The organism is Agromyces molybdatiresistens, from assembly GCF_052748445.2.
In genome coordinates this window covers 3,175,356-3,233,026 of the sequence record NZ_CM188258.1, presented here as the reverse complement: position 1 = coordinate 3,233,026, position 57,671 = coordinate 3,175,356, and the positions used below count along the sequence as shown (strand labels likewise).

Genomic DNA, 57,671 nt, shown 5'->3' with positions numbered 1-57,671 from the left:
GCCCCAACCGATGCGGAAGCGGTCGGGCCGAAGGTAATGATGGCAGAACTCGGAGGGCCCTTACGCCACCGCCTTCCGGGTTGAAGAGCATGAGGTGGCAGCTGGACCCAGAGCCGAGTCTTCTGGAATAGTCGTTCATCGTCGGATCTGTCGGCCAGATGTGCGCAGCAGGAGGATCACTTCGATGGGACAGGCCTGGCTGATGATTGCATCAGGTTCACCGGGGCGTGCTCAGGGGAGCGCCTATGGAGACGCGATCGGTCGGACCTACGTGTGGGACAGCCGCGTGCCCAATCATCACCTTCCGCAGGTCGGCGATCTTCTTCTGCTGCGCGGTGACACCGAGTTTCTCGGTGCATCTGTCATCGAGTCCATCGAACGGGAGGACGGGACGAAACTCCGACTGCGCTGTCCCCGATGCGGCCTTCACCAGGTGGCGGAACGTTCAACCGTCTCCCCTCGGTATCGATGCATGAAGTGCCACGAAACCTTTGACGAACCCGATGTCGAAACGATTCCGGTGACTCGTTATCGTGCGCGATACGACTCCTCGTGGGTCGAAGCCCAGACGAGTATCGCGCTGAGTGACATTCGAGCCCACCTCGTTCATCCCGCATCGCAGCACAGCATCAGCCCGCTTCGACACGAGGACTTGGATTCGCTGCTCGATGCCACGCTGGTACGTGGGGCGTCCATGATTCGGCGTGCTCGATCAGTCATCGAAGGCCATGCAGAAGCCATGGTTCGGGTTCGGCGCGGCCAGCAGGCATTTCGCTCGATGCTCCTCGATCGGCACGGGCAGAACTGCGCGTTCCTTGGGCCAACGCCGTCGGCGGCCCTTGAAGCGGCGCACCTCTACAGATATTCGAGAGAGGGGAAGCATCACGAAGACGGTGGGCTGCTGCTCCGCGCGGATCTGCACACACTGTTCGATCGTGGCCTGCTCGCCGTTGACCCTCGAGTGCTTCAGATCGATGTCGCTGAGGAGATTCGAGCCTTTGATGCGTATAGGGCGCTGCATCGCACGTCACTTCGTGTCGATCCGACCCCACAACAGCGATCGTGGTTTGCGATCCACTGGGAGGAGCACCGGGACTCGGGCGCCGAATGAGTAGTCCTGTATTCAGCGAACGACGCGAGCGCGGCGCCGACGTAGGGGCTAGCGCGCGCCGAGCGGCCGTCCGCGGGCGTCCTTCCACTCGGCTCGCCCGTTCGACTCCCGCCCGAGGAGAACGCTCGACCCTGCCGAAGGTGACGGGAAGTCGGTGGGCTTCGATAGCTCGTAGGTTCCGTCGGGTCGTTCGATGAATGCGCCGTCTGCGAGGAGACGATGGCGGATCGCGCGATTCGAGGCGCTGAGAGACGGCAGCACTCTCAGATCGGAGGTTGCGCTGAGCATGCGCATCCCATGCTCCCCGATCCGCTCGGCAGTGGCGGAGATGCCCGGAGCTTCGAGCCGGTAGACCGTTGCTTCGGTTGCGTCGCCTGACGTCTCGGCGCCTGAAGCTTCCTGCGACGGGTCGGGTGCCGACGGCGATCTGACGTCGACGCCGAGCACCCTCCGCAACACAGAATTGGGTGTGTCGACGAACGGCTCCGCCATCGCCTGCAGTGCTGCGAAGACCTCGTCGTCAACCTCGATCTTGCGCTTCATCTCGCAGGGCTCCTTTTCATCGCTGTGTGGTCGATTGACATGGATTGTGTGCCTCAGGGTCCTACGCCGCCAGGATCCGAGAGGCCACGCCCTCGATCCGCTCCGTGATCTCGTCGAAGTCGAGCGAACCGAGCTCCGCGTAGCCCGAGATCAGCACCACCTCCTTGAGGAGTCTCCGCGCGTAGTCCTCGGATGCCAGTCCCCCCGTCCGCTCGAAGTGGTCGAGGATCGCGAAGAGCACATCCGGACAGCCCGCGAGGTCGCGGTCCATGATCCCGAGGAAGGTGTCCTCGCGGAGGGAGATCACGTCGAGGTAGGCGAATGGATCCGAGCGCTCGGCGCTCAGGTGGCGCGTCATTCCGGGGTCATGGACGAGGTGGGCCGCCCACCACATCCGCGAGATCGAGTTGCGGACGAGCCGGTCACGATTCGGCGAGGTCACGATCCATCGGGCGTCGAACCGTGAGCCCAGGTTGCGGTCTGAGAGCGGCCACCGCTCCGCCGTGAAGTCTTGGAACGTGACGCAGCTGAGGTAGCTCCAGAGCCGGTGATCGGCCGCCTCATCGGGCTTCATGGCGCCGATCCACGTGTAGAGCGCGCGCGCGAGGTCGCTGAACTTCGCACTGGCCTTGAGCATCGCCCCGAGGTCGGGGCGCTCTCCGGTGAAGCTCCAGTCGGCGGTGAGTGTGTTCTCGGGTGTCCTCGCCAGACTCTCGATGATCGGAATCACCGCGTCGGCGGTCGCCGCCTCCTTCACCGCATCGGCGAGCCGACGGACACCGGCCTCGGTGAAGAGTTCGATCGTGTCGTGCATCAGTCTTCGTCCTCCAGCTCAGCGAGTCGGGTCAGGAGGCGCCCGGCGGGGTCGTCGAGGATCGTCTGCGCCTGCACCAAGGGCGGCTGGTCCTCGACACCGGCCTTGCGCACGAGCGCGGTCACGGCCTGGAACCACGGCAGATCGTCGAACTCTCCGTCGGCGTTCCGGATGGTGTCGAGGGCGCCCATCAGTGCCGGCAGCATCACGGCCCCGATCTGGACCTCGGGTCGACCCTCCTGCAACTGGAATGCCTCGAAGGCAGCCGGCGCGAGCCGGATGACGATCTGGTCGGGGTCGTCGAACGCGAGCTCGAGCCCTCGGCGCACCGTCTCGTGCTTCTCGATCCGGAAGCACGCGTCGAGTGGCGGGTCGAGCGGGTCGTAGTCCTTGAGCGCATCGAACTTGGTGCGATACGCGATGCCGAGGATGTCCCCGGCTCGCACATCGAACGAGGCATCGCCGAACACGGCGCTCTGTCGGGTGAGCCGGTAGCCCGGGATGGGGCGCGCGGCCACGATGAGGACCTCGACCTGAACGAGCCCGCGCAGGCGATCCTGCGGGAGCGTCGCAAGGTACCGGCGACTCCGTCCGACGTGCGAGATCAGCCGAGGCTCGCTCGAGAGGTAGCCGAACGCCGCGCCGCTCCGGGCGACGAACTGCAGCCGAGCAAGCCCGTCCTCGAGGAGGCCGAGCATGTCTTCGTCGTCGAGTTCGAGGTCGAACTCGACCTCGACCGTCGTGGTGCGGGCCGTCCGTTGCGCCTGTGCGACTCGGAACGTGGAGTCCACGTCGTCGAGTTCGGAGGACAGGATCGGATGGGGGAAGGACCACGTGTTCGTTCTAGCCATCTGATACTCCCAGTCGGTAGCGGTCTGCGTAGCTGAAGTCGACCTCGATGACGAGGGGGACCTCCGGTTCCAGGTGCAGGTCGCGGAGGGCCGCTGCGGTCGCCTTCACGGGTGATCGCTCCGCGCCGCGCACGACGAAGGCCGACTCGATTCCCGGCTCGAAGGCTTCACTCCCGCCTCCACCGACCGCCCGGAGGGCGAGGTCACCGCGCAGCTCTTCGGGCGAAGTGAGGACGATGGTGGTGTGCGACGCGCCTGCTGGGCGGAATGCGCGGAACCGGACGTCGCTCGACCGGATGCGGCTCCGACCGTCGCCTGCCGTCGCCTGGGTGTCGCGTCTGCCGCCGCTCGTCCGATGCGTCCCAGAACCGCCGGAGACGCCGGTCTGACCGGCGGGCCCGCCCTCATCCGCGATGGCGTGGGCGGGCAACGAGACCGCCGTGTTTGGCTTCCACTCCCGGTGAGTGCCGACGTCGGGTCGTCCGACGATCGCGCGCCCTTCGCGGTCGGATTCCCGCCCGTCGGTGGCGTCATGTGCTCCGTCGGTCGACGGAGGTGTCGGACCGGTCAGTCGGGCGGGGAGGAAGCGCGCGAGGCCGCGCACCTCGGCTCGGTCGCCGAGGCTCGCCGGGACGAGCTCGCGGAGTGCTTCGCGGATGAAGTCCTTGATCTGCTTCACTGCCGCGCCGTTGGACCGCCTGCCTCGCGCATTCCAACGGTCGTGAGCAGGGGGTTCGATGGATCGAAGCAGCTCGTTGCCCTTCTCGTCGCGGCACACGAACACGGCTGCGTACGGGACACTGACAACCTGGTGGCGGATGTTCTCGACCTTCATGAGCGGCTTGCGCATCAGCTGGGTCGCGCGGAATCTGTCCGGGACATCGAGCGTGGTCACCCTGAGTTCGACATCTCCGACCGTCGTGAGACGGGCTGCCTTGACCTGGCCGTCCCTGAATGCGCGATAGAACGGGAGAGTGGACTCGGCGAGGATCTCGTCAGCGACCAGCTCATCTTCGAGAGTGTCGGCGCTCAGCACCCAGTCGCCGTCGTCGGTCGAGCCCCTGACGATCAGTCGCCCCTCGTGGATCGCCGCCCAGAAGTTCTCGGCCGCACTTCGCTTGATGGTGCGCAGGCCGTCCGCGGCGCCGGCACCGACATAGTCGAGCACGTACACGTCGGTTCCGTTGGACACGCGCGGCACGAACGGCCCGATGCGGTCGATGCCCTTCGGGTACTCGAGGTCGTGCTCGACGGCGAGGTTCGTGAGGTGTCCGGTGCCCAGCCGCAGCACACCGTCCCCGTCGCGGAATCCGGCGAGCCGTGTTGTGGCGGCGAGGACCGGTTCGTCCTTGTCGATCGCCTTGGTGACGTAGGCGACGGTCCGCATCCGCGATGCGAGCACGCCGACCGAGGAGCCGATTCCGAAGGACCCCCCACGGTCCTCGTCACCGGCGGACGCCCCGACCGATCGGGTGAGGACGCTGAGCGGTGAGAACTGGTCGTCGATCGATTCGCTGCCGGTGAGACCCCGGGTGCCGGAATCTCCGACGCACAGCACCGGGACGTGCTCGGATCGGACGGACGTGAGCGCCGCGCTGAGGGCGTCCCGGCCCTCCAGCTGTTCGTCCTCGGTGATCTTCACGACGCGGGGCAGTACCTCGCGAAGCTGGTCGACGCCGGGGATCTGGTCGACCGGCATCGACTGCAGATCGAAGTCGACCTCGACAATCGACTCCCCCTTGGCCTTGGCGTCGAGGGAGTTCTGGATGAACTCTCTCGCCAGGGCCTGCTCGATGTCGGTGCCCGAGAAGTGCTCGGCTGCCGGGATGTTCGGCCCCTCGTAGCCGCCGCGTCCCTGCGCCTCGAAGTGGAATCCGTAGCCGGTCAGTGTCATCAGAACTTGATCCTCCGTCGTCCGCTGCCGGTCGTGAACTTGGCCTTGGTGTCGCGCACCTCGGCTTCGATGGCGCTGAAGAGCTTGCGTACCTCGTCGTCCGTGTACTCGTAGTTGCTCCGGTTGGCCAGATTGCCGATCAACTCGAGGTCCTTCAGCACGCGGTCACCGCGCGCTGAGGCGAGCCGTCGGAACTTCTCCGCCCTGGTCTCTGCGCTCATGTTGGCTCCCATCTGGAGCCCAGTATGCAAGAAGATCAGAATCTAGGCAACTATCGTTCTTTGTGTCACACTTGACGTACCAATGATGCCAATATGTGAGCGCAACCCTCGACCCCCGTTCGGGGGTGGCAGGTCGACGCGGCGACGCGCGATGGGCAGTATGAGATCGGAGGACCCGAACGTGACTGAAGAGGATCTCGACTTCAACGTCGGACTCGTGGCAGTGACCCTGCGAGCCGGCGTCGAAGCGTACGAGGGTGTACCGACGAGCGCAGGACGCGCCGGCACGGTGATGGAGGGGCAGCTGCGACTGGCCGAATTCTCGTCCAGCGACGGGCTGCTGATGACGGCAGGGATGATCGCGTGGCCCGACGCGAGCATGGATGTCCAGCCGCTCGACTTCCTCGCCGGTCCTGACGCCTACCGTCGTCTCGAGAGAGCCGGCCGAATGAGTCTGACCGATTCCGGGAACGGCAATCGTGTCGCGCTGCTGCGTGCACTGAAACACGGTGATCGCGGATGGCCGACGCTCGCGACCGTGAGCTGGGAGGAACTCGATTGGCTCGCGGGCAGCGACACCGTCGAACTGCTGGAGTCGCACGGCGCCACGCGAGTCGGTCGCTACGGCGACCTCAGGCCCGGTGCAAAGCGGTTCGTCGAGTCGCCGGCGTTCGAGGTCGGCCCGGATCCCGCGGAGGCCGTGTTCGCTGCGTTCGCGATCACCCGCGTCATCCCGATCATGAAGGACTTCGGTCGATCGGGCGTGGAGGTGCTGCACGCATGAGTGGGCGAGCCTTCGTGATGGAGTACCCGGAGCGTGAGTCATACGGCGAGGTGATGAAGGGCTATTTCTCGCTGATGCGTGGCTTCGGACTGGAGTTCGCGAGCCGGAGCGACCGCGTGCTGGGTGGGACCATGGGTGCCTCGTGGTTCCGGCACTATCAGGAGGAGCTGAAGCAGGAGGCGAGACTCAGGAACCGGAAGTTCGGCCGGGTCTCCCTCTCGGACCCGAGCTTCTTCCTGAACGACTTCCTCTACACCGAGGACTCGCTTTTCCGGAAGGTGATCGAGAACACCGGCGATGTTCGCGTTCTCGCCAAGAAGATCGTCGACACGCGCAATACGTGGGTCCACTTCAGCGAGGAGCCCACCACTGCTCAACTGCTCGATGCCGCCGTGCTGGTTCGACAGTTCGGCGAGAAGAACCACATGGGTGTCGCGGGGCCGGCGGCGCAGCTCGTGAAGCGTGTGACGAAGATCCAGAACGGCCGGTACCCGCCGGTGCCGAAGCCGACCCCGCCGACCGACGTGGTGACGCCTCAGCCCGAGACGGATGCCGCAGAGCCGTCAAGCGGCGCGGGCGCCGGTGAGCCGCCCGCCGCGATCCCTCTCCCCGAGCCTACCTTCGAACGACGCCCGCCGATCGGGGGGACTTGGATCGGTGACATCCCCCGCCGACGCGTTCGTGTGACGAAGACTCGCGACGTGGTCGACATCGAGACCGGGCGCTCCCTCCGGCCGGAGATCGACGGCGACCCGAACGAGAAGCTTCGGCAGTGGACCAGCGCGCGACCGATGGGCGAGCTGTGGGTCGCCGGTGACGGCGCCGTGGGAGGGTACGTGCGTGGGGTTCCGCGGCTGCTCGGCTATCTCGGTCCCGACCCGGTGGACGAGGTCGCGCGCGGATTCCTGCTGCCCCGCTTCTACGACCTGGTCGACGACCACCTCATCGACCTCGACTCCGGGGTCCGCCTGCAGGAGGCCGTCGACGGCGACACGGCTCAGGACGAGGCCCAGCGCCTCGACCGGGCCGTAGCCGAGGTCGCTCACGCAGGTGGCACCATCCGGCTGACGAACTTCGGCGACCTGCTCTATCTCGACGACGACGGGATGCAGCGCATCGCCGTCGTGAACCCGACGATGTGGTTCCCTTCGCACTTCATCGTCTGACGCCACCGATTCAAGACAGACCTCGCCTCCGACCCGACAGGAACCCATGAACCACACCAAGTCGCTGACCCTCACCGGCGCGCGCTCGATCGCCTGGCGCGACGCCCTCCCGACCGGACTGACCGGCATCGAGGTCGTCTTCGGCCGAGATGACTCGGATGTCGGTGAGGTGCAAATCGCTGTCGCGAATGCATCGGCGCGCCCGACCAAGGCGATGCTTGAGCAGGCGTGGAAGACCCGCGGTGCCGCTGTTGCCATGCCCGTCATCGTCGCGGCCGCTCATTCCGACGGGGTGTGGCTCTTCGACGGACGGGACGGCATTCTTGGCCCGGTCCCGACTGGCCTCGCGGAACGCCAGCTGCAGGCCGTGCTCGAGGAGCCGGATGGCATCGCCGCGCAGCAGCAGATCGACTCCGTCAAGCGGCAGCTCGAGTCTGGTGCCCCAGGCGGCTTCTCGAATCAGTTCCTGTTCGCGAGCTATCACCTACGGGTGAATGTCCCGAAGCGGGCGGACTGGCGGGAGGCGACAGGGCGCGCTGCGGCGCTCGTCACGGAACGGGGGAGGGCCCTGATCGCGGCGCTCGGGTTCACCGCAGAGCCCGTGAGCAACGCGTCCGGTAGCGCGCTGGTTCTTCGCACCGGGTCCGGATCGCGTCGGGCGATTGCGGTGCTCTTGGACGAGACCGAGCACTTCGAGCAGAGGAGCGCGAGATACCAGCTCTCACCCGTTGCGCACGGCTTGGAGGTCGCGGGTCGCGAGGAGGTGCCCTGGCTGGTAGTGCTTCGCCAGTCGACGCTCCGCCTGTACCCGGGACGAGACGGCGTCGGAGTCGGACAGCGTGGGCAGTCTGAAACCTACTTCGAGCTCGATCTCGCGATGATCGAGCCGGGGCTCGCCGGGCTACTTCCTCTGATCTTTTCAGCCGACGCACTTGAGCGCGGTGGCTCCGCGGAACAGATCCTTGAGGGTTCCGGCAAGTACGCCGCGGAGCTCGGTGCGCGGCTGCGTGACCGCGTCTACCTCGGTGTCGTGCCGCAGATCGCGATCGCAATCGCCGAACGACTCCCGCAGCTCGGCTATGCGATCGACGCCGATGGTCTCAAGGTCGCGTACGCCCTAACGCTGCGCGTACTCTTCCGCCTTCTGTTCCAGGCGTATGCCGAAGACAGCGGCCTGCTGCCCGCCGGCCGCAACGACTGGTATGACGCAAACTCCCTGCAGGCCTTCGTCGAGCGGGAGGCGAAGACGGATGCCGCTGAGTTCAGCGACTCCGCGACCTCCATCTGGCACGATCTCACGCAGGTCTGGGACGCGATCTACAGCGGCAACCGGAGGTGGGAGGTCCCCGCCTACGGCGGCAGCCTCTTCGATCCGACGACTGAGGAGGGTGCGCTTCTCCGACGCCTCGAATTGCCGGACAGCGTGATGGGGCGCGCGCTGCAGGAGATGCTTGTTGAGACCACCGAGGACAGCATTCGTGGCGCCGTCGACTTCCGGTCGCTCCAGGTGCGTGAGTTCGGCACCATCTACGAGGGACTCCTCGAGTCGTCGCTCTCGGTGGCCGAGGACGACCTCACGGTGGATCGGTCCGGCGCCTTCGTCCCGGCGAAGGAGCATGACGAGATCGTCGTGCGCGCCGGGGCGCCGTACTTCCACTCGGCGTCCGGCGAGCGGAAGGCGACAGGCTCGTATTTCACGCCGAAGGTCGTTGTCGATCACCTCATTGACCGCTCGGTCGCGCCGGCACTCGAGGCCCATCTCGCGAAGGTCCATGCGCTCGTTGAGGAGGGAAAGGATCGCGAGGCCGCGACGCTCTTCTGGGACTTTCGGGTGGCGGACCTCGCGATGGGGTCGGCGCATTTCCTCGTGGCCGCCGTCGACAAGATCGAGCGCGGCATGCGCGACTTCCTCACGGTCACTCCGGTGCCCGGAGTCCGGGCCGAGCTCGCCCGCCTCGCAGATAAGGCGCGAGAGGCGCTCGATGATGATGTCGAGGCCGCGAGTGCGATCACCGAGGCGCAGCTTCTCCGACGGCAGGTCGCGCGCCGCTGCGTCTATGGCCTCGACATCAACCCGCTCGCCGTGGAACTCTCGCGGCTCGCGATCTGGATCCACACCTTCGTGCCGGGCCTTCCGATGTCGAGCCTCGACCACGGTCTGGTGCTGGGGAATTCACTGACCGGCATCGGGACAATCGATGAAGCGCTTGACGCGCTTGCCGTCGGTGAACTCTTCGCGCCGCTGATCCGCGAACCGCTGGATGCGGCACGGACGGCACTTCTCGACTTCGCGAACGCCAGTGAGGCCGATCGGTCGGAGGTCGCTCAGGGTGCTGAACTCCTCCGCAGCGCTCGTGAAGCGGCAGGGCCTGCGAGGGCGGTCTTCGATGTAGCAGTCGCAATGAGGCTCGGCCTTGTAGCTCCGGGCACCGCATTCAGCTTGGAGGACATCTCGGAGATCGCGGGCAATGCAGAATTGCGGGAGGCGATTGAGCGCCTTTCGCCTGCGCACTTGCCGTACCTATTTCCCGAGGTATTTCTCCGGGACGCGGCCGGGTTCGACGTGCTTGTCGGGAATCCGCCGTGGGAGAAACTTCATGTTGAGGAACACCAGTGGTGGGGCCTGCGCATTCCGGGGCTTCGGTCCATGCCACAGTCGAAGCGGAGGGAGCGGCTGGCCGAGCTCCAAGCTGCGAGGCCCGACTTGGTGAAGCAGTATCGCGCCGAGATCGACGCCGTGGCGAAAGTGAACCAAGCGGTCGCGTCAGGCCCCTACCCAGGGCTCGGCTCGGCCCACCTCGATCTCTATCAGGCCTTCGCTTGGCGGTTTTGGACGCTCATTCGTGAGGGCGGGCGGAGCGCCATCGTGGTTCCGCGTGGTGCATTGTCTGGCTCAGCGTTGGCTACGTGGCGACGAGACGTGCTTGCTCGCGGGTCCTTCGTAGATGTCTGCTTCCTCTTGAATAACCAGAGCTGGGTGTTCCCGTCCGTCCATCCTCAGTACACGGTTGGACTGACCGTGCTCGAGCGCGGCGGCGACCACATCGCCCGGTTTTGTGGCCCGTTTGCCAGCGAGGCCGAGTTTGTCGTTGGAGCCGATAGTCTCGCGGAGGTGTCGGCGGATGAGTTCGCCTCTTGGTCTTCGACCGCAGCTTTTCCGCTAATTCCGGACCCGCAGTCTGCCCAGATCTTCCAGCAGATGAAGCAGTCGCCGCGCTTCGATGACTCACGTGCGGAATGGCGACTGCGGCCGATCCAAGGTGACTTCAACGCGGCCGGCGACAAGGACAAGTTCGAATTTGATCTCGAGGAGTCAGACGGAAGAATTCCTGTACTGGCTGGTGCGTCGTTCAACATCTGGAGCCCCGACTTCGGAGCGCCCTTTGCATACGGCAAGCCGGAGGTCCTGCGGCCTGCGCTCCTGTCTAAGCTGACTCGGGCAAGTGGCAATCCACGATCGGCCTACTTCGGGACCGAATGGGCCGACGGAAAGCTGCCGCTCGATCGTTCACGTATTGCGTTTAGGGATATCGCGCGAGCGACTGACTCGCGGACCACGATTCCGTGTCTCATCCCGCCCGGTTCCGTCTTGGTCCACAGCGCGCCGGTGCTGGTCACTCGCGCCGGGGGAGCTGGCGCTGAAGCATTCGCGCTCGGCGTGCTCGCTTCCATTCCGTTCGACTGGGCATCGCGCAGATGGGTCGAACTCCATCTCACATTCGAAGTCCTGTCGTCACTCCCGGTACCGCGATACACGCCGGGGAGTGCACTCAGCGATCGCGTCGTGGAGATCGCAGGTCGTCTGGCAGCGGTTGACGACCGATTTGAGTCTTGGGCACGTCAGATCGGCGTCGACGTGGGCACTGCGAACACCGAGCCGGTGAAGTCGGACCTCATCGCGGAGCTTGACGCCTTGGTGTCGCTCCTCTACGAGCTCACCGAGGAGCAGGTCCGGCACGTCTTCGCGACGTTTCACCGCGGGTGGGACTACCAGCCTCGACTCGACGCCGTCCTCGAGTACTACGCCGCATGGAAGGACCGCACATGACGCAGCTTCCCGTCTTCGCCACCAATCGTCAGGCGCCGCCGATGACGGTGGGCGAAGAGATCAACCGGCTCTTCCGCGTGAACCGTGAGGCACTGGCCGCAGCGCCCAGCGCGGCGATCGCGACCGCGTATCTGAACCCCGCCGGTTTCCTGCTCCTCGCCGACGAGCTGGAGAAGCTGCCGCGTATCCGGATCCTGCTCGGTGCCGAGCCGATCCCCGACCCGCAGATCCGCCTCGAGCCCGACAAGGCTGCCCAAGACCGACTCCGCGCGGCGCTCGCCGATCACGACAGTTGGCTCCGGGCGGAGCGCGATGCGCTCGGGTTCGAGCACTCGGCGACGGCGTCCGCGATGCGGCTCGTGGCGTGGTTGCGTGCGGCCGATGAGGCGGGCGAGCCCGTCGTCGAGATCCGTCGCTTCACCGGCGGATTCCTGCACGGCAAAGCATTCATCAGCAACCATCCGACGCACCCGGCGTTCCTCGCAGGATCGAGCAACTTGACTCTCGCGGGGCTCACCCGCAACGCCGAACTGAACGTCGGTGCCTCCGGCACGCATGGTTCGACGCCCCAGGTCATCGACTGGTTCGAGGAGTGCTGGGGCGACAGCGAGCCGTACGACCTCGCCGCGCTCTACGAACCGCTCTGGGCCGAGCACACGCCGTGGACGGTGTTCCTCCGGATGCTGCTCGAGCGGTACGGCGACCACCTCGAGGAGGAGGCGGCGGGCCCGACGAGATTCGAGCTGACCCGCTTCCAGGCCGACGGGGTCAAGCGGATGCGTCGGCTGCTCGACGAGATCGGCGGCGTGCTCGTCGCCGACGAGGTCGGTCTCGGCAAGACGTTCCTCGCCCTCGAGGTCATTGCCGCCGCGACCGAAGAACAACGCCAGCGGGTTCTGATCGCCGCACCGGCGGCGCTGAAGACCAGCGTGTGGGACCCGCTCCTCGAGCGGTACGACATGAGTCGACGTGTCACTGTGCACTCCTACGAGGAGATCCGGAGTCGCATGGACCGTGATCACCCCGACCACGCCGCGTTCTTCGACCGGGCTGAAGATGCCGCGCTGGTCATCGTGGACGAGGCCCATAACCTCCGGAACGCCGCGGCATCGAGGTCGATCGCGCTCGATCAGATCATCCTCGCCGGCGCGCATCCGAAGAAGGTGGTGCTGCTCACCGCGACGCCGGTCAACAACTCGCTGATCGACCTCGAGACGCTCGTCAAGTACTTCATCCGCGACGACGCCCGCTTCGCCTCGATCGGCATTCCGTCAATCCGGCAGTACATCCGCGGTGCACAGAAGCTCGACCCCGATGCGCTCACTCCCGGGCACCTCTTCGACCTCATGGATCAGGTCGCCGTGCGCCGCACCAGACGGTTCGTGAAGGACAACTACCGCGGCGAGACCGTACCCGGCCCGGGCGGCAGGAAGATCCCCGTCGAGTTCCCCGACGCCAAGGTCCAGCGCGTCGACTACGACCTCGATGGCCACGGCAGGGCGCTGGTCGACGCAGTCACGTATGCGCTCGACATCCCCGAGAACGAGCAGCACGCGGCATCCTTCGAGGTCAGACGCGGTGACCCCAGGCGCCTCCTGCTCTCCCGATACGCACCGAGCGCCTACCTGAAGTCGGCGAAGCTCGACGGCACGCAGGTCACCAACATGGGCCTGCTCCGCTCGGCACTGCTCAAGCGACTTGAGTCGTCACCGCGCGCGTTGGCGGCAACGCTCGGGGTGCTCATCTCGACGCACGAGGCATTCCTCTCCGCGCTGTCGAAGGGCCACGTGTTGATCGGCGGCGCGCTCCGCGACTACGTCAACTCCGAGTCCGAGGATCTTGAGGAGATCATCGAGAGCCTCGACGACGAGAGCGAACACCAAGCGACCCCGGCGAGCGAGTACCACGCCGACGTGATGAAGAGCGACGTCGAACTCGACCTCGAGCTCATCCGACACCTGCAGGCGCTCGCACTCGCAGCGGCGCACGAGGGTGAGCCGAAGGCCGACCGTCTCCTCGCCGAACTCGATCGGATCGCCGAGGCCGCGAAGCCGATCAGCCCGAAGGGCATCTCGTCGGAGGATCGACGGAAGGTCATCGTCTTCTCGACGTTCGCCGACACCATCCGCGACCTGCACGAGCGGCTCACCGTCGCGCTCGATGGAGTCGACGGAAATTCGCCGCTTGCCGACTACCGGGGCAGGCTCGCCCCGGCCATCATCGGCGAGTATGCCTCGGGGAAGACCGGTGGCATCCACCAGGCCAGTCGGGCGGCGGCGATCGCCGGCTTCGCCCCCCGCACAGCCGGGCGACTCGACGACGGAGGGAACCCCCTCGACGACGACCGCTATGACATCCTGCTCACCACTGACGTGCTCGCGGAGGGCGTCAACCTCCAGCAGGCCGCGCAGATCATCAACTACGACCTGCCGTGGAACCCGATGCGCATCGTGCAGCGACACGGTCGTGTCGATCGCATCGGCAGCGAGCACCCTGAGATCCACCTCGGCGTCTTCTTCCCTGCGAAGCATCTCGACGAGTTCCTCCGGCTCGAAGACACCCTCATCCGCAAGCTCAAGCAGGCGGATGCCGCGGTCGGTATCGGCACGGTCCTGCCCGGGGTGAGCGCGTTCCCGCCGCGGGACCACTACGACGCCGCCGACCTCGTCGAGGAGATCGAGATCCTCGTCGAGTCCGGCGGCGGTTCGGCGGCCGGCTCGGGTGAGGAGTACCGCCGCCGGCTGGCGAACGCACTCGACGAGGATCCGGGGCTCAGGACCACGCTCGAGCTGCTGCCGCACGGCATCGGCAGCGGATTCGAGAACCCGAATGTCGCCGGCAACGGCTTCGTCTTCTGCATGCGGATGGGCGACAGCGGGCGTGTCTGGTTCCGGAACGTCGCGGTCGGAGACGACTGGAACGCGGTCGACAGTGAGGAGTCGGGGCAGTCGGTCAACGACGACACGCTTGCCTCCCTCGTCGCCGCGGACCCCGGCGGCCCCGGGCGAGCGCGAGACCTCCCCGCTGAGGCGTTCCGTGCGGCCTACGACGCCTGGGCGCTCGCGCGGGACGACGCGCACGACGAGTGGATGCGCAGTACGGATCCGATCGCACTTGCGGGCGCGCTTCCACTCGCATTCCGGGAGGCTGCCCAGTTCGTCATGCAGCAGGCCGCTCTGCTCAGCAGTCCGCAGCTGAAGCGACTCGTGCGTCGTCTGAAGTCCGTGCCCACGACGAAGGCCGCCCGCGCGATGCGCCGCGCCCTCCGGAGCGATGAGACCCCGCGGGAACGGCTGGATGCCATCATCGCGGTGCTCGACGAGTTCGGCATCCAGGAAGCCGCGAAGGTCCAACCCCTCCCCGAGATCGACCTCGGTGACATCCGGCTGGTCGCGTGGATGGCGGTGCGCGGTACGAAGGGTGCGGCCACATGAGCATCGGGTCGACGGGCCGTGAGGAACTCCTCGATGAGCTCGCGGGGGAGGTCGCGCGAACGGGTTCGGTTGATCACGCTGTCGCGTCGCTTCAGCGCATGGGTGCGCCGAGGGCGCGCGTCGTCGTCGCGGCCGACGAGTTCCGCCGACGGGCGTCGACGATTCGGACGTCCTCCGCGCCGGCAGCGCTCATCGCGCCCGAGACGATCGCTGACGAGTGGTACCTCGGTTCACGCGACCAGGATCTGCGGTGGCACCGCGTCCGCGCCCGGCTCGCGCAGCGGATGGACGCGGCCTCTGTCGACTCCGTCGATACCGCGTCCGACAAGATCGTCTCGCTGCTGAGCGCTCCCAGCGTCGGCGCATTCAGCACGCGGGGGCTCGTCCTCGGCAATGTGCAGAGCGGCAAGACGACGAGTTTCATCTCGGTGATGGCGAAGGCGGCCGACGCCGGATATCGCCTCTTCATCGTGCTCTCGGGCACCACAGACTCGCTGCGGAACCAGACTCAGGACCGCATCGACACCGTCCTGACGGGCGGTGACGCGGGATGGGTATCGCTCACGGCGGCCGGTGCCGACGTGAGTGAGGATCCGCGGGGTGCATCGGGCGCGCTGCTCGCCACGTCGAAGCGGTATGTGATGGTCGTGAAGAAGCAGCCGCACCGCCTTCGGAACGTGCGCGACTGGTTGCGTGGCGCCGGGACGCTGATCATGCGGAAGACGCCGATCCTGGTGATCGACGACGAGGCCGACTCAGCCAGCATCGACGTCGGCGAAGAGGGTCAGCGGTCGGTCATCAACGGGCTCATCCGCGACCTCCTCGATCACCCGCGCGCCGCGTACCTCGCCTACACCGCCACCCCGTTCGCCAACCTGCTCATCGACCCGGGCGATGACAACGGACTGTACCCGCGCGACTTCATCGTCGACCTGCAGACGCCTCCGCAGTACTTCGGCGCGGAACGGATCTTCGGCCGATCGGAACTCAGCTCGGAGGATACCGACCGGTTGGACGGGCTCGACGTCCTCCGCACGATCGAGCCGGACGAGGCGAGACGGATGGCGTCCGGTGGGACCGACGGGCATCCGGTCGCGCTGGCTGCGGCATGCCGGTGGTTCCTGCTCGCCACCGCAGCTCGGCGGGTACGGTCGGGCGAACGAGCCGACTCGTCGATGCTCGTCCACACCTCGATGCTCGCGGACATACACCTCCAGACGCGGCGAGACGTCGATGCCGTGATCGCCGACATCCGGACCCGGCTCGAGACGGATCGCGAGGACGAGCTCGGACGACTGCGCGAGCTGTATGAGGCGGAGTCGCTCAGTGTGCCGTCGGACGAGTTCGGGAACACCACCGTCGACTTCGAGGCATTGACCGAGACGCTGATGCAGGTCGCCGCCGAGATACGCGTCATCGTCGACGACTACCAGTCGGCCGACCGGTTGGGCTATGTCGACGGCGAGCCGCAGACCGTGATCGTCATCGGTGGCAACACGCTCTCGCGGGGTCTCACGCTGGAGGGCCTCTGCGCGAGCTACTTCGTCCGCACCTCGAAGACGTACGACGCACTGCTGCAGATGGGCCGATGGTTCGGCTACCGGGCCGGCTACGAGGATCTCTGCCGCATCTGGATGCCCGACGAACTGAGCGCCTGGTTCCGTGACCTCGCCCTCGTCGAAGCCGAGATCCGGCACGAGATCCGGCGCTTCGAGCGTGAGGGGATCACACCAGAACGGGTCGGAGTCAGGATCCGACAGCATCCGGCGATGGCGATCACCTCGGCCGCCAAGAGCCGCCACGCCGTGAGCGCGCAGATGTCGTACTCCCAGGCGCGCGCGCAGACCGTCCTCTTCCCGCGGCGCGACGCCGAGTGGCTGCAGCACAACATCGCGGCGACGCGGCGATTCGTGCAGCGCATCTCGAGCAGCGGCATCCCGCAGAGCGAGTTCAGGTATCAGCGTGCCGGCTTCCGGCGTGTGCCAGCCGGACTCGTCACCGGGTTCCTGCACGACTACCGCATCCATGAACGGTCGCAGAGCCTGCGCGCAGAGCTCGTCGAGCGGTACATTGCCGGTGAGAACGAAGCAGGTGCGCTGTCGCACTGGAACGTCGTGTTCCTCCAGCGCCGGGTCGACGCGACATCCGCTCGGCCCGGACTGGACCTCGGACTGGACAGGCCCGTGCGACTCGCGAACCGGTCACCCATCGCCGGTGGAGACCGTAGCATCGCCAACCTGAAGTCGATCATCTCCACTGAGGACCGCCTCGCCGACCTCGACATCGGCCCCGCCGAGGTCGCCACCGTGCTGGAGGACGACCGTACCGACCCCGATGACATCCGCTACCTGGCGGCACGGGAGCGACTCGGCGTCACCGAGGGGCTTCTCTGCGTGCACGCGATCGCTTGCGACTCGATGCCCGATCTCACCAGGGCGAATCGCCACGGGCTGAAGAGAGTCGGGCTGCACGCCGTCGAGCATCTTGTCGGCATCTCGATGTTCTTCCAGACGTCGAAGCGTGAGGACTCGTCGGTCGGCTACGTGACGGCGCCCGACCCGATCGGCCATGAGAAGACATGACCCGCACAACACCGCCCACGCCACGCGGGCTTGCAGAACTGGGAGGACCGAATGCTCGATCTCGAAGATGAGAAGTACGCGCCGCAGGGAGGCGCAGACGCGGCGGCGGTGCGTCGCGCCCTCGGCACGACCGATATGCAGTTCTGGGACGTCTTCCTGAGAGAGACCGTGCAGAACAGCTGGGACGCGCGGCGCGGCGACCGGATCCGGTTCGACGTGCAGGTGTTCGAGCTCGACGGAACGCAGCGTGCTCGCCTCCTCAGCGAGATGTTTCCCGAGGATACGGGAGTCGAGCCGCTCGACCGCTTCCGCGCGGCCCTGACCGGAGCCGTCATCGACACCGATACTCAGACGACTCGCGTGACTGCCACCATGCTCGTTGCGACCGATGTGGGTACCAAGGGACTCGGCGGTCCCGTGCGCGCAGACGTGCGAGTCGATCCCGACACCCCCACGGACTTCAGGGAACTCGTTCGCAACATCGGACGTGACAGCAGCCGCGCGCTGGGTGGCGGAACCTACGGATTCGGCAAGGCAGTCCTCTACGACGCCTCGTCGATCAACACCTGCATCATCTACACGCAGATTCCGGACGCATCCGGGCAGATCGCGCAACGGCTCATCGCCGCACGGCTCGGCGAGCGATTCGAACGGGAGGACGCGATCTTCACCGGCCGACACTGGTGGGGGCGCCGCGCGGGGGACGGCATCGTGGATCCGGTCACCGGACCGGAGGCGCGCAAGCTCGCCGAGGCGCTCGGTATCGCGTCCATGGCGACTGACGAGACCGGCACGGCCATCGCCGTGCTTTCACCGGTGACCGTCGCAGAGGGGACATCGACTCCGAGCGATGTCGCAAAGGTGCTTCAGGACGCCGCGGCGAAGTGGATCTGGCCGCACATGATCGATCGCGGTGACGGGCCGGACATCGACTTCTCCTTCAGCGGGAACGGTGAGCTGCTCGAGCCGATCGACCTGACGCGGCACCCGGTGTACCGCCACTACGTTCGCGCATTCGAGACGGCCGAGGCGAACATCGCGAAGAGGGCCGATGCCGACGACTGGCCCGTCAGCACTCGCGCCATCTGGACGGAGCGTCCCAAGGGGTACATGGGTCAGTTGGCCTGGAGCACGGTGAGGATGCCGGAGATCGAGCGCATCGAGGAGTGGGAGACGACCCACGTCGCGCTCATGCGAAAGCCGCGCCTTGTCGTGAAGTACCTACCGGTGTCACCGCACCCGGACGGCGCGCTGCGGGCCGGGGTGTTCATCGCTGCCGATGCGCAGAACGACGCATTCGCGAAGTCTGAGCCGGCAGCCCACGACGACTGGCGCCCGACGACCGTCGAGCGCTATCAGCGGAGCCCGGTCCGCCAGACGCTGAACAGGATCCTCAGCCAGTTCAAGGTCGCATCCACCGCTGTGGCACCTGAGGCTCCGGAGACGCCGTTGACCGGCGTCGCCCATGTCTCGCGGCTCCTCGGGCGTGGGCTCCCCGGAGCGTCCGGGAGTGGAGCTGAGGTTCGGCCCAGGCGTCCGGGCACGCCCGGGCCGCCCGTGGTGAAGACGGTCTCAGTCTCGGCCGGAGCGGTGCGGTTGGGTGTGGATGACCGAGGCGTGTACGCGGATTTCGGGTTCAGGGTCGACTTCGCCGATCGGTCGTTTCTCGAGTCGCGCCAGATCGTGGCCACCGCCACATACGTACTTGACTCTGGACAGGCGGAACGGCGGGACAATGCGGCGCTCGACGAGTACCCCGAGATCGTCGGGTGGTATTCGGACGCCGGCACCAGGTTCGCCACCGGCGACAGGGTGAGGGCCGAGCAGGCGGTCGGGGACGGACTCGCCGTCCGAGTGCGACAACCGGCGATGTCCGCGACAACCGTTCGCTTCGCAGTGGAGATGATCGAGGCATGACCGCCGTCAGCCGTGGATACCTCACCCTCTCTCACGAGATGGTCCGCGTCGAGCCGATGCGCTTCGAGGTCGGCGGCGGTGAAGCCGACGTCGCCGTCCTGGGCCGGATCGAGGACTGGTCCTACTACCAGCCCATCGTGGTGCGCACCGTCATCGGGCTCGACGTCGAGAAGGCGGTCGCCAATCTCCGACTCCCCGCCGGCTCGCGTATCGATGCGATTCTGAGCTGGGTGTCGAGCGGGACATCACTCCGGGGAGCGTCCGCCCCGGTGCCAGCGGGCGCCGACACGACCCTCGAGGTCCGGATCGATGCCGGACTCGTGCGTGAACAACTCACTGTGACCGTGATGCTCGTGACCGGGTCGACGCCCGATGTCGAGCTCTACCCGCTGGCACCGGGCAACACGGGGTCGGTGCTCTGGGAGGAGACGACGAAGATCGACCTCGAGGGCATCGCATCCCGCCTGCCGGTCGTCGCGCAACCGTTCTCGCAGCATCTGCCGGATTCGACCGGCGCCATGTGGTGGCTCCACATCGCCGATGAGAACGCGGCGCTCGAGGTTCGAGCCGACAGCGTCCTCTGGATGTGGCTCAACTCTGACAACCCGATCATCGCCGAGGTGCTCGCCGGCGGTCAGTCACACGCACTCGAACGGACCACTCACCATATGTGGATCGACTTCCACCGACAGCTCGTCCACTTCGCAATCCGCCGCGATGATCTCGACCCGGAACAGGAGTATCCCGCGGGATCACTCGGCGAGCTGCTGCGCACCGTGGTTCATGCGACGGGCGAATCTCCTGAATCCCTCGGGCACCTCTATCGCTCCGCGCCGGGCGATTTCGAAATGCGGATCCAGGCCGCGTTCGGGCGGGAGGTGATCGCATGAGCGGGAGCACGATGCATCCGGCATACCCTCGCCTTGCCGCAGAGGAGGCCCACACGTTGATGCAGCGTCTCGGTCAGCTCGAGATCGACGAGCTGATCGCCGAGTCGTCGACCGACCTCACCGGGCTCAGCTACTACCCGATGGCGGTCACTCGGGTCGACGAGCCCGCCATCCGCGATATCCAGTCCCGTATCCGTCAGATCGCGAGGGGACACGGCTTCCCGGCCGAGGCTGCCACCAAGGAGCAGAGGATCGCGTTCGATCGCGAGCTGGCTGGCGAGATTCTCGACCTGATGCCGATGATGCCCGCGGACGCCGCGGACGAAGGTGTCTGGTCCTTCATCTCGCTCCGCGTGTGTCCGGGAGTCACAGCCTGGCGCTACCCGCCCGGCGCGCTCGACGACGACGGACAGAGGAGGGTGTCTCCCGACCGGTATCTCGGCCGCCCCCGCAATGTCTTCCGACGACTGTGGTGGAGGGCGTACACGCTCGGCCCGAATGTGAGCAGCCAACTCATCGAGGATGAGACCGTCGCCATCATGGAGCGACCCACCATCGGCGGATACCTGCCGTTGGCCCGCCTCGTCGCAGACCGGCAACTCCGTGCCGTCTCACTCGGCGACGGGCGAAGGCAGGATCTCCTCCGGGAGGCCGCCAAGCGGCTGCGTCGTCGAATGGGTTTCGTGTCGGTCTTCGCCCTCGGTGAGCGCCAGCTCGCTCGACTGGTTGATGAGGTCTACGACGAGGCGTACGTCGCCGTTCACGGTAAGCCGATGCCCGAGAACCCGGCACTCCCGCCGGTCGCCGATGTCGCGGACTCGGGCGTCGACATGGATGTCGCAATCGTGCAGGATGAGCCGGGCTCTGGCGTCTCCGGTGAATGGGATGCCGCACGAGCGGCGGGGGCGACTGAGGACACGATCGGGCTGTTCCTCGACGCGTGCGGCGAGCACGCCGAGGTCGTCGAGCGTCTTCTCACCCACCCGTCCTGGGATGAGTTCGTGGTCATCCGCGGTAACGTGCACCGGTACCAGCAGGACAGTCTGGCCGAGAGCCCCGCTGCGGCGAGGATTGCGTCCGATCTGGAGCAGCTCTTCGACCAGTGGGAGGACCTCACCGACGACGAGCAGACCGTGGTGTCAGCGGCGGCGCGATACTTCATCACCTTCGATGACGCGACACCCGACTACTACGTCGACGGCCTCATCGATGACGACGCGGTGGTGGAGGCTGCCTTCACGGCGCTCTCACGGACCAGGCCATGAGCGAGACGCTCGAACGGCCCCGAACCGAGTCGGTGGCGTCGCATCCGTTGTGGGAGGACCTGCGTGCCGAAGACGTCGAGTGGATCGACCTGTCGAGTGACTTCGTCGAATCTGCAGCAGAGACGATCGGCGCGCTCAGTGACGCCGGATGGTTGACGGCCATCGATGGATGCCGCGTGCTCGTGCAACCCCAGACCGGTGTCGGTGTTCTCGGAGGTGCGCGTCGGCCGGTCGCCGTCGATCTCCATGACCTTCGGGACCGGGTCGCGATCGCTCTCGGCTCCCTCCAAGGGGAGACGGCTCGTCGGACGGAGCAGCTGATCGGGTGCGTCGGTTCCGGACGGGTGAGCGTACGGTTCGTCGCCGCGTCGGATGGGGCCGGACGTCTGCCGGCGCCGTGCATGGTCGTCCACCTCCGCACCGGGCGGGTCCTGGTGCTCCGGACACGAGCGCTTGACCTGCCCGCTGAGCTCCGCCCGTTCGGTATGGGAGACGTCCCGGGACATCTCGATACCGACGTCGCGGAGGACGCGCCCCTCTGCGCGGAGTTGGTGGCTGCGTTCGACGCGTTCTGGGACGGGGTCGACGCCGAACGGATCCTGAGGCTTGATCCGAAGCGATCGAGCGAACTCCTGTCGGCATGGGAACGACGACTGCGGATGCCTCACCCGCCCGCAGATGATCGCCACGGGCGCCCGGAACCCGCGGTCTCCGGCGGTGACTCGCCGCATCGGATGCCTCGCGTCGCGCTGTCGGTTGCGGAAGTCTTCGAATCCGAGGAGGAGGACTGGCCGGCGGAACGCCACCCGGAGATCAGAGCGGTGGGAGAACCCGTTGCCGACTACCTCGATCTGGCGGCACGGACACCCCTGCTCGACGCGGAGACCGAACGGGAACTTGCGCGCAGGATAGAGGCTGGCGTCCTGGCGCGCGAGCGGCTGGAGGGTATGCCGGAGGCCGAACGGAGCTCGCCAGCGGCACGGGACCTGATGTGGCTTGTCGCGCGCGGCGAAGCGGCATTCGATCGGATGGTTCGGGCGAACCTCAGACTGGTGTATTCGATCGCCAAGCATCACGGCAGTATCGCCATGCCACTCATGGACGTCATCCAAGAGGGCAACCTCGGGCTCATCCGGGCGGTACAGAAGTTCGACCACACCAAGGGGTTCAAGTTCTCCACCTACGCGACGTGGTGGATCCGTCAGGCGATCACGCGGGCACGGGCCGACCAGTCACGTCTGATCCGGGTACCTGTGCATGCTGTGGACCGCATCGTGGCGGTGAGGGCAGCGGAGCGTCGGCTCGAGTCCGTGGCATCGGACGCGATCGCGCTCGAGCAGCTAGCGAAAGCGGCGGAGATGGACGCCGATGAGGTGAAGAGGTTGCTCGCCTGGGACACACCTCCCGAGTCGCTCGACCTCGTCGAATGCGTCGAGGCCGACGGGTTGACCACGACACGAGGGATGAGGCTCGCCGCCCCGGAGCTCTGGGATCTCGACGCCGCACTGGACGCGGAGTTCCTCACATCGGATGTCGAGGAGGCGCTCGCGGGCCTTCCCGACCGCCAAGCGATGATCATGCGCCTCCGCTTCGGTCTCGACTCCGGCGAACCGATGACGCTGGATCAGATCGGCGACGCGATCGGGGTGACGCGGGAACGCATCCGCCAACTCGAGAAGAAGTCCATCGAGGCTCTGCGGGCCTCCCGCACGGTCGCACCACTTCGTGAGTACCTTGGATGAAGTGCGGCGCCCCTGCGCCTGAGGGATCCACGGAAGGTACTGTCGATGACGGCTGCGGTCGAATGGTTGGTGGAGCAGACCCTCGAGGAGTTCGAGGACGAGACCACTGAAACATCGACGCTACCGGCGGCGTTCGCCCAGATGACCGCTGATCTCCTCACCGAGTCCGGGTATCTCACCGCCCCGCTCGTCGGTCACTCCGTCCGCCGAGGCGCGCGCATCTCCGCCGTGGACTGGGACGATGATCGCGACGTCCTCACGCTGGTGGCCGCTGCGTACGTGCCGGAAGACGCCGAAGTGTCGTCGTTCGACACTGAGATCCGGGCGGTTCACGCGTGGGCGACAGAATCCGTTCGTAGCGGCAGCGCGTGGTTGCCGTCCGATGATCCTGCGGTTGAACTCGCCGAGGTCGTCAGGTCTGTGGCAGACCGGATCGACGCCGTCAGGATTCTTCTGCTCACGTCGGCGACCTACGTCGGGTCCACCGTGGAGGCCCCCTCCTTGGGGGTGATTCCGAGCGTCGCCGAGGTGTGGGGAGCCGACAGGCTGGCGGGTCTCAGACAGACTGAGAACATTGGACCGGCTGCGCCGGTCGTCGCGTTCCCCGACGTGGAACTGTCGCCCGGAACGGTTCCCGGACTCGGGCCCTTCATCGCTGATGGGGACTATCAGGCGTTCATCGCGGTGCTCCCCGGTGATCTGCTCGCCGACCTGTACGCCGAGCACGGTGCACGTCTGCTTGAGATGAATGTCCGATCGTTCCTTCAGGCGCGAAACCGCATCAATAAGGGCATCCAACAGACACTGAAGACCGAACCCGAGCGATTCCTCGCCTACAACAACGGCCTTTCGATCACGGCCCGCGCTGTGGAGATGGATGCGACGAATACACACCTCGCGGCCCTCCGCTCCTTCCAGATCGTGAACGGCGGACAGACGACCGCCTCCCTCCACCACGCAAAGTATCGTCAATCCGTCGACCTCAGAGGTGTCAGGGTCCAAGCGAAGATCACCGTTGTCTCGTCCGGGTCAGAGAGTGATCTGGCAGGGAAGGTTTCGCAGTTCGCCAATGCGCAGAACCCGGTGCGGATGGCTGACTTCACGGCGAACAATCCGTTCCACATCGCGCTCGAGACCGTTGCGAAAGAGACAATGACGCCCGGGGGCGACACATACTGGTACTACGAGCGCTCGCGCGGTCGATACGCCGATGACCTCGCGGCCGCAACCGACCGAGGTGAGCACGCAGAGTTCAAGCGGCGATTCCCGCCAGCCCAGAAGCTGACGAAACTTGATGTTGCGAAGTTGGAGCTCACATGGGGCCAGCGCCCGAACATCGTCGCGCTCGGCGGGGAGAAGAGCTTCGCCTGGTACATGCAGTCGCTGCGCGACTCCGATACGCACGCCGTCCCGGATGACACATTCCTGAGAGACCTCGCCGCGAAGGCGCTGTTGTGGCGGACGACCGATCGCGTCATCGCCGACCTCGATCTCGGCGGATACAAGGCGCAGGCGGTCGCGTATACCCTCGCGCTGCTGTCCAACCGGAGCGCCCAGCGAATCGATCTCGATGGCATCTGGTCGAATCAGGCCGTCTCCGCGGAATTGAGTCAGCACCTCTCCGAACTTGCGCCTGTGGTGCACGCCACGCTCGTCGCGTCTGCCGGCAACCGGAATGTGACTGAATGGGCGAAGAAGGAGGAGTGCTGGGACGCGGTCCAGCAGCTCGAGTGGAACGTACCGGTAAGCCTGCTGGTCGAGCGAGAGCCGCGGGGCCGGCGAGTCGTGGCGCGTTCAGCGCCGAAGCAGAGTCTCCCGGCCACGGCTGCTGAGCGAGCGAATGAATCGCGCATCGTCGAGTACGGTGCCGAGGGTTGGTTCGCGCTCGCCGCATGGGCGAAGGACACCGACAACTTCCAGCCGTGGCAGCGCGGTCTCGCCTTCTCGATCGGGAAGTTCATCAGTTCGGGAAAGACCCCGACCGTGAAGATGGTCCGGCACGGCGTCAAGATGCTCGATGAGGCGGGCCGCCTCGGGTTTGAGCCTGCGCAGGTCTCACGGTGATCTGATGGAGGAGTCTTGGGCGTCATCGCCCGCCGCTCGCAACACGATGCGCGCCAATCCCGGACGTGACACCCGCCCCGAGCTCCAGGTCCGCCGTCTCCTGCATGGCCGCGGCCTGCGATATCGCGTCAACCTGGCGCCGGTCCCGGGATTGCGGCGCACCGCCGACGTGGTCTTTCCTCGTGAGAGAATCGCCATCTTCATCGACGGATGCTTCTGGCACGGCTGTCCCGTGCACTACATCGCGCCGAAGGCGAACAGCGCATTCTGGAGCGACAAAGTCTCGCGCAACCGCGGTCGCGATCTCGAAACCAACGCCCGATTCACTGAGGCCGGCTGGAATGTCCTCCGATACTGGGAACACGAGGCGCCGGAGGCCGTCGCCGCCGCGATCGAAGTCGCCGTGAAATCATCGCGAAGAGCGAGCCACGGGCGGGTCTGATCAGAAGAGCACCGGCTCGGGCATCGAAGCAATCGCGTCCGGCGTATCGACTTGCGTCACCTCCGATTCGCGGTCGAGCAGAGCAGCAACGACGTGCGCCAGCTGGTATGCCAGAAGGGGCGGCACCGCGTTCCCGACCTGGTGATACTGCTGAGTCCGATTTCCCGAGAAGTAGTAGTTGTCGGGAAACGACTGGAGCCGTGCCGCTTCGCGGACGGTCAGGCTGCGCATCTGCTCCGGGTCATAGTGAATGTAATAGTGACCGTCCTTCGCGATGTGCGAGGTGACGGTGGTTGCGGAATCGGTCGCGAGTTGGACCCGAAACCGGTCCTCGAAAGGCCGAAACTCGGCTGTCACGTTGGCGTGATTCGGGAGCAGCTCATCGGGGAAGTCACCGAGTTTGGGGGACCGCCGTGCTGCGCGGGCGAGTTTCGCCGCGAAGTAGTAGCGGAGCAGGTCCGACGGCATATGCGTTCTCGACTCGTGCTGGATGAACCCGCCCAGTCTGCTGTCCGCAGCCCAATGCTCGAATGCAGAGTCGGGAGCCGAATCTGTCGGCGTGACGAATGCGCCTCCTCGGGTCAGGCGGCGTTCGGTCTGAGGAGACGGTGCCTCAGCTGCGCCTCGTGCAGTTGCCCTGATGCTCTCCCACGCCTCGAGAGAGTCTTCACGGGCCGGAGAGACACCGGACCGAATCGCGGGCAGATGCCCCAACGCTCGATGGACCGAAACCGAAGTCCTCTTGACGAGGCGGGTCGGCCGTTGAGCGGATGAAAGGAACCCGCGCCGGACACCGAGAAGGATCACGCGATGACGCTTCTGCGGGACGCCGTACTCCTCGGATCGGATGACGAAGTCCTTGGGGAGAAAGCTGCCGGGCTCGCCGCCGACCACGAAGGAATAGAGGTCGTAACCGACCGATCCTGCGTGCTCCAGGTCATCGCGGATCAGATCGAACATCCGGGTCCCTCGGTTGGTCGACGACAGCAGCCCCTTGACGTTCTCCATGACGAAGACCGGCGGCTCGAACGTGTTGAGGATGTGCAAGTACTCCCGATACAGGAAGTGTTTGTGGTCGTCGTCGAACGAGTCATCGTTTCGACGACGTGACCGGCCGACGAGCGAGTATGCCTGGCAGGGCGGACCACCGACAAGCACCCAGTCGCCGCCCCTCGCACCTACGTCTTCGAGGGCGGCCTCGATCAACGCATCCGACGTCGTTCGATCCGCTCCCAGCTCGATCTGGTGCACTGCGCGCTCGGCCGCGGTGTACGCGGCAGCCACCTCCGGTGCGTTCACGAACTCGTCGAGCGTGCGTTCTCCGCGGATGAACTCGTAGTAACTCTCCGGGACTCCGCCGGGCGAACGCCGCAGGTGGTGATACGCGTGGCGCACGCGGAGCGTGGCGCAGGCCGTCGCGTCCATCTCGAACGAGCCGACAGTCTGAAAGACCGGCGCCCCGGCGTCCTCGCCGAGTCGGGAGAATCCCTCGTTGAGACCGCCCGGTCCGGCGAACACATCGATGACCGGAATCACCACGACTCCTCCTCAGTTGGCAGCGATCCAGGATAAGCCGGAAACGACATCAAGTCCAGGTGCCTTCCATGGCAGGCCGGAACGGGACTGTTCTGGCATTGTTGCGTGCACCTACGACACCTGAACGGAGCCATCCATGGCGCGAGTTGTCCGATTCATCCCAGGCGAGCAAGCGGTCCGAGCGCATCCCACCCAGCTCGACTGCTTCTTCCAGGTCATCGAGGACGACACGGGCTCCCGGCTACTGCACCTGTCGACCTTCGGGTCGGCCGACCGCGAGTCGAAGCCCAAGAGCAGCCAATCGATCCAACTCGATCGAGGCTCTGCGCGCGAGCTGATCGGCGTGATCGAGAAGGCGTTTCCAGGACTCGTCGCCAGTGGCGTCACATGGAGTGGGTGATTGAAGCCTCGTCATGGCATGTCACGCTCCGTGCCTCCCAGCCCGATCTCACGGAGGGACGCCAATCTCAAGCGAAGAGTCGAACCTGTTGCAAACCGATTGACAGTGGGTTAACTTGTGGGGGAGCGATACGGAGGTTGGCCCGATGACTCACTGGACCCCGCTGCTTGTCCCCGAAGAGGACTATCTCGAGTTCGCCTCACTCGTTGCGCTGCGACTCGCCCAGCGCCGCGTCCGGGACCCAGCGGACGGGCCCGAGGCGCTCCGCGTCGTTGCTCCCCAAGTCGACGATTCCGTAACGGCGACCGGCGGGCATGCCGCCGTTATGGCTCGAGCGCTCAACGCACTCAGGCCGTGGAGCGTCGAAGATCTTCGGCGCCTAGCCAAGGGCGAGACAGTCACCACGCAACGTTGGGCGCAGGTTCTCGACCTGTGCTCGCAGCGTGTCGGGGAGTTCCTGTCGACCCAAGACGTCGCCGCCCATACGGGCATGAGGGTCGAGGAGTGGCGAGATGCGCCTCGCAAGATTCAGCGCCACCTCGACCGGCACTACCCCAACGTTCCGGGATGGCCCCTTGCAGCGGTGAGTGGCCGGAAGCTCGGTCACACCTACGACCAGGCGTACTGGGCCATCAACGACGAGCAGGCATCTCGCTGGATGACGGTTCGAGGCGAGACGAAATGAATCCCTGGCCAGAAGACGATGAGGTCGATGCCGGTGAGCATGAGGGAGGTGAGGATCGTCGTTACGCTTCCCTCGCTGAGGCGTTTCAGGACCGTGGAACGCGACCCGAGAATCAGGCCTTCATTCGGGGGTTCCTGAAGAACGTCGACGTTGCGGGGTTCTACCGCCGAGGCAACTACATCAAGGTCACTCGACACAGCGGGGGGCCGGCACTGCAGATCCACGAGGGATACACCAACGGGTTTCGGTCCGCTGAGGACGTGATCGCGACGGCGGGCGACGTAGACCGCTGGGAGAGTCGGCGAGTTCGCCACACGTGGGGCATCACGCACCCGACGCACGGTTCCGCGCGCGGCGGTGACCTCCAGCGACAGGCCAGACGTGAAGGTGGCCGATGCCCGACCTGCGGCGACGTCCTTCCGCTCTCCGGGGTCTGCAACTGGTGTGCGGCGTGAGCTCGTCGGGTGGCCTCTGGGAGTTGATGCAGTCAAGTCGGGAATGCGTGCCACCCGGATCGGGCTCGACCACCCTCCGGTCACCCCCGCCCCCTCGCCGACGCACGGTTCCCTCGTCACCGTGGAAGTTGGCGGGCTCCGGTGCATAGGCGACGTATTTCGGGCCGAACTACGGCAGTCCCGTCGTCGTGATTGCGTGTGCCTACGCGGCCGCGTCGTCGTGAAGCACGACCCGCCCCAGCTCGATCTGCCCGCCGGGCAGCACCCAGTAGTGCAGACGACGCGCTGACGCGGTGTTGCGCTCGATCGCGCAGCGCATGGCATGTGCGCCGTCGTCGCGCACGAGATACGGGGCGCCACCGGATTCCGACGTTCGGAGATGGTGGAGCTCGCGGCCGTCCATGTCCTTCGCGCGGCCGGTGAGCACGTCGACCACGGCCTTCACGGCCTTCGCGAACTTGTCGGCGTCGAGCGACTCCAGCGACGGGGCGAAGTCGGGGCCCATGGTGTAGGTCGGGAGCGGGTGGGTCATCTTGTCGCAGGCGGGGATGCGCTCCACCCACGCGCAGGTGATCTCGTGTCGCACCCAGGAGTCGAGGTCAGGGAAACCGGCTCGGCGGTCCGCGAGGGATGTCTCTGTCGCGAGTGCCGGCTTCGAGCCGCGACGTGCATACTCGCGCAGGCGCCGACGACCCTCCGCCGAGTCGAGGCGAAGGGCGTCGAGCTCCCGGCGGAGCTCCGCGTTCTCGACGAGCAGCTCGCGCGCGCGACGGCGGCTGAGCTCCTCGGCGACGCGCAGGCGAGCCAGCGCCGAGTCGGTGAGGCCCGCCTCGGCGAGGCGCTGCTCGGCCGCTGTGCGACGGGCGCGCTCGGCTTCCAGCTCCAGCTGAGCCGACTGCAGGGCCGAGCGGCCGGAGGGCGGCGCCGCAGCGGGTGCCGGCGCCGCATCCGTGCCGCGCGCGGCGGCAGCGACCCGGTGCGGACCTGGGCGAGGCGTCGGGCGCGGCGCAGCGGGCGGAGCAACGGTCGACAGCACAGCGTCGGGCGCTGTCGGCGACGCGGCAGCCGTCGACTGGAACGAACCGCCCGGCGACTCGAGTGCCATCTCGACCGGCCCCTGCGCGTCGAGTGCGTCGATCTGCGCGGCGACCGCGTCCGCGTCGTCCGCGGCGCCGCTCGGGAGCGGACGATCCTCGCGCAGCCACGGCGTGCCGCCGGCGATGAGCGTCAGCGGCGGCACGACCGGCTCGTCGTCGTCCACATCGGACAGCCGCAGGTGCAGTGCACCGGTCGACAGGTGCACGACGCGCGCCGCCACCACCTCTCCCTCGCTGAGGAGCAGGTCCACGCGATCGAGCGGGTTGGGCGAGACATCCGTGCGATGCACCCTGACCCGATGGGAGGGGTGCAGCGCGAGCTCGGCCGCGTCGCCGTCGACCGACACCACCAGCGCGAGCGTCACCGATCCGTGCGGGAACGCGTTAGCCAGGTCGGCATCGGATGCCGCGGCGACGTCGACGACGAGGCGGTTCGCGTTTTCGTCGAGGGCGCCGGTCACGCGGCATCCCTCGACGAGCAGCCACTCGAGCGGCGTCGGCGGAGCGGTGAGCTCGGCCCAGATCGTCGCCATGCCGCCGTCGTCGAGCACGACGAGCGCGCGCGAACCGCCCGCAATGAACCCGCGCACCTCACCCGAGACCTGGCGCGTCCGTCGCGGCGCCCGGGCGAACAAGCCCGCCGCATGCGCATGCGCGACCGCATCCGAGACGAGCTGGTCGAGCGCACGTTCCGGAGCGCGCCCCGGGAACCGCAGCGGCGACCGCCGCCAGTCGGGATCGGCGGCGAGCCCCACCGGGTACGACCGGCCCGCGCCACCGTACACCTGCAGCATCGCCGGCAGCAGGTCGTCGAGGCGCATGCTCAGCTCGCCGGTCGGGAGCACGACCACGTCGGCCACGTCGCCGACCTCGTCGAGCAGCCGCGACGGGTCGAGCGGTATGGATGCCGCGGCATCCGAATCACTCGAGCCGTGCGCGGTCGTCACGACGACGAGTGGTCTCCCACGCCCGGGGTCGAGGATGCGGGCGGCGAGGTGCTCGACCGCATCGAGGGTGGTGATGCCTTCCGCCGTGCGCGGCGTCGTCGTCGCGGTAGGGCTGTTCATTCGGGTCATCCCTCCGGCCAGGGGATCGTGTGCTTACGGTAGCGGCGACCACCGACGTGGGACGCGGCGCCACAACGGTGCGAAGAGGACGCCTACTCGGCGGGGGCGCTCTCCAGCGGTGCCTCCGCGGGCACACGTTCCAGCGTCGTGTCCCCGAATCCGTCGAACAGCGTCGAGAAGAACACCGAGAATCCGGCGATCGTCCCGATGATCGAGATGACGATCGCGGACACGGCGTTCCCGCGGGTCCGGCCCGGGAGGGCGACCGCGACGATGCCGAGCACGAACGCCGCCGGCAGGAGCACCCAGCCGGCGAGGAACCAGCCCGGCCAGCACGCGAAGATCGTGCCGGCGATCGCCGCGACGAGGGCGATCCGACCGACCTGGTTTCCGCGGTGCTCGACGCCGGCGGTCGGGCGCGCGGCTGGGCCGACTGGGGCCGGTGCGGGCACGTCGTGCCAGCGCAATCCATCCCAGTACCGCAGCTGTCCGGCAGCGTGGGGCGCGGGGTACCACCCGGCGGGCACCGACGCTGCTGTGCCGTCCGTCATGGTGTTCCTCTCGCTCATGGGATGCGCGGTACGCACCCGGAAACGGGCTGACCGCGACGAGCGCGGCCGGCCCGTGGCATCCGCTACAGCGAGGCGAACGCCTCGAACGTGACATCGCCCGGCAGGCTGTCGACGTTCCAGAGCGACGACTCGAACTGGGCCGTGCCGCCGGCCGGAAGGCGCTCGATGAAGGTGAAGTCGCCGCCGACGATCGTCCCCGCGGCGTCGCGTGCGATCACCGACACCGTGACGAACTCCTGGTCCTCGACGAACGTCGAGGTGACCTTGCCGGTCACGTCCATCCAGCCGTACTCGGTCGCGGTGGCGAGGTCCGCGACGGTGAACGAGCCGGTCTCAGCTGCGGGCGAGGAGGTCGCGGCCGCGCTCGTCGGGCCGCGCACGTCGAGCTTTGCGATCGTGCCCGAGCCGACCGAGAAGAAGTCGCCCACGACGACCGTCCGGCCCTGCAGGACCGTGGTGTAGTTGCTGCCCGAGTCGAGGATGGTCCCGTTCGCGTCGAGCGCCTCGACCGTGATGCCCGCGGACGGGAACACGTGGTCGGCGTTCGGGTTCTCGAGCACGACCACGTACCACCACATGTCCGACTCGACGTCCTTGCCGAACGCGGTCTCGACCACGGCGAGCTCCTGGACGGCGGGCGCCTCGGGCTCGGCCGGGGGCGCGGCATCCGCTGCGGGCTCGGCCTCGTCACCGAGCTCGGTCTCGGTGCCGGATGCCGCGGTCGCTGTCCCGGACGCGGCCGCCTGCCCGGCCAGGTTCGCCGCGTTCACGACGTTGAAGATGAGCGACAGCACGAGAACGACCGCAGTGACGATCCAGGCGGCCTTGCGGTGCTGGCCGTAGCCCTCGAGCGGGCGGCCGAACTTGTCGCGCTGCGCACCGGCGAGCACGAGGATCAGGTCGACGAGCACCCACACGCCGAGGCCGCCGAGCGTGAACAGCTTGGCGAGGCCCGTGCCGACCTTGCCGAGGTAGAACCGGTCGACGCCGAACACGCCGACGAGCAGCGCGAGCAGCCACGTCACGATGAACGACTTCGGGGGCGCGTCGGTCGGCGCGGGCGCCACTGCCGGGTCGGCGAGCGTTGCGGTCGCAGCGGCCGCAGGGGCGACGGATGCCGCGGCGCCGGCGTCGGGCGCGGCATCCGCTGCCGGTGCGGTGTGCTCGGTCCAGGCGCTGCCGTCCCAGTACCGCTGTCCGCCGTTGCCATCGGGGTACCAGCCGGCGGGCGTTCCGGACTGCTCGGATGCGGGTGCCGGGGAGGCGGCTTCGCCGGTCGTGCCGGGCTGCGGCTCGGAGGCGTCGGGCTGGGCGCCGCTGGGTGGGGTGGTCGTCGAGTCGGTCATCTTCGTTCGCTTTCGCTGCGGTGTCGGATGCGTCGAATGAAGGTCCGCATCGCCGTCGGATCGACAGCTGACCGACGTTACTCAGCCGGTGCGACGCGAGGACCGCGCCAGCGGTCGAGCGGGTAGCAACAGGGGATGCGGAAACCGCGGCTGATCTGCCCCTGCTGCGGGATCACCCCCACAAGTGGTCACGCGCGGTCGTCCACGGCCCGCGAGACGAATGTCGGTGGCCCTCCCTACCGTCGGAATCTTCGGCTACGGCTGGAGTCAACGAGGAGCACCGACATGGGCTCGGACTCACCCCTCAGCGCGCGGATGCACGCCGCGCTCCAGGGCAACGGCATCAACGGCGACCACATCGATCGCACCGCCTTCCTCGCCGACGTGCAGGCGCTCGAGCTGCGGCTCGCGATCATCGACGACCGGTTCGACCGTCTGGCGGCGCGGCCGGATGACGCCTACCGCGACTTCCGCCGCGACACGCTCGCGCGCATGCGGTCCGTCGCGGATCGCGCCGGTGCGCTCGAGGCGGCAGGGCAGCTCGATCCGAACCGTCGCCGGCACGTGGCAGCAGTGCTGACGGTCTTGCAGCGGCGGATGGCGCAGATGGATGCGCGGCATGCGATGCACCGGGACCGGCGGGCGCGGCGGCGGGATGGGCCGCTGCTCCGGGAGGCCAAGGTGCTCGCGTAGTCCCCGAAGGCGCCTTCAGATGATCAGTCGACGGCCGAGTTCGGCCCCGGCAGATCTGGGTCCGGAACCGCCGTGATGTGCCTCGTCACGAACACCTTCTGCCGGGTCGGGTACGCACGACGACTCGTTCGTGCGGAGAAGTTCCGCTCCAGATCGAACTCGAGTGGGCCCAGCGCGGCGAGGTCCTCGACACCCTTGAGCCCGTCCTCCAACCGAAGGCGCAGGACCTCGGCAAGAGCCTCCACCTCCTCGAGTACCGCGTGGACGAGCCGCTCGAACTCATCAGTTACGTCGGGTGGAAGCCATTGGCTGATCGTCGGTGCCCAGATGCGGCGACGGTCGGGGCGTCCCGGCGTCGCCACCACCAGCGGCCAGGTCGTCGACAGTTCGCTCTGCGAGTGCGCGACCGTCGTGTTCCGATAGGCCCTGATCCGCTCGTGGATGTCGGTGAACGCGGCCGGGATCGCGATGTGGCGGTCCAGCCTCGAGCGCACCTTCGACGGTACGAATGCGCGGCAGTAGGCCACGACGGCCGCATCGACGAGGAAGCCAGCCATGTCGAGCTCATCCGCATCTCGGCATCGCGACGCGAACTCGAGTGCGGCGGCCGCCGGAGAGAGGTCGCCGCCGGCGAAGTGCATCAGCTCGAGATAGCGGCGCGCGTCTGGCGAGTCGGGCAGCAACGAGAACTGCGCGGACGCCGCCTCCTCTGCCGTGCTCACGGCACGAGCATATGGGGCACGCGGGCGTGCAATCCCACGTGCCTTCATCCGGTCGGTCGGCCGATTCGTGCCCTGATGAGCGCGGTCAGCACTTCGGGACGGACGCGTGCTGCTTCCATCGAGGGATTCCGGCGAGCCGTGTCGGCGATCCGGTGCAGCGTGCGCTGCGCGTCTCCGCGGGCGCCCGAGAGCGCGGGCTCTGCCATCCGCCACCCACCGATTTCCGTCGATTCGAATCGATGGGCGATCTGGAGCAGGTTGTGCAGGTCGGTGAGATCCTTCGCGGCATTGCGACTCTCGTAGGCCGCAGCCTTCAGGACGACCGCGATCTCGACGGTCGGAAGTCGCGTGGAGAACTCGAGAGCCGACGCATCGGTGAGGAGTACCCGAACGTCGGCCTCGATGGGATCGACGGCGAGCGCGAGGCGCACGCCTGGAGCGGCGTCGAAGCCGCGTCCGCCGACCTCCTGCCTGCCGAAGGTGCTCCCGTTCGCGGGGATCACCAGGTCGATGCGCTGTCCGCGCTTCTCATAGGAGTTGCCTGAGGTCGGCAGGTAGCCCGCTTCAGCGAGCAGCTCGTGGATGGTGCCGCTCGCGGCGACCTCGAGCGCGATCGCCGCGTCCGCATCGGCGGTCTGTCGGATGACGGCGTCCGGCGTCGGATACGCCGTCGTCAGTAGGCCGGCCATTTGACCGCCGACGATCCGTGCTTCGATATCTGTGGTCGCCGCCGAGACGTCCGCCAGCGCACGGAACGCCAGGTCGTCTGCGCGGCTGGTCGCGACGGTTTCGATGGTGCGCCTGATCACGCGGCGGTCCAGTTCCGCTCGATCGATTCGAGGAGGTGCTCGACCGCGTCGTCCGCGTCCGGACCGCCGATCCGCCTCACGTCGTGCGCGCAGATGAGCGGATCGACGTTTCGCGGGGTGGCGCCCGACGCGAACGCTGCGGCGGTCGCCCAGATGGTGGGGTCGGCCGGGACGGTGTACTCGAGGGTGGCGCGCTCGGGGTCGGACTCGGCGAAGCCGCTCGCGGCCAGGTCAAGACCGGTTCGGCCGTAGACGATCGCTCGGGTCGGCTTCCGCCAGGGCGCGATCAGGTCGGCCCCGGCATCGCCGGAGATGAGCACAGCCGCATCGCCGTCAGTCGCCGCGATGCGGTCGGCCTGTGCCACGACCGGTTCCAGTGAGTACCAACTCGACGTGATGCCTCGCGGACCGGGGTACTGCGTGAGGAACGCCTCGCTCAGCGCGCGCACATCGCGTGCCTGCCAGCCCGCCGAGTTTCGGGTGACGAGGTCGCCGAGATGCCGGAGCGATTGCGATACGGCAGCTTGGGTGACGCCGGCCTCCGTGGCGAGGTGGGACTGGGTGCGCGGATCTGGAGTCCTCGCGAGTACTCGAAGGAGCGCGTACCGGCCCCAAGGGACTCGCCGCGTGACCGTCTCCGACGAGAAATCGGTGGCCTCTGAGGGAGCGCGGTACTCCTTCCCCTCGAACATGAAGACGCCGTCGTGGACCGCTGCGACGGCGATTCGATTGTCCTCCGAGGCGAGCCTGCGGAGACCCTCGGTGAGTCGAGGTACGACGTACATGCGGAGCCCCGCACGTCGATCGTCGGTCCTGATGCTTCCGGGGGAGGGCGGCGTCTGCCGCACGTACAGCCGGGCATTCCGCTCCGCGACCGTCACGCTGTCGAACCTCTTCACCTCGACGGGTAGTCCTGTCGATGTGATCAGGTCGATTGCGTCACTCGGGGTGATGGCTCGCATCCCTGCCCTCCATAAGTTGAAGCGGGCAGAGCCAATATAACTTATAACGGGAATTGCCGTCATAACTTATACAGGCAAGGAGCACGGGACAGCCGTCGAGCCGGTCGGCCGCGACATCCGCCTCAGCCACCACCGCCTCCGGGCCCACCCCGATGCATCCACCTCTACCCCGGCGCATGATCCCCACGTAACCATCGAAAGTGGCCGGCCGCCCGCGCGCGGCGCCCAGCGCACGCGCGCGCACGACCGCCATCCGCAACGGAGGGGAGCGGATCATGGGCATGATCGACGGCAAGGAGCTCGACCCGGTCGAGGCACCGGACGTGCAGCGGCGGGTGGTCGTGAAGGTCACCGATGCGGCGCGGCGCGAGCGGGCGCTGAAGGAGCGCCCGGGTGAGCGGCGGGCGGGGGAGCAGGAGGACGACGTCGGCCGTGAGCTGGTCGATGCGGCCGCGTACCTCGGGGATGTGATCGCGGAGTACCAGGATCGGGTGGCCGGGGAGGCGTACCTCGAGCCGATGGTCGGGCGCGACGAGCGCGAGCGGCTCGGGCGGGGGCGGCGGGCCCGGTTCGACGGGTATGCGGCGATCACGGTGCGGGACGAGGCATCCGCTGCAGAGCTCGCCAAGGAACTCGACGCGCGCGACGATGTCGAGACCGCCTACGTCGAGGGCGGGCCGACGCCGCCGCCGGTGAACGCGAGCGACGACCCGCGCAGCGGCGACCAAGGGTACCTGGATGCCGCGCCCGGCGGCATCGACGCGCGGTGGGCGTGGGGTGCGACCGATGGCGCGGGCATCGGGTTCGTCGACCTCGAGCAGGGGTGGACGCTCAATCACGAGGATCTCGCGGCGGCCGGCATCACGATCATCTCGGGCGTGAGCCAGGCGTACCACGGGCACGGCACGGCGGTGCTCGGCGAGGTCGTCGCGGTCGACAACACGAAGGGCGGCGTGGGCATCGCGCCCGGGGCATCCGCTCGGGTCGTGTCGCAGTACCGCACGTCGACGAGCTACAGCACTGCGGCGGCCATCATCTCGGCGGCCGACGCGATGTCGCCGGGCGACGTGCTCCTGCTCGAGGCGCAGACCACCGCGGCGGGGTCGTCGACGTCGTACCTTCCGGTCGAGGTCGAGCAGGCGGTGTTCGACGCCATCCGCGATGCGGTCGACGCGGGCATCGTGGTCGTCGAGGCGGCCGGCAACGGCGGCAACGACCTCGACGACTGGACGGATGCCTCCGGCCGCCACCTGCTGAAGGTCGGCGACGACGACTTCCGCGACTCCGGGGCGATCATGGTCGGCGCCGCGTCATCCGCCGCGCCGCACTCGCGGCTGTCGTTCTCGAACCACGGCAGCCGCATCGACTGCTACGCGTGGGGCCAGAACGTCGACACCACAGGCGACGGATGGACCGGCACCTCGACCACGGCGTACACCGGGTCGTTCGGCGGGACGTCCGGTGCGTCGCCGATCGTCACCGGTGCTGCGGTGCTGCGGTGCTGCTTCAGAGCTGGCAGCGGGCGCGTTCGGGGCATCCGTTCTCGCCGGGCACCGCGCGCACCTGGCTGTCGTCGTCGCTCAACACGCCGAGCGCCGACCCGGCCACCGACCGCATCGGGGTCATGCCCGACCTGAAGGCGATCTTCGAGCGCATCGAGTGGAACGACCGCTTCACGGACATTGACGACCGGTTCGTGTACTGGGTGTACATCCTGTTCGGCATCATCGACGATGCGCCCGGGCTCATCTGGGTGCCGGGCACGGGGCCGGTGCCGGTCGACCCGCAGTGGCGGGAGCTCGGGGAGCGCGGGCGGCGGGAGCTGGTCGCGGCGATCGCGCGCGAGGCGCGGGCGTTCGACGGGCGGTTGACGGCGAAGCAGCTGGACCGGATCGCGGAGAAGGCGTTCAGACGGCTCGGGCGGTGAGGGGCGGATGCCACGCCTGTGACGCCGGCGGGGCACCCGACGACGGCGAGCCGCGGCGGAAGAGCTACCCCGCCGACCCGAATTCGAACACCAGCCGCGCCGGCACGTCGCCGTGCAGCACCTCGTCGACCGACGCGTTGACGTCGCCGAGGTCGCGCGGCATCGAGACGACTCGCGTGCGCCCGAGTGCGTGGAGCGCGAAGACCTCGGCGAGGTCCTGACGGGTGCCGACGATCGAGCCGATGATCGAGATGCCCTTCAGCACGGTGTCGAACACGGGCACCGTGAGCGTGCCTTCCGCGGGCAGTGAGACGAGCACCATCCGGCCGCCGCGGTTCAGCGAGGCGAAGGCCTGGTCGAACACCTGGGGCGCGACGGCGAGCACGATCGCGACATCCGCGCCGCCGAGCTCGGCGATCGCCGCCACCGGGTCGCCCTGCGATGCATCGACGGCGTGGTCGGCTCCGAGCTCGCGAGCGAGATCGAGCTTCTCGGGCGTGATGTCGACGCCGATGACCTCGGCGCCGACGAGGCGCGCATACTGCACCGCGAGGTGGCCGAGCCCGCCGACGCCCCACACCGCGACGCGCTCGCCGGGCACGACGCGCGCGTTCTTCACGGCTGCGTACGTCGTGACGCCCGCGCACGTGAGCGGCGCGGCATCCATCGCCGAGACGCCCTCCGGCACGGGCGCCGCGAACCGAGCGTCGGCGACGAGGTACTCGGCATAGCCGCCGTCGATCGAGTACCCGGTGTTCTGCTGCTGCTCGCACAGGTTCTCCCGGCCTGAGACGCAGAACCGGCATTCGCCGCACGCGTGCCCGAGCCACGGCATCGCCACGCGCTCGCCGACCGACCGCGACGTCACGCCCTCGCCGACCCGCTCGACGATGCCGACGCCCTCGTGGCCGGGGATGAACGGCAGCCCCGGCTTGACCGGCCAGTCGCCCCGCATGGCGTGGATGTCGGTGTGGCAGAGCCCGCACGCCTCGAGCCGGACCAGCACCTGGCCCGGCCCCGGCTCCGGAATCGGCCGGTCCTGCAGCGCAACGGGCCGGTCGAACGCCGTCACGACGGCTGCACGCATGATGTTCCTCCTGGTCGGTGGTCGGTGGTCGGCGCATGCGCCTCTCGGGCGCCGGGCTCCCAGTCTTCGCCGAGCGCGCCGGACCCGGCGGGAACTTGGTCCCTTCGAACGTCGGCCGGCCCCGCGGCATCCGCTCGCCCCGATGTCGCCACCCATCGCTAGGCTGCCGCGCATGGCCGGCGAACTGGACGACCCCGTGGTGGTGGACCTCCCGCTGCGCGGCGAGGGGTGGATGGCGGTCACGACGCCCGCCCACCGCGTGCCGAGCCACGGAACCGACATGCTCGGGCAGCGCTACGCGTACGACCTGCTCAAGGTCGACGGACGTCGCGGGGTGCACTTCCACCCCGCGAGCACGCTGCGGGGCGGGCTGCTCGGCGGGCGCGCGCGGGAGTGCTACGCGTGGGGTGCGCCGATCCACGCGCCGTTCGACGCCGAGGTGATGGCGGCGTCCGACGGGATGGCCGAGCGCGAGTGGATCCACCCGGCGCGCGAGATCGCGCGGTCGGTGAAGAACGCGGTGACGTTCTCGCCCGAGAAGATCCCCGAGATCATGGGGAACCACGTCGTGCTGCGGGCCGTGCCCGGCGCCGTCCGGCGCGCCGGCGGGGGCGTGCAACCCGGCGAGGTCTTCGGCGGATTCGCGCACCTCGTGCCCGGCAGCGTGGCCGTCGCCGCGGGCCAGCGAGTGGCATCCGGCGACCTCCTGGGCCGCGTCGGCCACACCGGCAACTCGACCGCGCCGCACCTGCACTTCCAGCTCATGGACTCCGCCGACCTGATGACGGCGAAGGGCATCCCGTGCGCGTTCCGCAGCTACGAGGTCGAGACGGATGGCGCGTGGGTGCCCGTGACGGACGGCATCCCCGGGCGTCGGGAACGGATCCGCGCGTCCGGTAGCTGATCGCACGACCGGCCCGCGTCGACCAGTGCGGGACGCGTGCCGCGCCCGCTTCGGAAAGCGGACGCATTCCGCCGTCGGTCCGAGTCGTCGGATACCCCCGGTTCGCCGGCGGCCGGTGGGTGAGGGTTCAGCCGTCCGTGTCGGTGCCGTCGGTGCTGTCCGTGCCATCCGTCTCGGAATCGTCGTCGTCCTCGGAGTCCTCGATCACCTCGATCACGACCGGGGTGCTCGCCTCCGATCCACCCTCGGTCGTCACGCGAAGGGTCGCCTCGTACGTGCCCGGCCCGGCGACGTCGAAGAGGAGCGAGATCGAGCACGGCTGTTCCGGTGCGACGGTCGCGCCGGTGCATCCGTCGTTGTCGATGCTGAACTCGCCCGACGCGTCGAGGGCGACGGAGTCGACGACGGCCGAGTCCGCCTCGTCGAGGTTCACCTCGAAGTAGGCGAAGTAGGGCAGGTCGAAGGGGAACACGATCGTGGCGCTCGACGCCCCGCTCGTCTCGACCCAGGTGAGCCGCACTTCGTTGGTCTCGACGGGCTCGGGCTCGGGCTCGGGTTCCGGTTCGGGGTTTGCGACCGGCGAGTTCGAGTCATCCGAGCCGGTCGAATCGGCCGTCGCGCAGCCGCCCATGAGCGCGAGGAGCAGTGCCGCGGCGCCGGCCGCGGCTGCGAAACGTGGGACGGCGTGCATCGTCATCCGCCTCCTGCCGTGAATTCGAGTCGGACGTCCCCGTCGTCGCGGAGCACGATGACGGGGCCGTCGCCGCTGCGCCATCCGTCGGGCAGCAGGAAGTACGAGCCGTCGGACTTCAGCAGCAGCCGGAGTCCGTCGTACCGGATCACGTACCTGCCGCCGTCGACGACGGGCGTCGGCTCGGCCGGCGGCTCGAAGCCGAGCGGGACGGCGCTGAACACGACGACGGATGGCAGCCGCTCGAGCTGACGTTCGACGTCCATGCCGCGACCGCGGCCGAGGGCGTCGGCGTACAGCGTCGACGCCCAGAAGAGGCTCGCGACCACGATCGTCGCGGTGAAGACCACGCCGCCTCGGCCCCATAGGCGTGCGAGTCGCTGCTTCGGGTCGGCGGCGGTGCGGCGCAGCACCGTCGCCGATGTGCCGGCCAGCAGTGCGCCGACGCCCAGCACCATCGGCGCGGCGAGGTAGTGCGTGCCCGGCGCGAAGCCGACGAACATCGCGCGCAGGGCGACGAGTACGCCGAGGAGCGAGACCGCCAGCGCGATCGTGGCGCCGATGCGAACCGGATGCCGCAGGGCCGGCCGGTCGAGGAGGATGTTCACGCCCGCGATGAGGCTCACCCACAGCAGCCCGCCGAGGCAGACCAGGATGATCGGCACGATCACCGCGTCGGCGCTGCGCAGGATGTAGTCGGTCGGCGTGAAGCCGAAGACGCTGGCGTCGACGCCGAGGTACCGGCTGCGCGAGTTCGTGAGCGTCCAGCCGAACCAGAACGCGAGCGCGGTGAGCACGGTCGTGAACGGCAGGAGCACGCCGATCCACTCGATGACGACCTTCGAGGTCGGGGTGGGCGGTGGGGGCTCGGGTGGGCTCGGCTCACTGGGAGGCGGCGGGAGCGGTGAGCCCGCGGCATCCGTCGTTCGCTCGGGCGCTGTGGCGACCGTGTCCTCGGATGGTGCGGGGACGCGCTCGTCGACTGGGCTCGGACCGTCCATGATGCTGCTCCGGGTGCCGTGTGCCGGAACGCGTCCGCCACCGTGCACACCGACGGTCCCACCATCCCGGCGCGGCCGCAACAGTGATGGCACCGAGATGCGAGCCTCGTGTCCCCAGAAGTGAGGGATTCTCTGTCGAGGGCTGGCGGCTCCTGATCTCTGGGGTCGAAACTCATCCCAGAGCCGCCGCGAGGGTCGCGGCGACATGATCCGAGGGAGAGATCATGGACTGGGAGAAGCTGGGCTCGACCGAGGTGCGACTGCTCGCGCTCCTCGGGCGCATCCACAAGGAGATCTTCGACGTCTTCCCGCCGCACGGGCCGATCCTGCTCGACCGCTTCGCGTCGGTCGCGCTGAATCCGCAACCCCTTCCGCCCGGCCCGGACCCGCTCGTGGCCGGCGCGGCGATGGCATCCCGGCTCGCGAACCAGGCGATCGACGCCTACCTCGCCGGTGACGACTCGCGGCCGCAGTGGCTCGACGAGATCATCGAGGAGTGGTGCGGCACGCCGTGGCCTCGACGGTTCCCACTGCCCTGGCCGCCGGACCCCGAGGGTGGACCGTTCCCCGACCCCTGGGATGTCGCGAGCGCCCGCGCCGCCGGGGCGCTCGTGTTCGCCTCACTGGCGACGCGCTTCGGGGGCGACGAGATGTCGCTCGCCTTCCGCGACGCGTCGCAGAGGCTGGCCGAGACCGCGGCGCAGGGCGCCGGCTGAGCCGTCGACCAGCACTGCAGTCGAACCGCCGACGTCCGATCACGTCGGCGGCTCGCTCGCCGCCCGACGCTACCGGTGCACGTGCGACGGCTCGCCGGTGACGCTCGTGATGTCGCGCTCGGTGGCGTGCAGCAGCCGCTCGGAGAGGTTGCGCAGCGCTCGCGCGACCGCGAGCTCGTCGCCGATGTCGGGCACGTTCGGATCGAGCGGATTCCGGTCGGCCTTGCCGACGCCGGTCACGTCCTGACCCGATGGCGTGCGAACGCTGGCCTCCGCCACCGTGTGGTTCTCGTCCTCGTCGATCTCGACGGCGATGCTCCACTGCTTCGTCGCAGTCATGGAACTCACCACCCTCCCCGGTTCGGTTCCGCCTTTCAGGGTATCGAGGGGGAGGGGTTGGCGGCGAGGGAACGTGGACGCCCGGCGACGGCGTGCCAGCGGCACCGCGCTACACCCATCCGCGCCGAACCGCCTCGGCGCCGAGTTGGATGCGGGTCGACACGCCCGCCGTTCCCATGAGCTCGGCGACCCGACGCTGCACCGTGCGCACCGAGATCCCGAGCTGGGCGCCGGCCGCGGCATCCGTCAGGCCCAGGAGCAGGAGCCTCAGCAGGTCGTAGTCGAGCGCGTCGTGCGCACCCGGCACGGCGCCGGTCGTGAGGATGTCGGCGGCCGCGGCCCATGAGTCCTCGAACACCGAGACCAGCAGGTCGAGCAACCCGCTCGGATGCACCAGCAGCGCGCCCATCGCCCGCTCGGTGCCGCGCGAGCGCATGGGCAGGATCGCCATCGACTCGTCGGCGATGACGAGTCGTGTCGGCAGGGTCGGCAGCACCCGGACCTCCTCGCCGTACGGGGCGGCCTCGCGTGCTGCCTCGATGAACCCGGGACGTTCGAGCAGTGCCTGCTCGGCGATCACGCGATATCGCACGCCCCGATGCAGCGCCTCGTCCTCCGCGCGGTTCTCGGTCGCATCGAGGAACGCCACGTCGCTCAGAACGAAGACCCGCACCTGCTCGCTCGCCGAGGCCTGCAGTTGCGCGAAGCGCTGGCGCACGGCATCCGCGCCGAGCACCACGTCGACGATGTCGGGCGTCTCGCGCTGCGTCGCGCCCGAGCGGTAGAGCTCGCTCAGCACCACGAGGGCCTCCTGCGCCTGGGCGAGGCCGCGCTCGCGGTCGAGCAGCAGGGGGCGCAGAGCGGACGACGGCGGGGATGCCACGACCCGGTCGGGAGCGGATGCCTGCCGTGCGATCAGGCCGAGGCGTTCGAGCTCGGCGAGCGCCTCGCGGACGCGGCCGGCGGGGAGGGCGGCGGATGCCACGATCTCGTCGACGCTCGCCGTCGGGACCTGCAGGAGCAGGCGGTAGACGGCGGTGTGCTCGTCGTCCAGTCCGATGGCCTCGAGCATCCGGACCTCCCGTCGCGGCCGTCATGGCGGATGACGGCCATGGCACGTCTCCGCCATCACCGTAGCCGATCGCCGTGAGAGGTTGCTTGGCAAGCAGTCAGCCAGTCCGAAAGGTTCCCCCATGCCCCCAACGACCACACCGCCGACGCCGCGTCGGCGGCACGCCGTGGCGGCCGCCCTGAGCGGCCTCGCGATCGGCGTCGCCGGCGTCGGCGCCGCTGCCGTGCCTGCCGCGGCGACACCGGCAGGCGACTCCGCCCCGCCCGCCTCGACGACGAGCGCGGCGCCCGGCGGGAGGCACTCGGTGACGCTCATCACCGGCGATCGTGTCACCGTCACCGACCTGGCCGACGGCACGTTCACCGTCGATCTCGAGCCGGCCACGCCCGGCGAAGGGTTCCAGACCGCGGAGGTCGACGGCGACCTGCACGTGATGCCTCGCTCGGCGATGCCGTACGTCGCGGCCGGCGTGATCGACGACGACCTCTTCAACGTCTCGCAGCTCATCGAGTTCGGCTACGACGACGCCTCGGTCGACGCGACCCCGGTCATCGTCGAGTACGACGAAGGACGGTCGCGCCGATCGGTCCCGGTCCCCGGCCTCGAGGTCGCCGAGTCGCTCGCGAGCATCAACGGCGCGGCGGCGGCAGCCGAGCACGCCAGTGCGACGGCGACGTGGGCCGCGCTCCGGGGAGCCGCGGCATCCGCCCGGCCGTTCGGCGCCGCCGCCCCCGGCGCTGCCGGGACCGACGATGCCGCACCCGACGCCGCCGCCCCCGAGCTCCGCGGCGGGATCGAGGCGATCCACCTCGACGGCAAGGTCCCGGCCACGCTCGACTCGAGCGTGCCGTGGATCGGCGCCGCCGAGGCGTGGGATGCCGGCTACACCGGCGAGGGCGTCACGGTCGCCGTGCTCGACTCCGGGTACGACGACACCCATCCCGATCTCGCGGGCGCCGTGCTGCCCGACTCGATGAGCTTCGTGCCCGGTGAGGACGTCGCCGACGACCCCCATGGCCACGGCACGCACGTCGCCTCCACCATCGCCGGCACCGGGGCCGCCGGCGGCGGCACCCACCGGGGCGTCGCCGACGGCGCCGACCTGCTCGTCGGCAAGGTCCTCGGCGCCGACGGGTACGGCCAGGAGTCGTGGATCATCGCCGGCATGGAGTGGGCCGCCGAGCGCGCCGACATCGTCTCGATGAGCCTCGGCACTCCCCAGGGCTCCGACGGCACCGACGTGATGTCGGCGGCACTCGACGAGATCGCCGAGGAGACCGGCGCCCTCTTCGTCGTCGCCGCGGGCAACTCGTCGGCGCCCGGGACCATCGGCTCGCCGGGCGCTGCGGCGTCCGCGCTCACGGTCGGCTCGGTCGACGACCCGACGGGCGCGCTGTCGTGGTTCTCGAGCCAGGGCCCGCTCCTCGGGTCCGGCGCACTCAAGCCCGAGCTCGTCGGTCCCGGCAACGACGTCACGGCCGCGCGCTCGGCCGACAGCGGGGGCGATGGCCCCTACCTCGCCATGAGCGGCACGTCGATGGCGACGCCGCACGTCGCCGGCGCGGCCGCGATCGTGAAGCAGCAGCACCCGGAGTACACGGGCGACGAGCTTCGCGCGGCCCTGGTGAGTACGACGACGGATGTCGGCCTGTCGCCGTACCAGGCCGGGGCCGGCGTCGTCGACGTCGACCAGGCGATCGACGCACCCGTCATCGCGACCGGGTCCGGCGACTTCGGCATGCTCGCCTGGGGCGAGCCGGCCACCTCGGTCGAGCGCGTCGTCGAGTTCGAGAACCGAAGCGACGCCGAGGTCGTGCTCGACCTCACGGTCACGCTCGACGACACCACGCCCGGGCAGGGCGGCGGCGGCATCGGGCCGCTGTCGGTGATCGCCCCGGCCGGCGTCCTCACGATGGACGCCGACCGACTCACGATCCCCGCCGGCGAGACCCGCTCGGTCATCCTCACGGCCGAGCCCGGCGCCGTCCCGGCAGGTGCGCAGTTCTCCGGCGCCCTCATCGCGTCGATCGCCGGCGAGCCGGTGACGCGCACCGCGCTCGGCATCATCGCCGAGGCCGAGCGCTACGACCTCACCGTCACCGCCACGGGCCTCGACGGCGAGCCCGCGGAGGCATACGGCTGGCTCTGGAACGCCGAGACCGGCGAGATCGGGGTCGTGCCGGTCTTCGGCGAGACGTCGCTGCGCATGCCCGCCGGGACCTACTCGCTCATGGCGTTCATGGACGTGGCCGAGTCGCCGGACGCCGTCGGCATCGCGCTCGTCGGCGACCCGCACGTCGATCTCGACGGCGACGCCACCGTGGCCTTCGACGCCCGTGCGGCGGAGCCCGTCACGGTCGACGTCGGCGACGACGAGGTCTCGCCGGTGTTCCGCCGCGTCGACTACCAGGTCGACGGCTTCCGCGGCAGCCTCACGCCGCCGGTCTGGGTCGACACGCTGTACGCGCAGCCGCTCGACGCATCCGACGCCGACAGCTTCGACTTCACGACGCGCTGGCGGCTGCAGCAGACCCTCGCGCTGACGGCGGGAGGCACGCCGCTCGACGTCATCGAGCAGGCCGGGTCGACGCCGTTCGACGGCAGCCTCCGTGCCCGCGCCGTGGACGTGGGCGCCGGCAGCGCCGACGAGTTCGCCGCGACCGACGCGGCCGGGAAGGTCGCCGTCGTCACCCGATCCGACACCGTCACCCCGTCGGAACGGGCGGCGAACGCGGCGGCATCGGGCGCGAAGCTCCTCATCGTGGTGAACGACGCCGACGGAGAGCTCAGCGAATGGGTCGGCGCCGACGACTACCTCACGCCCGTCGACCTGCCGGTCGCCGCCGTCAGCGGCATCCAGGGCCGTGAGCTGCTCGATGCCATGGCTGCCAAGACGGTCACTGTGAAGGGCTCGGGCGTCGCCGACGCGACCGAGATCTACGACATCGTGCGCTACAGCGAGGGCGAGATCCCCGACGACCTGCACTACGTGCCCGACGGGCTGGCGCGCATCGACACGACCTACCACGGCGACGGCGGCACCGTCGGCGAGTTCCGGTACGACTTCGTGCCGAGCACGCTGTACGGGTCGGGCTTCGCGATGCGGACCGCGCGGGGCCTCGAGCGCACGGAGTGGGTGAGCACCGACGAGGTGGAGTGGTACCAGGAGGCCTTCGTGCCCGGGCTCGGATGGGACGTGCGCGACGTTCGGCGCGCCTGGGAAGCCGGCCAGGTCGCGGAGTCGAGCTTCTTCGGCCCGATCGTCCGCCCGAACGTCGGCGCCGGGTTCTGGGCTCCGCATCGCAGCGGCTCGAGCGTTCAGGTCAACCTGCCCTCGTGGGCCGACGGCGCGAACCCCGACCGCACCGGTTCGTTCGACGTCTTCTCCGGCTTCGAGGATCGTGCGCAGCTCACCGAGCTCTACGTCGACGGCGAGCTCGTGGCATCGACGCCCTATCAGGCGGCGAGCATCTGGGGCGCGCCCGACGGGCAGACCGACTGGCGCGTCGTGAACACGGCCACCCACGACGGCTCGAGCCTGGCCTCGTCGACCGAGACCGTGACGGAGTGGACGTTCCGTTCCTCGGGCGCGGCCGACGACCTCACGACGCAGCTCCTGCCGATGATCCAGGCCTGGTACGACGTCGACATCGATGCATCCGGCCGGGTCGGTGAAGGTCGCAAGGCCGGCGCGGCGGTGCCGCTCGGCCTCGAACTCGGGCACGTCGCCGGGGCATCGGGTGCGGCTGAGCTCGCCGACGCCACGCTCGAGGTGCGGGTCGCCGACGGCGACTGGCAGTCGGTGGAGCTCGAGCTGACGGATGCCGGGGGAGAGGTCCCCCCGGAGGGCCCGGTCACGACCCTTCCCACGGGCCGGTCCTTCGTCGGAACGTACGCGGCGCAGCTCCACCTGCCCGAGGGTGGCGCGTGGGTCGACCTGCGGGTGACGGCGACGGATGCCGCCGGCAACACCTTCTCGCAGGAGATCGTCCGCGCGTTCGAGGTTGCCGCGGCCAAGGCCGCCGCGGTCCAGCCGCGCGGCGGCGCGAGCGGGTTGCGCCCCTAGGCGATCCGCGAGATGCGAGGGCTCCGGGCCGCGATGCCCGGAGCCCTCGCGTGCGTCCGCCCGGCGCCCGCGTCGGCGAGACGACTACGCCTCAGGCGGCGCCTCCTGCAGGGCGCGCACCTCGATCGGCGTCCGCAATGCGGCCGAGGCACGGGTCGCCCACTCGACGGCCGCTCGCTCGTCTGCCGTCTCGATCACCCAGAAGCCGCCCACGTACAGCGGCGCCTCGACGAACGGCTCGTCGAGCACGCGGGGCTCGGCGCCCGAGGCATCCACCGTCTTCGCCGTCGACGGCGGGTGCAGCCCGCCGGCGAAGCGGAACGCGCCCGACTCCACGAGCGCGGTGTTGAACTCGTCGACCGCGGTCATCACGGCGGCGAGCTCGGCCGGGTCCATGGCCTGCATCGACTCCATCGTCGGCTCGGCGGCCGAGTCGTGCGGCATGGTCAGGAAGTACTGCGTCATCGGTCTGTCCCTTCGTCAGGGGCGAATCGGATGTCGCCCTCACTCCATGCGTCGAACGGGAGATCGCTCGATCGACACCCATGCTGAGACGGCGGCACCATGGGCGCGCAGCTCAGCGCTGCCAGGCTTCGAGCTTCTCGGGGTTGAGCACGATCCACACGTCGGCGACGCTGCCGTCGACCACGTTCAGGTTCATGACGCCGATCACCGTGCCGTCGCGCAGCACGGCGAAGCCGGTGCCATCCGCCGTCGCCGCCGGGGCGATCTGGTCGGTCGGGTTCTTCGCGATGAGGCCCAGGAGGAACCGCGCGACGTTGTCGGCGCCGAGCACCGGCTTGCGCGCCGCCGAGACGAGGCCGCCGCCGTCCGATCGGAGCACCACGTCGGGGTCGAGCACGCGCGTGAGCGCGGCGAGGTCTCCGGCCTGCGCGGCGGCGGCGAACGCGGCGACGACGGCATCGTGCTCGGCGCGCGTGGCTCGGCGCGAGCGTTCGGCCGCGATGCGGCGGCGGGCGGATGTCGCGAGCTGGCGCACTGCGGCCGGGGAGCGGCCGACGATCTCGGCGATCTCCGGGAACGGGACCGCGAACACGTCGTGCAGCACGAACGCCACCCGCTCGGCCGGGGTCATCGACTCGAGCACGACGAGCAGCGCGCTGCTCACGGCCTCGTCGAGCGTGACGCGATCGAGCGGGTCGGTCGCGACATCCGTCTGGGCGGTCACCGAGCCCTGGCCGGCACCGGCTGAGGCGGTGGCAGCGGATGTCGCGGCCGCTCCGGTCCCCGCGGCGAAGAACCCGGAGGGGAGCGGCTCGGGCAGCCACGGCCCCACGTACCGCTCGCGACGCGCCCGCGCGGTGCCGAGCAGGTCGAGGCACACGCGCCCCGCGACGCGGGTCAGCCAGGCGGCCGGGTTCACGATCGCGGCGCGTTCGGCGTCGGACATGCGATACCAGCGCGCGTACGTCTCCTGCACCGCGTCCTCGGCCTCGCCGGTCGTGCCGAGCATGCGGTACGCGAGCCCGAGCAGCCGGCGCCGCTCGTCGATCACGTCGGTCAGGTCGTCGCGCCCGGCCGGGCGCGGGTCATCCGTCATCGTCATCTCCCTCTCCCCCCAGCATGACGACACAGCGGCCGGAACCGTGAGCCGCGTCACACTTCGGGCCCGCGTTTCGTCAGAGCTTGCATGAGCAGAATCCACTCGGCCGCGCTCGCAGCGTCGGCGGCCATCGCGTTCTTCGTCGGCGGCTGGGCGTTCTTCGCGCCCGACTCGTTCTACGACTCGTTCCCGGGCGTGCTCGGCACCTGGATCTCGACCGACGGCCCGTTCAACGAGCACCTCATCCGCGACGTCGGTGGCCTGTACCTCGGGCTCGGCGTCGCGAGCGTCGCCGGTCTCGTCTGGCGGAGCCCGGCGGTGTTCCGGACGCTCGGTCTCGCGTGGACGGTCTTCGGCGCGCTCCACCTCGGCTACCACGTCACGCACCTCGGCCACCAGGATGCATCCGACGACATCGCCGCGATCACGTCCCTCACGATCGCGCTCGCGCTCGGCGTCGTGCTGCTGATCCCCGATCGTCGCCGAGCGGATGCCGCGGGCCCCTCGCCGCATCCCGTGTCCGCCCGTCCCGCGTCCGCCCGTCCCGCGTCCGCCCGTCCCGCGTCCGCCCGTCCCAGGGCATCCGCCCACACCCCTGAGGAGGTATCCCGATGAGACTCGCCATCGCCGGCGCGACCGGCACCGTCGGCCGCCACGTCGTCGCCGCCGCGCAGGCGCGCGGCCACGACGTCCGTTCCCTGACCCGCCGCGACGGGCACGACCTCGAGGTGGGCACCGGGCTCGCCGACGCGCTCGCCGGCGTCGACGCGGTGATCGACGTGGCGAGCGTGGCCACCACCTCCACGCGACGGTCCCGCGCGTTCTTCGAGGCGGTGACCGGCAACCTGCTGCGCGCCGAACGCGAGGCCGGCGTCGGCCACCACGTCGCACTGTCGATCGTCGGCATCGACGGCGTCGACGCGGCGTACTACGCGGGCAAGCTCGCGCAGGAACGGCGCGTCGAGCACGGCGACGTGCCGTACACGCTGCTCCGCGCGACGCAGTTCCACGAGTTCGCCCAGCAGGTGCTGGCCCAGCTGTCGTTCGGCCGAATCGCCGTCATCCCCGTGGGCCGGTTCCGACCCGTGGCCGCTCGCGAGGTGGGTGCCCGGCTCGTCGAGCTCGCCGAGGCCGGGCCGTCGGGGCGAGCAGCCGACCTCAGCGGCCCGCGCGACGAGCGGCTCGCCGACATGGTGCGACGCATGCTCGCCGCCGACGGGGCGCGGCGTCGGGTCGTCGAGGTGCGGCTGCCGGGTGCGTTCGGGCGTGCGCTCGCGTCCGGCGCGATGCGGGGCGACGACGACGCGACACGTGGGCGGATCGACTTCGACGCCTGGCTGCGGTCGGCCGATCACACGCCGGTCGAGGCGAAGGCGGATGCCGCGGCATCCGCTCGGCTCGGGTGAGCGCGTCGATCGATCGGTCGATCAGCCGATCGCGTTGAACGGGTACTCGACCCGATCGAACCCCCACGTCTCGCGGAGCCATACGGGCACGAACGTGTCGAGGTGGCGCTCGAGCGGCGAGCCGACGAGGTCGTCGACGACCCACCACGACGACTCGGCGTCGACCGCCGGGTCGTCGTGCGGGTCGATGTAGACGCAGCCGACGAGTCGGGTCTCGTCGGCGTCGAGCACCGCGTAGTTGAACGTCTCGTGCGCGATGATCTCGCGCTCGTGGCGGGCGAGGTCGTCGCGGTCGGCCTCGAACGACATCGTCTCCGGCGGCCACCCCCAGGCCTCGCCGTACATCGCCCAGAGCCGTGCGCGCGAACCCATGACGGCCGGGTAGTCGATGTCGACGTCGCGCTCGCGGATCGGACGCAGGTGGAAGCCGTCGACCAGCTCGACGCGCTCGGGGTGGGTGAAGTCGCCCGGGAGCCAGGCATCCGGGTCCGTGGTGTCGGTCACCGGACCATCCTGCCCGCTCGGCTGCGCGCGGCGCCGGATCGACGCGGTCGCTGCGTCGGCTCAGCGGCGTCGGCTCAGCGGCGTCGGTTCAGCCGCGCCGGCCCGACGGCGCCGTGCTCCAGAGCGCCCAGGCCACGAGCGCCGGCTGCAGGAACAGCCGCAGGAACCGCGCCCGGTCGGTGCGCATGAGCGGCACCGATCGTCCGGTCCGCCAGTGGTGCACGTTGCCGGGGAACACCGCGACGAAGAACGCCGCGATGGCGAGGCCGACACGGCGGCGTTCGCGGGGCAGCGCGACGGCGGCCGCGCCGAGGGCGATCTCGACGGCGCCGGATGCCACGACGACCGCGTCCTTGTCGGCGGGCTCGGTCGCCACCCAGTCGGGCACGGCGATGCGGAAGCCCTTCCGCGCCCAGAACAGGTGCGAGAGCCCCGCGAAGACGAGCATGCCCGCGAGCAGCCATCGGGCGATCGAGCGGACGACGCCGAGCGCGCCGGGTCGGCGAGGGCGCCGGGTTCGTGCGGGGCGTCGGGTGCGTGGCGGCATCCGACCAGTCTGTCAGCGCGCGCGGCGCCGCCGCGCCGGGTTGCGGTCCCTCTCGCCGGGTCGCGCGCCCGCGCGGCGCGCGCGTATGCAGGATGAGACGCGCGATGCCCTCGCTACGGCCCCCGTGACCCGGCTCGTCCTGCGAACGCGAACGACGGATGGCTCGGCGCCGCCGCCCGCCGCACTACCGCACGACGCCGATCGCGAACCCGTCCCATCCCTTCGCGCCGACCTCACGTCGGCGTGCTGCTGTTCGAGCTCGAGCGTGACCAGGCGACCGTCGGGGCGGATGCCTCGGGCCAGGTGGATCGTCGAGGAGCCGCCGAGGGTGCCGATCTCGAGTGCCCGCCGGGCGCCCGCCGTGCGGGCGAGCAGCTCGAGCAGCTCGGGCAGCCGCGTCGCGTGGGGTTCGCGCGTCAACGGGCCCGGGAACGCGAAGGCGAGGCCCACCGGACCCCGCACTTCCAGAATACCGCCGACCCCCCGTCTTGCGGCAAGGGCCCAGTGAGGGCGGAGAATGGGCGGCCGACCGAACGGAGCCCGCCGTGGAACCACCCGTCATCAGCACGTTCGCGCTGCCCGAACGCCTCGCCGCCAAGGCGGCGCCCGACCTCATCGCCCACGACGAGCGGCACTTCGCCGCCATCGCCGAGAGCCTCGCGGCGACCGTCGCCGATCTCGAGGCGCGGCTCGCCGAGACGCGCCGCGCGGCGGGCGGCCACGGCCAGCAGGCGCTCGACCGCGACCTCGAGATCCACCGGCTGAGCGCGCGACTGCGCACCCTCCGTCGCTTCAGCCTCGACCTGTGCCTGGGGCGCATCGTCGAGGCGGATGGCGCGGACGGCGCGGACGGCGCGGCTGGCGCGCCTGGCGCGGATGGCGCGGCTGGCGCGGACGGCGCGGCTGGCGCGCTTGACGCGGATGGCGCGGATGGCGCGGATGGCGCGGCTGGCGCGCATGGCGCGAATAGCGCGCATGGCGCGGATGGCACGCACCGCGCGGAGCGCCCGGTCACGGCACCCGCCCCCGAACCCGTCTACATCGGCCGCCTCGGCCTGGCCGACCGCGAGGGGCGCCGCCTCCTCGTCGACTGGCGGGCGCCCGCGGCCGAGCCGTTCTTCGCCGCGACCCCGGCCGACCCGCGCGGGCTCGTGAGCCGCCGTCGGTACCGCTGGACCCGCGGACGCGTCACCGACTACTGGGACGAGGTCTTCACGCCCGACGCGCTCGACGGACGGCTGGCGCACCTCGCGCTCGACGACGACTCCGCGTTCATCGCGAGCCTCGGCGCGAGCCGATCGCCGCGCATGCGCGACGTGCTGAGCACGCTGCAGGCCGACCAGGACGCGATCATCCGGGCGAGCTCGCGCGGCGCCCTCGTCGTCGACGGCGGCCCGGGAACCGGCAAGACCGTCGTCGCGCTGCACCGTGCGGCGTTCCTCCTCTATTCCGACCCGCGCCTCGGGCACCGTCGCGGCGGGCTGCTCGTCGTCGGTCCGAGCCGGCCCTACCTCAACTACGTCGCCGACGTGCTGCCGAGCCTCGGCGAGGAGGGCGTGCAGACCTGCACCATCCGCGACCTGGTGCCGGAGGGAGCCGACGCCGCCCCCGAACCCGACGCGGCGGTCGCCCGCCTGAAGTCGAGCGCGCGGCTGCTCGCCGCCGTCGAGGCCGCGATCGCCGGGTACGAGCGGCCGCCCGTCGACGAGCTCGTGATCGAGACGCCGTGGCTCGAGCTGCGGGTCGAGGCCGATGCCTGGGAGATCGCGTTCGGCTCCGAGGCATCCGCTGCACCGCACAACGAGGCGCGCGCCGACGTGTGGGACGAACTGCTCACGATCCTCGTCGAGCCCTTCGCCGACGACGACGGGGTGCCGTCGGCGCAGCTGCGGGCGTGGCTCGCCGGCAGTGCCGAGCTGCGCGGCGCCTTCGCGCGCGCGTGGCCGGTGCTCGATCCCGCCGGCGTCGTCGCCGACCTGTGGTCGGTGCCCGCGTACCTGCGGCGCTGCGCGCCGTGGCTCGACGCCGACGAGGTGCGCGCGCTGCAGCGCGAGCACCCCCGCGCCTGGACCGTCGAGGACCTGCCCCTCCTCGACGCCGCGCGCCATCGCATCGGCGACCCCGAGGCGCTGCGTCGACGACGTGAGGCGGATGCCGCGACGCGCGCCCAGCGGCAGGTCATGGCCGACGTGATCGACGACCTGATCGCCGCCGACGACTCCGAGCTGCGGCTCATGTCGATGCTCCGCCTCGACGACGCGCAGGAGTCGCTGCGCAACGAGTCCGAACTGCCGAGCGCCGACCCCGACCTGCTCGCCGGGCCGTTCGCGCACCTCGTCGTCGACGAGGCGCAGGAACTCACCGACGCCGAATGGGCGATGCTGCTGCGTCGATGCCCGTCGCGGAGCATGACGATCGTCGGCGACCCCGCGCAGGCGCGCCACGGGTTCACCGAGTCGTGGCGCGAGCGCCTCGAGCGCGTCGGCCTGACCCGCGTCGAGGTCGCGTCGCTCACGATCAACTACCGCACGTCGGAGGAGGTGATGGTCGAGGCGGGTCCCGTGATCCGCGCCGCCATCCCCGACGCCAACGTGCCGACCTCGATTCGCAGCACCGGCATGCCGGTCGCGCACGGCGCGCGCGAGGACCTGCGCTCGATCGTCGACGGATGGCTCGCCGAGCACGACGAGGGCACGGCCGCGGTGATCGGCGATCCCGACTTCCAGGGCACCTCGCGCGTGCGATCGCTCACGCCCGAGCTCGCCAAGGGGCTCGAGTTCGACCTCGTCGTGCTCGTCGACCCCGAACGGTTCGGCGACGGCGTCCGGGGCGCGGTCGACCGCTACGTCGCGATGACCCGCGCGACGCAGCGCCTCGTCATCCTGCGGAGCGAATGACGGGAGCGTCGGCTTCGGCCCGGGCCTCGGCGTCGACCCCGCGCCGCGTCGCGGCCGGGCCGCCGGCCTCGCCGGCCTCGCGCTCGCCGTCGGTCGGCCCGCCGACCTCGCGCGCGGCGCCGGCCTCGACCCGGCCGTCACCATCGATCCGGCCGCCGACCCACGCCCGAGACAGCCCGGCCTGCACGAGGCGGGCGCCGGACAGTCGACCGCGCACATCCGGCCGGAGCTCGACCGGTCGCGCGACCGGAGGCGGGGCGATGCGCGCCCGCTCGGCGGCGGCGAGCGGCCGGTGCACCTCGATGTACTCGCCGCCGGGAAGCCGCACGATGCGCCCCGTCTCGAACCCGTGCGCGAGCACGTCGAGGTCGCGCCGCTGCAGACCGAGGCACACGCGCCGCGCGACCGAGAACCCGATCGCGGGTCCCACGACGAGCAGCACCTGGAGCGTCAGGATGACGCCCTCGAACGTCACCGAGAAGCCCGTCGCGATGAGGTCGGCGCTGCCCGCGGCCCACAGCACGGCGTAGAAGACGATGCCCGCGACACCGATGCCGGTGCGCGTCGGCGTCGTGCGCGGGCGGTCGAGCACGTGGTGCTCGCGGCGGTCGCCCGTGATCCACTCCTCCACGAAGGGGTAGGCGGCGAGCGCGACGAACCACACGCCGACGACGGCGAGCGGGGCGAGCACGGCGAGCGCCCACGTGCGGTCGAAGAGCACGAACTCCCAGCCGGATGGCACGAGCCGCAGCGCCCCGTCGAGGAAGCCGGTGTACCAGTCGGGTTGGCTCCCCGCGCCCGCGTTGCCCGGATCGGCCGGGCCGTACAGCCAGATCGGGTTGACGGTGACGGTCGCGGAGATCAGGACGAGCACGCCCGTCACGATCGCGAAGAGCCCGCCGGCGCGGGCCGCCGCGTTCGGCAGCAGCGGCACGCCCCGAGCGCCCACGAACTGCGCCGGCCCCGCCCGCCACGCCACCGCCGCCCGCAGCGCGACGAGCCCGATGAGCAGCGCCGGCACGATCACGACGTGCAGCGGGTACAGGTGCGCGATGACCTCGCCCGGGTATCCTCCGCCGAACAGCAGCGTCGCCAGCCACGTGCCGACGACCGGGATCCCGAGCGCCACGCCCTCGGTGATCCGCAGCCCCGTGCCCGAGAGCATGTCGTCGGGCAGCGCGTAGCCGCTCCATCCGCCCGCCAGGGCGATCACGAAGACCAGCACGAGCAGCAGCCACAGGCCGCGCCGCGGCCGGCGGAACGCGCCCGTGAAGAACGTCGTCACGAGCTGCATGATGATCGCCGCGGGCAGCAGCAACCCGGCCCAGTGGTGCGCCTGCCTGACGAGCAACCCGCCCGGGATGTCGAACGTGATCCGCATCGTCGACGCGAACGCCGCCGACACCTCGGCGCCGTGCAGCGGCGCGAATCCACCCTCGTACGTGGTCGTCGCGCTCGACGGCGTGTACCAGAACATGAGCAGGATCCCCGTGAGCGTGACGAGCACCAGGCAGGCGGCGGTGACGACGCCGAAGAGGTTCGTCCAGTGCGTGGGTACCGGTCGGCGCCGCGCCGCGGCGGTGAGGTCGGCGATGCGTCGGCCGAGGATCGTCGCGTTCGCGACGGATGCCGCCAGCCGATCGGTCACGGTGCTGCGCATGAGCTGCTCCTCCGACGAGTCGAACGGGTTCACCCATACGACCCCGCAGGGGCGCGAGGTGTGACATCCGCTCGTCGAAACCGCCACCGCGCACACCCCGGGCACGGCAATGGCCGGAGCCCGGCGGCTCCGGCCATTCCTCCCGGCGCGCGGGCGCACCCGCAGCTCGTCCCTATGGCTGCGAGATCTCCTCGACCGTCTCGGCGGTCGCCCCATCGGAGAGTGCCCTCGCGACATCCGCCTGGGCGATGATGCCGACGAGATCGTGCCCGTCGATCACCGGCAGGCGGCGGATCTGGTGCTCCTGCATCATCTTCAGCGCCTCGCGGATGTCGTCGCCGGCGCCGATCGTCACCGGCGTGCCCTCGGCGAGCTCGCCGGCGGTCACGGTCTTCGGGTCGCCGCCGTCTGCGATGCACTTCACCACGATGTCGCGATCGGTGAGCATGCCCTTCAGCCGGTCGTCGTCGCCGCAGATCGGCATCGAACCGACGTCGAGGTCGCGCAGCATCCGCGCCGCCTCGGCCAGGGTCTGGCCCTCCTTCACGCACACGGGCTCCGGAGTCATGAGGTCGCGTGCAACAGGCATTTCGATCTCCCTTCTCACGGTGAACGGGCATCGTAGGCACAGGCCGGTTCCCGCCGCAGGGGGCTTGACGGATCGCGCGGGAGAAGTCGTGGGGAAGCGTGGCCGGGGCGGGCGGCTTGACGCGCGCCGCGACGCGCGCAAGGATTGAGACGATTCATCGGAAATCGCTTTCCCAATGTCGGGGAGTGAACCGATGAACCGTGGCGAGCACGGACGCCGCGAACGCGAACACCCTTGACACCGATCGAAGGAGATCCAGTGGGTCCGAACGTTCGACGTGGCCGCGCGCGGCCACGCACCGCGATCATCGCGGGATTCACCGGCGCGGCACTCGTCGCCGGCGCCGTCCTCGCCGGCACGCCGGCCGTCGCCGCCGACGGCGAGATCGACCTCGCCTTCGACTTCGGCGGGCCGTCGACGCCCGTCGCCGACGGCTGGTCGGGCGTGAACCCCGGCACCGCCTACACCGCCGAGCGCGGCTACGGCTTCACGACCGCGCCCGCGTCCAACGGCTTCCGCGACCGCGGCGGCGACGACCTCATGGCGCGCGACTTCACGATCGGCAACACGCAGGCCTTCGCGGTCGACG

At 69.3% G+C, this 57,671-nt stretch carries 48 protein-coding genes (1 of these 48 only partly in view); 24 read left to right on the top strand and 24 right to left on the bottom strand.

Features of this window, described 5'->3' with window-relative positions; all coding sequences use genetic code 11:
• The first annotated feature begins 184 nt into the window (after window positions 1-184).
• Window positions 185-1,111, top strand: coding sequence for an HNH endonuclease (locus tag ACULK2_RS14885; RefSeq protein WP_445968617.1), 927 nt, complete (start codon window positions 185-187; stop codon window positions 1,109-1,111).
• A gap of 48 nt (window positions 1,112-1,159) precedes the next feature.
• Here ACULK2_RS14885 and ACULK2_RS14880 read toward each other — a convergent pair whose 3' ends face one another.
• The 5 genes from ACULK2_RS14880 to ACULK2_RS14860 all read right to left on the bottom strand — a co-directional run bounded on the left by ACULK2_RS14880 (window position 1,160) and on the right by ACULK2_RS14860 (window position 5,434).
• Window positions 1,160-1,654, bottom strand: a complete 495-nt coding sequence (locus ACULK2_RS14880) for a DUF4357 domain-containing protein (protein ID WP_445968616.1) — start codon at window positions 1,652-1,654, stop codon at window positions 1,160-1,162.
• Window positions 1,655-1,715: 61 nt separating this feature from the next.
• Window positions 1,716-2,468 carry a DUF6339 family protein gene (locus tag ACULK2_RS14875; protein ID WP_445968615.1) on the bottom strand — a complete coding sequence of 251 codons (753 nt, stop codon included), beginning with the start codon at window positions 2,466-2,468 and terminating at the stop codon, window positions 1,716-1,718.
• On the bottom strand, window positions 2,468-3,319 hold the full coding sequence (locus ACULK2_RS14870) for a hypothetical protein (RefSeq protein ID WP_445968614.1): 852 nt from the start codon (window positions 3,317-3,319) through the stop codon (window positions 2,468-2,470). The genes ACULK2_RS14875 and ACULK2_RS14870 overlap by 1 nt, the downstream gene beginning before the upstream one ends.
• Window positions 3,312-5,213 (bottom strand): hypothetical protein, encoded by a 1,902-nt coding sequence (locus tag ACULK2_RS14865; protein WP_445968613.1) that lies wholly within the window; start codon window positions 5,211-5,213, stop codon window positions 3,312-3,314. The genes ACULK2_RS14870 and ACULK2_RS14865 overlap by 8 nt, the downstream gene beginning before the upstream one ends.
• Window positions 5,213-5,434: a hypothetical protein gene (locus ACULK2_RS14860; RefSeq protein ID WP_445968612.1), complete on the bottom strand. Its 222-nt coding sequence runs from the start codon at window positions 5,432-5,434 to the stop codon at window positions 5,213-5,215. The genes ACULK2_RS14865 and ACULK2_RS14860 overlap by 1 nt, the downstream gene beginning before the upstream one ends.
• 181 nt (window positions 5,435-5,615) lie before the next feature.
• Between ACULK2_RS14860 and ACULK2_RS14855 the strand changes: the two genes are divergently transcribed.
• Genes ACULK2_RS14855 through ACULK2_RS14805 form a run of 11 tightly spaced genes read left to right on the top strand, consistent with a single transcriptional unit; the run spans window position 5,616 to window position 25,768 of the window.
• Window positions 5,616-6,218, top strand: coding sequence for a hypothetical protein (locus ACULK2_RS14855; RefSeq protein ID WP_445968611.1), 603 nt, complete (start codon window positions 5,616-5,618; stop codon window positions 6,216-6,218).
• Entirely contained in the window at window positions 6,215-7,384 is a 1,170-nt protein-coding gene (locus ACULK2_RS14850; RefSeq protein WP_445968610.1) for a hypothetical protein, read from the top strand. Before ACULK2_RS14855 ends, ACULK2_RS14850 begins: the two co-directional genes overlap by 4 nt.
• 46 nt (window positions 7,385-7,430) lie before the next feature.
• On the top strand, window positions 7,431-11,432 hold the full coding sequence (locus ACULK2_RS14845; RefSeq protein WP_445968609.1) for an Eco57I restriction-modification methylase domain-containing protein: 4,002 nt from the start codon (window positions 7,431-7,433) through the stop codon (window positions 11,430-11,432).
• The gene (locus ACULK2_RS14840) at window positions 11,429-14,866 is read left to right on the top strand and encodes an SNF2-related protein (RefSeq protein WP_445968608.1); all 3,438 of its coding nucleotides are present in this window, start codon (window positions 11,429-11,431) and stop codon (window positions 14,864-14,866) included. The genes ACULK2_RS14845 and ACULK2_RS14840 overlap by 4 nt, the downstream gene beginning before the upstream one ends.
• A complete protein-coding gene (locus ACULK2_RS14835) occupies window positions 14,863-17,448 on the top strand; it encodes a Z1 domain-containing protein (protein WP_445968607.1) in 2,586 nt (861 codons plus the stop codon). Before ACULK2_RS14840 ends, ACULK2_RS14835 begins: the two co-directional genes overlap by 4 nt.
• A gap of 51 nt (window positions 17,449-17,499) precedes the next feature.
• A complete protein-coding gene (locus ACULK2_RS14830; RefSeq protein WP_445968606.1) occupies window positions 17,500-19,365 on the top strand; it encodes a hypothetical protein in 1,866 nt (621 codons plus the stop codon).
• Window positions 19,362-20,255 carry a hypothetical protein gene (locus ACULK2_RS14825; RefSeq protein WP_445968605.1) on the top strand — a complete coding sequence of 298 codons (894 nt, stop codon included), beginning with the start codon at window positions 19,362-19,364 and terminating at the stop codon, window positions 20,253-20,255. Before ACULK2_RS14830 ends, ACULK2_RS14825 begins: the two co-directional genes overlap by 4 nt.
• Window positions 20,252-21,520, top strand: a complete 1,269-nt coding sequence (locus tag ACULK2_RS14820) for a DUF6339 family protein (protein ID WP_445968604.1) — start codon at window positions 20,252-20,254, stop codon at window positions 21,518-21,520. The genes ACULK2_RS14825 and ACULK2_RS14820 overlap by 4 nt, the downstream gene beginning before the upstream one ends.
• A complete protein-coding gene (locus tag ACULK2_RS14815) occupies window positions 21,517-23,262 on the top strand; it encodes a sigma-70 family RNA polymerase sigma factor (protein ID WP_445968603.1) in 1,746 nt (581 codons plus the stop codon). The genes ACULK2_RS14820 and ACULK2_RS14815 overlap by 4 nt, the downstream gene beginning before the upstream one ends.
• Window positions 23,263-23,307: 45 nt before the next feature.
• The gene (locus tag ACULK2_RS14810; RefSeq protein ID WP_445968602.1) at window positions 23,308-25,326 is read left to right on the top strand and encodes an AIPR family protein; all 2,019 of its coding nucleotides are present in this window, start codon (window positions 23,308-23,310) and stop codon (window positions 25,324-25,326) included.
• A 4-nt stretch (window positions 25,327-25,330) separates the two neighbouring features.
• Complete coding sequence (locus ACULK2_RS14805) at window positions 25,331-25,768, top strand: very short patch repair endonuclease (RefSeq protein ID WP_445968601.1); 438 nt, start codon at window positions 25,331-25,333, stop codon at window positions 25,766-25,768.
• Here ACULK2_RS14805 and ACULK2_RS14800 read toward each other — a convergent pair whose 3' ends face one another.
• Window positions 25,769-27,307 carry a DNA cytosine methyltransferase gene (locus ACULK2_RS14800; RefSeq protein ID WP_445968600.1) on the bottom strand — a complete coding sequence of 513 codons (1,539 nt, stop codon included), beginning with the start codon at window positions 27,305-27,307 and terminating at the stop codon, window positions 25,769-25,771.
• A 133-nt stretch (window positions 27,308-27,440) separates the two neighbouring features.
• Here ACULK2_RS14800 and ACULK2_RS14795 point away from each other — a divergent pair, with 133 nt between their 5' ends.
• Window positions 27,441-27,704 carry a hypothetical protein gene (locus tag ACULK2_RS14795; RefSeq protein ID WP_445968599.1) on the top strand — a complete coding sequence of 88 codons (264 nt, stop codon included), beginning with the start codon at window positions 27,441-27,443 and terminating at the stop codon, window positions 27,702-27,704.
• 145 nt (window positions 27,705-27,849) lie between these two features.
• A complete protein-coding gene (locus ACULK2_RS14790) occupies window positions 27,850-28,389 on the top strand; it encodes a hypothetical protein (RefSeq protein ID WP_445968598.1) in 540 nt (179 codons plus the stop codon).
• A 657-nt stretch (window positions 28,390-29,046) separates the two neighbouring features.
• Here ACULK2_RS14790 and ACULK2_RS14785 read toward each other — a convergent pair.
• The 3 genes from ACULK2_RS14785 to ACULK2_RS14775 form a co-directional block, all read right to left on the bottom strand.
• Complete coding sequence (locus ACULK2_RS14785; protein ID WP_445968597.1) at window positions 29,047-31,008, bottom strand: amino acid adenylation domain-containing protein; 1,962 nt, start codon at window positions 31,006-31,008, stop codon at window positions 29,047-29,049.
• 92 nt (window positions 31,009-31,100) lie between these two features.
• The gene (locus ACULK2_RS14780; protein ID WP_445968596.1) at window positions 31,101-31,577 is read right to left on the bottom strand and encodes a DUF2510 domain-containing protein; all 477 of its coding nucleotides are present in this window, start codon (window positions 31,575-31,577) and stop codon (window positions 31,101-31,103) included.
• A gap of 65 nt (window positions 31,578-31,642) precedes the next feature.
• Entirely contained in the window at window positions 31,643-32,926 is a 1,284-nt protein-coding gene (locus ACULK2_RS14775; RefSeq protein ID WP_445968595.1) for an NINE protein, read from the bottom strand.
• 285 nt (window positions 32,927-33,211) lie between these two features.
• On the opposite strand from ACULK2_RS14775, the gene ACULK2_RS14770 reads away from it, so the two are divergent.
• The gene (locus ACULK2_RS14770) at window positions 33,212-33,619 is read left to right on the top strand and encodes a hypothetical protein (RefSeq protein WP_445968594.1); all 408 of its coding nucleotides are present in this window, start codon (window positions 33,212-33,214) and stop codon (window positions 33,617-33,619) included.
• A 23-nt stretch (window positions 33,620-33,642) separates the two neighbouring features.
• Here ACULK2_RS14770 and ACULK2_RS14765 read toward each other — a convergent pair whose 3' ends face one another.
• Genes ACULK2_RS14765 through ACULK2_RS14755 form a run of 3 tightly spaced genes read right to left on the bottom strand, consistent with a single transcriptional unit; the run spans window position 33,643 to window position 36,112 of the window.
• Entirely contained in the window at window positions 33,643-34,341 is a 699-nt protein-coding gene (locus ACULK2_RS14765; protein ID WP_445968593.1) for a hypothetical protein, read from the bottom strand.
• Window positions 34,342-34,385: 44 nt separating this feature from the next.
• Window positions 34,386-35,150 (bottom strand): hypothetical protein, encoded by a 765-nt coding sequence (locus ACULK2_RS14760; protein WP_501044933.1) that lies wholly within the window; start codon window positions 35,148-35,150, stop codon window positions 34,386-34,388.
• Window positions 35,147-36,112, bottom strand: coding sequence for an ArsR family transcriptional regulator (locus ACULK2_RS14755; RefSeq protein WP_501044932.1), 966 nt, complete (start codon window positions 36,110-36,112; stop codon window positions 35,147-35,149). Before ACULK2_RS14755 ends, ACULK2_RS14760 begins: the two co-directional genes overlap by 4 nt.
• A 275-nt stretch (window positions 36,113-36,387) precedes the next feature.
• Between ACULK2_RS14755 and ACULK2_RS14750 the strand changes: the two genes are divergently transcribed.
• Window positions 36,388-37,749: a S8 family peptidase gene (locus ACULK2_RS14750; RefSeq protein ID WP_445968590.1), complete on the top strand. Its 1,362-nt coding sequence runs from the start codon at window positions 36,388-36,390 to the stop codon at window positions 37,747-37,749.
• Window positions 37,737-38,039 carry a hypothetical protein gene (locus ACULK2_RS14745; protein ID WP_445968589.1) on the top strand — a complete coding sequence of 101 codons (303 nt, stop codon included), beginning with the start codon at window positions 37,737-37,739 and terminating at the stop codon, window positions 38,037-38,039. Before ACULK2_RS14750 ends, ACULK2_RS14745 begins: the two co-directional genes overlap by 13 nt.
• A gap of 64 nt (window positions 38,040-38,103) precedes the next feature.
• On the opposite strand, the gene ACULK2_RS14740 is transcribed toward ACULK2_RS14745, so the two are convergent.
• Window positions 38,104-39,126, bottom strand: coding sequence for a zinc-dependent alcohol dehydrogenase (locus tag ACULK2_RS14740; protein ID WP_445968588.1), 1,023 nt, complete (start codon window positions 39,124-39,126; stop codon window positions 38,104-38,106).
• A 172-nt stretch (window positions 39,127-39,298) separates the two neighbouring features.
• On the opposite strand from ACULK2_RS14740, the gene ACULK2_RS14735 reads away from it, so the two are divergent.
• Window positions 39,299-40,030, top strand: coding sequence for a peptidoglycan DD-metalloendopeptidase family protein (locus ACULK2_RS14735; RefSeq protein ID WP_445968587.1), 732 nt, complete (start codon window positions 39,299-39,301; stop codon window positions 40,028-40,030).
• A 127-nt stretch (window positions 40,031-40,157) separates the two neighbouring features.
• On the opposite strand, the gene ACULK2_RS14730 is transcribed toward ACULK2_RS14735, so the two are convergent.
• Window positions 40,158-40,727 carry a hypothetical protein gene (locus tag ACULK2_RS14730; protein ID WP_445968586.1) on the bottom strand — a complete coding sequence of 190 codons (570 nt, stop codon included), beginning with the start codon at window positions 40,725-40,727 and terminating at the stop codon, window positions 40,158-40,160.
• Window positions 40,724-41,722, bottom strand: a complete 999-nt coding sequence (locus ACULK2_RS14725) for a hypothetical protein (RefSeq protein WP_445968585.1) — start codon at window positions 41,720-41,722, stop codon at window positions 40,724-40,726. Before ACULK2_RS14725 ends, ACULK2_RS14730 begins: the two co-directional genes overlap by 4 nt.
• Window positions 41,723-41,946: 224 nt before the next feature.
• On the opposite strand from ACULK2_RS14725, the gene ACULK2_RS14720 reads away from it, so the two are divergent.
• Window positions 41,947-42,438: a hypothetical protein gene (locus tag ACULK2_RS14720; protein WP_445968584.1), complete on the top strand. Its 492-nt coding sequence runs from the start codon at window positions 41,947-41,949 to the stop codon at window positions 42,436-42,438.
• A gap of 69 nt (window positions 42,439-42,507) precedes the next feature.
• Here ACULK2_RS14720 and ACULK2_RS14715 read toward each other — a convergent pair whose 3' ends face one another.
• A complete protein-coding gene (locus ACULK2_RS14715) occupies window positions 42,508-42,777 on the bottom strand; it encodes a DUF1876 domain-containing protein (RefSeq protein WP_445968583.1) in 270 nt (89 codons plus the stop codon).
• Window positions 42,778-42,886: 109 nt separating this feature from the next.
• Window positions 42,887-43,849, bottom strand: a complete 963-nt coding sequence (locus ACULK2_RS14710; RefSeq protein WP_445968582.1) for a TrmB family transcriptional regulator — start codon at window positions 43,847-43,849, stop codon at window positions 42,887-42,889.
• 121 nt (window positions 43,850-43,970) lie between these two features.
• Between ACULK2_RS14710 and ACULK2_RS14705 the strand changes: the two genes are divergently transcribed.
• Window positions 43,971-47,915 carry a S8 family serine peptidase gene (locus ACULK2_RS14705; RefSeq protein WP_445968581.1) on the top strand — a complete coding sequence of 1,315 codons (3,945 nt, stop codon included), beginning with the start codon at window positions 43,971-43,973 and terminating at the stop codon, window positions 47,913-47,915.
• An 84-nt stretch (window positions 47,916-47,999) separates the two neighbouring features.
• Here ACULK2_RS14705 and ACULK2_RS14700 read toward each other — a convergent pair whose 3' ends face one another.
• Together ACULK2_RS14700 and ACULK2_RS14695 are read right to left on the bottom strand one after the other, a co-directional pair.
• Window positions 48,000-48,380: a YciI family protein gene (locus ACULK2_RS14700; RefSeq protein ID WP_445968580.1), complete on the bottom strand. Its 381-nt coding sequence runs from the start codon at window positions 48,378-48,380 to the stop codon at window positions 48,000-48,002.
• A gap of 112 nt (window positions 48,381-48,492) precedes the next feature.
• The gene (locus ACULK2_RS14695; RefSeq protein ID WP_445968579.1) at window positions 48,493-49,476 is read right to left on the bottom strand and encodes a sigma-70 family RNA polymerase sigma factor; all 984 of its coding nucleotides are present in this window, start codon (window positions 49,474-49,476) and stop codon (window positions 48,493-48,495) included.
• 90 nt (window positions 49,477-49,566) lie between these two features.
• Here ACULK2_RS14695 and ACULK2_RS14690 point away from each other — a divergent pair, with 90 nt between their 5' ends.
• Both ACULK2_RS14690 and ACULK2_RS14685 read left to right on the top strand, forming a co-directional pair.
• Window positions 49,567-50,094 (top strand): hypothetical protein, encoded by a 528-nt coding sequence (locus ACULK2_RS14690; protein ID WP_445968578.1) that lies wholly within the window; start codon window positions 49,567-49,569, stop codon window positions 50,092-50,094.
• Window positions 50,091-50,885: an SDR family oxidoreductase gene (locus tag ACULK2_RS14685; protein ID WP_445968577.1), complete on the top strand. Its 795-nt coding sequence runs from the start codon at window positions 50,091-50,093 to the stop codon at window positions 50,883-50,885. Before ACULK2_RS14690 ends, ACULK2_RS14685 begins: the two co-directional genes overlap by 4 nt.
• 21 nt (window positions 50,886-50,906) lie before the next feature.
• On the opposite strand, the gene ACULK2_RS14680 is transcribed toward ACULK2_RS14685, so the two are convergent.
• The 3 genes from ACULK2_RS14680 to ACULK2_RS14670 form a co-directional block, all read right to left on the bottom strand.
• Window positions 50,907-51,389: a GNAT family N-acetyltransferase gene (locus ACULK2_RS14680; RefSeq protein ID WP_445968576.1), complete on the bottom strand. Its 483-nt coding sequence runs from the start codon at window positions 51,387-51,389 to the stop codon at window positions 50,907-50,909.
• 88 nt (window positions 51,390-51,477) lie between these two features.
• Complete coding sequence (locus tag ACULK2_RS14675; RefSeq protein ID WP_445968575.1) at window positions 51,478-51,936, bottom strand: DoxX family protein; 459 nt, start codon at window positions 51,934-51,936, stop codon at window positions 51,478-51,480.
• Between the two features lie 12 nt (window positions 51,937-51,948).
• Window positions 51,949-52,386, bottom strand: coding sequence for an O-methyltransferase (locus ACULK2_RS14670; RefSeq protein ID WP_445968652.1), 438 nt, complete (start codon window positions 52,384-52,386; stop codon window positions 51,949-51,951).
• A 95-nt stretch (window positions 52,387-52,481) separates the two neighbouring features.
• Between ACULK2_RS14670 and helR the strand changes: the two genes are divergently transcribed.
• Entirely contained in the window at window positions 52,482-54,833 is a 2,352-nt protein-coding gene (gene helR, locus ACULK2_RS14665) for an RNA polymerase recycling motor ATPase HelR (RefSeq protein WP_445968574.1), read from the top strand.
• Here the strand turns inward: helR and qcrB are convergent.
• The gene (gene qcrB / locus ACULK2_RS14660; RefSeq protein WP_445968573.1) at window positions 54,814-56,493 is read right to left on the bottom strand and encodes a cytochrome bc1 complex cytochrome b subunit; all 1,680 of its coding nucleotides are present in this window, start codon (window positions 56,491-56,493) and stop codon (window positions 54,814-54,816) included. The genes helR and qcrB overlap by 20 nt on opposite strands.
• A 172-nt stretch (window positions 56,494-56,665) precedes the next feature.
• A complete protein-coding gene (locus ACULK2_RS14655; RefSeq protein WP_445968572.1) occupies window positions 56,666-57,082 on the bottom strand; it encodes a CBS domain-containing protein in 417 nt (138 codons plus the stop codon).
• 258 nt (window positions 57,083-57,340) lie between these two features.
• Here ACULK2_RS14655 and ACULK2_RS14650 point away from each other — a divergent pair, with 258 nt between their 5' ends.
• Window positions 57,341-57,671, top strand: partial view of a rhamnogalacturonan lyase family protein gene (locus tag ACULK2_RS14650; RefSeq protein ID WP_445968571.1) — the beginning only. Its footprint extends 3,476 nt past the window's final position; the window shows 331 of its 3,807 coding nt (coding positions 1-331); its start codon is at window positions 57,341-57,343; its stop codon lies off the right edge, out of view.

Coding starts and splice junctions, on each gene's coding strand:
- ACULK2_RS14885 (WP_445968617.1), top strand. CDS start 185: ATGGGACAGGCCTGGCTGATGATTGCATCAGGTTCACCGGGGCGTGCT.
- ACULK2_RS14880 (WP_445968616.1), bottom strand. CDS start 1,654: ATGAAGCGCAAGATCGAGGTTGACGACGAGGTCTTCGCAGCACTGCAG.
- ACULK2_RS14875 (WP_445968615.1), bottom strand. CDS start 2,468: ATGCACGACACGATCGAACTCTTCACCGAGGCCGGTGTCCGTCGGCTC.
- ACULK2_RS14870 (WP_445968614.1), bottom strand. CDS start 3,319: ATGGCTAGAACGAACACGTGGTCCTTCCCCCATCCGATCCTGTCCTCC.
- ACULK2_RS14865 (WP_445968613.1), bottom strand. CDS start 5,213: ATGACACTGACCGGCTACGGATTCCACTTCGAGGCGCAGGGACGCGGC.
- ACULK2_RS14860 (WP_445968612.1), bottom strand. CDS start 5,434: ATGAGCGCAGAGACCAGGGCGGAGAAGTTCCGACGGCTCGCCTCAGCG.
- ACULK2_RS14850 (WP_445968610.1), top strand. CDS start 6,215: ATGAGTGGGCGAGCCTTCGTGATGGAGTACCCGGAGCGTGAGTCATAC.
- ACULK2_RS14845 (WP_445968609.1), top strand. CDS start 7,431: ATGAACCACACCAAGTCGCTGACCCTCACCGGCGCGCGCTCGATCGCC.
- ACULK2_RS14840 (WP_445968608.1), top strand. CDS start 11,429: ATGACGCAGCTTCCCGTCTTCGCCACCAATCGTCAGGCGCCGCCGATG.
- ACULK2_RS14835 (WP_445968607.1), top strand. CDS start 14,863: ATGAGCATCGGGTCGACGGGCCGTGAGGAACTCCTCGATGAGCTCGCG.
- ACULK2_RS14830 (WP_445968606.1), top strand. CDS start 17,500: ATGCTCGATCTCGAAGATGAGAAGTACGCGCCGCAGGGAGGCGCAGAC.
- ACULK2_RS14825 (WP_445968605.1), top strand. CDS start 19,362: ATGACCGCCGTCAGCCGTGGATACCTCACCCTCTCTCACGAGATGGTC.
- ACULK2_RS14820 (WP_445968604.1), top strand. CDS start 20,252: ATGAGCGGGAGCACGATGCATCCGGCATACCCTCGCCTTGCCGCAGAG.
- ACULK2_RS14815 (WP_445968603.1), top strand. CDS start 21,517: ATGAGCGAGACGCTCGAACGGCCCCGAACCGAGTCGGTGGCGTCGCAT.
- ACULK2_RS14810 (WP_445968602.1), top strand. CDS start 23,308: ATGACGGCTGCGGTCGAATGGTTGGTGGAGCAGACCCTCGAGGAGTTC.
- ACULK2_RS14805 (WP_445968601.1), top strand. CDS start 25,331: ATGGAGGAGTCTTGGGCGTCATCGCCCGCCGCTCGCAACACGATGCGC.
- ACULK2_RS14795 (WP_445968599.1), top strand. CDS start 27,441: ATGGCGCGAGTTGTCCGATTCATCCCAGGCGAGCAAGCGGTCCGAGCG.
- ACULK2_RS14790 (WP_445968598.1), top strand. CDS start 27,850: ATGACTCACTGGACCCCGCTGCTTGTCCCCGAAGAGGACTATCTCGAG.
- ACULK2_RS14785 (WP_445968597.1), bottom strand. CDS start 31,008: ATGAACAGCCCTACCGCGACGACGACGCCGCGCACGGCGGAAGGCATC.
- ACULK2_RS14780 (WP_445968596.1), bottom strand. CDS start 31,577: ATGAGCGAGAGGAACACCATGACGGACGGCACAGCAGCGTCGGTGCCC.
- ACULK2_RS14775 (WP_445968595.1), bottom strand. CDS start 32,926: ATGACCGACTCGACGACCACCCCACCCAGCGGCGCCCAGCCCGACGCC.
- ACULK2_RS14770 (WP_445968594.1), top strand. CDS start 33,212: ATGGGCTCGGACTCACCCCTCAGCGCGCGGATGCACGCCGCGCTCCAG.
- ACULK2_RS14755 (WP_501044932.1), bottom strand. CDS start 36,112: ATGCGAGCCATCACCCCGAGTGACGCAATCGACCTGATCACATCGACA.
- ACULK2_RS14750 (WP_445968590.1), top strand. CDS start 36,388: ATGGGCATGATCGACGGCAAGGAGCTCGACCCGGTCGAGGCACCGGAC.
- ACULK2_RS14745 (WP_445968589.1), top strand. CDS start 37,737: ATGCCCGACCTGAAGGCGATCTTCGAGCGCATCGAGTGGAACGACCGC.
- ACULK2_RS14740 (WP_445968588.1), bottom strand. CDS start 39,126: ATGCGTGCAGCCGTCGTGACGGCGTTCGACCGGCCCGTTGCGCTGCAG.
- ACULK2_RS14735 (WP_445968587.1), top strand. CDS start 39,299: ATGGCCGGCGAACTGGACGACCCCGTGGTGGTGGACCTCCCGCTGCGC.
- ACULK2_RS14730 (WP_445968586.1), bottom strand. CDS start 40,727: ATGACGATGCACGCCGTCCCACGTTTCGCAGCCGCGGCCGGCGCCGCG.
- ACULK2_RS14725 (WP_445968585.1), bottom strand. CDS start 41,722: ATGGACGGTCCGAGCCCAGTCGACGAGCGCGTCCCCGCACCATCCGAG.
- ACULK2_RS14720 (WP_445968584.1), top strand. CDS start 41,947: ATGGACTGGGAGAAGCTGGGCTCGACCGAGGTGCGACTGCTCGCGCTC.
- ACULK2_RS14715 (WP_445968583.1), bottom strand. CDS start 42,777: ATGACTGCGACGAAGCAGTGGAGCATCGCCGTCGAGATCGACGAGGAC.
- ACULK2_RS14710 (WP_445968582.1), bottom strand. CDS start 43,849: ATGCTCGAGGCCATCGGACTGGACGACGAGCACACCGCCGTCTACCGC.
- ACULK2_RS14705 (WP_445968581.1), top strand. CDS start 43,971: ATGCCCCCAACGACCACACCGCCGACGCCGCGTCGGCGGCACGCCGTG.
- ACULK2_RS14700 (WP_445968580.1), bottom strand. CDS start 48,380: ATGACGCAGTACTTCCTGACCATGCCGCACGACTCGGCCGCCGAGCCG.
- ACULK2_RS14695 (WP_445968579.1), bottom strand. CDS start 49,476: ATGACGGATGACCCGCGCCCGGCCGGGCGCGACGACCTGACCGACGTG.
- ACULK2_RS14690 (WP_445968578.1), top strand. CDS start 49,567: ATGAGCAGAATCCACTCGGCCGCGCTCGCAGCGTCGGCGGCCATCGCG.
- ACULK2_RS14685 (WP_445968577.1), top strand. CDS start 50,091: ATGAGACTCGCCATCGCCGGCGCGACCGGCACCGTCGGCCGCCACGTC.
- ACULK2_RS14675 (WP_445968575.1), bottom strand. CDS start 51,936: ATGCCGCCACGCACCCGACGCCCCGCACGAACCCGGCGCCCTCGCCGA.
- qcrB (WP_445968573.1), bottom strand. CDS start 56,493: ATGCGCAGCACCGTGACCGATCGGCTGGCGGCATCCGTCGCGAACGCG.
- ACULK2_RS14655 (WP_445968572.1), bottom strand. CDS start 57,082: ATGCCTGTTGCACGCGACCTCATGACTCCGGAGCCCGTGTGCGTGAAG.